The sequence below is a fragment of the Nocardia cyriacigeorgica genome (assembly GCF_005863245.1).
GTDB lineage: Bacteria > Actinomycetota > Actinomycetes > Mycobacteriales > Mycobacteriaceae > Nocardia > Nocardia cyriacigeorgica_C.
This window is the reverse complement of sequence record NZ_VBUT01000011.1, coordinates 115,343-173,013: the sequence shown is the minus strand read 5'-3', so window position 1 is coordinate 173,013 and position 57,671 is coordinate 115,343. Positions and strand designations below refer to the sequence as shown.

The 57,671-nt window shown below is 68.8% G+C and carries 48 protein-coding genes (2 of these 48 running past the window's edge); 35 read left to right on the top strand and 13 right to left on the bottom strand.

From position 1 onward, the window contains the following. From eccCa to FEK34_RS25055, 12 genes are all read left to right on the top strand, one after another. Window positions 1–1,548: the 3' end of a type VII secretion protein EccCa gene (gene eccCa / locus FEK34_RS25110; protein ID WP_249359592.1), read on the top strand. It extends 2,403 nt beyond the left edge of the window; the window shows 1,548 of its 3,951 coding nt (coding positions 2,404–3,951); the start codon falls outside the window, past its left edge; it ends in the stop codon at window positions 1,546–1,548. Window positions 1,549–1,640: 92 nt separating this feature from the next. Continuing rightward, on the top strand, window positions 1,641–1,967 hold the full coding sequence (locus FEK34_RS25105) for a PE domain-containing protein (protein ID WP_138451638.1): 327 nt from the start codon (window positions 1,641–1,643) through the stop codon (window positions 1,965–1,967). A 33-nt stretch (window positions 1,968–2,000) separates the two neighbouring features. Beyond that, window positions 2,001–3,368 carry a PPE domain-containing protein gene (locus tag FEK34_RS25100; protein WP_138451636.1) on the top strand — a complete coding sequence of 456 codons (1,368 nt, stop codon included), beginning with the start codon at window positions 2,001–2,003 and terminating at the stop codon, window positions 3,366–3,368. Between the two features lie 28 nt (window positions 3,369–3,396). After that, window positions 3,397–3,708, top strand: coding sequence for a hypothetical protein (locus tag FEK34_RS25095; protein ID WP_138451633.1), 312 nt, complete (start codon window positions 3,397–3,399; stop codon window positions 3,706–3,708). A 47-nt stretch (window positions 3,709–3,755) separates the two neighbouring features. Beyond that, window positions 3,756–4,070, top strand: a complete 315-nt coding sequence (locus FEK34_RS25090; RefSeq protein WP_014349634.1) for a hypothetical protein — start codon at window positions 3,756–3,758, stop codon at window positions 4,068–4,070. 20 nt (window positions 4,071–4,090) lie between these two features. Continuing rightward, entirely contained in the window at window positions 4,091–4,963 is an 873-nt protein-coding gene (locus FEK34_RS25085) for an ESX secretion-associated protein EspG (protein WP_249359590.1), read from the top strand. Window positions 4,964–4,997: 34 nt separating this feature from the next. Continuing rightward, a complete protein-coding gene (locus tag FEK34_RS25080) occupies window positions 4,998–6,515 on the top strand; it encodes a MinD/ParA family ATP-binding protein (protein ID WP_249359588.1) in 1,518 nt (505 codons plus the stop codon). Beyond that, window positions 6,512–8,047, top strand: coding sequence for a type VII secretion integral membrane protein EccD (eccD, locus tag FEK34_RS25075; RefSeq protein WP_138451629.1), 1,536 nt, complete (start codon window positions 6,512–6,514; stop codon window positions 8,045–8,047). The genes FEK34_RS25080 and eccD overlap by 4 nt, the downstream gene beginning before the upstream one ends. Continuing rightward, on the top strand, window positions 8,047–9,402 hold the full coding sequence (mycP, locus tag FEK34_RS25070) for a type VII secretion-associated serine protease mycosin (RefSeq protein ID WP_138451627.1): 1,356 nt from the start codon (window positions 8,047–8,049) through the stop codon (window positions 9,400–9,402). The genes eccD and mycP overlap by 1 nt, the downstream gene beginning before the upstream one ends. Beyond that, complete coding sequence (gene eccE / locus FEK34_RS25065) at window positions 9,399–11,108, top strand: type VII secretion protein EccE (protein WP_249359586.1); 1,710 nt, start codon at window positions 9,399–9,401, stop codon at window positions 11,106–11,108. Before mycP ends, eccE begins: the two co-directional genes overlap by 4 nt. 27 nt (window positions 11,109–11,135) lie before the next feature. Then, window positions 11,136–11,471, top strand: a complete 336-nt coding sequence (locus FEK34_RS25060; RefSeq protein ID WP_232052348.1) for a helix-turn-helix domain-containing protein — start codon at window positions 11,136–11,138, stop codon at window positions 11,469–11,471. A gap of 78 nt (window positions 11,472–11,549) precedes the next feature. After that, window positions 11,550–12,611 (top strand): discoidin domain-containing protein, encoded by a 1,062-nt coding sequence (locus FEK34_RS25055; protein WP_138451625.1) that lies wholly within the window; start codon window positions 11,550–11,552, stop codon window positions 12,609–12,611. Window positions 12,612–12,638: 27 nt separating this feature from the next. Here FEK34_RS25055 and FEK34_RS30175 read toward each other — a convergent pair whose 3' ends face one another. Then, complete coding sequence (locus tag FEK34_RS30175; protein WP_171048380.1) at window positions 12,639–12,788, bottom strand: hypothetical protein; 150 nt, start codon at window positions 12,786–12,788, stop codon at window positions 12,639–12,641. On the opposite strand from FEK34_RS30175, the gene FEK34_RS25050 reads away from it, so the two are divergent. Beyond that, a complete protein-coding gene (locus tag FEK34_RS25050) occupies window positions 12,775–13,371 on the top strand; it encodes a hypothetical protein (protein WP_138451623.1) in 597 nt (198 codons plus the stop codon). The two genes, FEK34_RS30175 and FEK34_RS25050, sit on opposite strands and share 14 nt — an antisense overlap. 148 nt (window positions 13,372–13,519) lie before the next feature. Beyond that, window positions 13,520–18,430: an NAD-glutamate dehydrogenase gene (locus FEK34_RS25045; RefSeq protein WP_138451621.1), complete on the top strand. Its 4,911-nt coding sequence runs from the start codon at window positions 13,520–13,522 to the stop codon at window positions 18,428–18,430. Between the two features lie 176 nt (window positions 18,431–18,606). On the opposite strand, the gene FEK34_RS25040 is transcribed toward FEK34_RS25045, so the two are convergent. After that, entirely contained in the window at window positions 18,607–19,707 is a 1,101-nt protein-coding gene (locus FEK34_RS25040; RefSeq protein WP_138451619.1) for an SPFH domain-containing protein, read from the bottom strand. A 214-nt stretch (window positions 19,708–19,921) separates the two neighbouring features. On the opposite strand from FEK34_RS25040, the gene FEK34_RS25035 reads away from it, so the two are divergent. Together FEK34_RS25035 and FEK34_RS25030 are read left to right on the top strand one after the other, a co-directional pair. Next, window positions 19,922–21,490, top strand: a complete 1,569-nt coding sequence (locus FEK34_RS25035) for an amino acid permease (RefSeq protein WP_171048379.1) — start codon at window positions 19,922–19,924, stop codon at window positions 21,488–21,490. Between the two features lie 128 nt (window positions 21,491–21,618). Continuing rightward, window positions 21,619–24,000: a serine/threonine-protein kinase gene (locus FEK34_RS25030; protein WP_138451616.1), complete on the top strand. Its 2,382-nt coding sequence runs from the start codon at window positions 21,619–21,621 to the stop codon at window positions 23,998–24,000. Window positions 24,001–24,009: 9 nt separating this feature from the next. Here FEK34_RS25030 and FEK34_RS25025 read toward each other — a convergent pair whose 3' ends face one another. Continuing rightward, a complete protein-coding gene (locus tag FEK34_RS25025) occupies window positions 24,010–24,384 on the bottom strand; it encodes a DUF1707 SHOCT-like domain-containing protein (RefSeq protein ID WP_171048378.1) in 375 nt (124 codons plus the stop codon). A gap of 151 nt (window positions 24,385–24,535) precedes the next feature. On the opposite strand from FEK34_RS25025, the gene FEK34_RS25020 reads away from it, so the two are divergent. From FEK34_RS25020 to FEK34_RS25000, 5 genes are all read left to right on the top strand, one after another. Next, a complete protein-coding gene (locus FEK34_RS25020) occupies window positions 24,536–24,832 on the top strand; it encodes a WhiB family transcriptional regulator (protein ID WP_138451612.1) in 297 nt (98 codons plus the stop codon). 61 nt (window positions 24,833–24,893) lie between these two features. After that, window positions 24,894–25,616 (top strand): MerR family transcriptional regulator, encoded by a 723-nt coding sequence (locus FEK34_RS25015; RefSeq protein ID WP_171048377.1) that lies wholly within the window; start codon window positions 24,894–24,896, stop codon window positions 25,614–25,616. 185 nt (window positions 25,617–25,801) lie between these two features. Beyond that, window positions 25,802–26,644, top strand: a complete 843-nt coding sequence (locus FEK34_RS25010; protein ID WP_138451610.1) for a hypothetical protein — start codon at window positions 25,802–25,804, stop codon at window positions 26,642–26,644. Window positions 26,645–26,793: 149 nt separating this feature from the next. Then, a complete protein-coding gene (locus FEK34_RS25005) occupies window positions 26,794–27,363 on the top strand; it encodes a dihydrofolate reductase family protein (RefSeq protein ID WP_249359584.1) in 570 nt (189 codons plus the stop codon). Between the two features lie 95 nt (window positions 27,364–27,458). Beyond that, the gene (locus FEK34_RS25000) at window positions 27,459–29,957 is read left to right on the top strand and encodes an ATP-binding protein (protein WP_138451608.1); all 2,499 of its coding nucleotides are present in this window, start codon (window positions 27,459–27,461) and stop codon (window positions 29,955–29,957) included. On the opposite strand, the gene FEK34_RS24995 is transcribed toward FEK34_RS25000, so the two are convergent. Beyond that, complete coding sequence (locus tag FEK34_RS24995; protein ID WP_138451606.1) at window positions 29,954–30,304, bottom strand: hypothetical protein; 351 nt, start codon at window positions 30,302–30,304, stop codon at window positions 29,954–29,956. The genes FEK34_RS25000 and FEK34_RS24995 overlap by 4 nt on opposite strands. Before the next feature lie 185 nt (window positions 30,305–30,489). Here FEK34_RS24995 and FEK34_RS24990 point away from each other — a divergent pair, with 185 nt between their 5' ends. Continuing rightward, complete coding sequence (locus FEK34_RS24990; protein ID WP_138451604.1) at window positions 30,490–30,885, top strand: DUF1801 domain-containing protein; 396 nt, start codon at window positions 30,490–30,492, stop codon at window positions 30,883–30,885. 72 nt (window positions 30,886–30,957) lie between these two features. Here FEK34_RS24990 and FEK34_RS24985 read toward each other — a convergent pair whose 3' ends face one another. Then, on the bottom strand, window positions 30,958–32,205 hold the full coding sequence (locus FEK34_RS24985) for a serine hydrolase domain-containing protein (protein WP_138451602.1): 1,248 nt from the start codon (window positions 32,203–32,205) through the stop codon (window positions 30,958–30,960). Between the two features lie 69 nt (window positions 32,206–32,274). Next, window positions 32,275–34,785 carry a phosphoketolase family protein gene (locus tag FEK34_RS24980; protein ID WP_138451600.1) on the bottom strand — a complete coding sequence of 837 codons (2,511 nt, stop codon included), beginning with the start codon at window positions 34,783–34,785 and terminating at the stop codon, window positions 32,275–32,277. Between the two features lie 157 nt (window positions 34,786–34,942). On the opposite strand from FEK34_RS24980, the gene FEK34_RS24975 reads away from it, so the two are divergent. The 6 genes from FEK34_RS24975 (at window position 34,943) to FEK34_RS24950 (ending at window position 40,812) form a co-directional block, all read left to right on the top strand. After that, entirely contained in the window at window positions 34,943–35,536 is a 594-nt protein-coding gene (locus FEK34_RS24975) for an FKBP-type peptidyl-prolyl cis-trans isomerase (protein ID WP_138451598.1), read from the top strand. Window positions 35,537–35,700: 164 nt separating this feature from the next. After that, window positions 35,701–37,092 (top strand): trigger factor, encoded by a 1,392-nt coding sequence (gene tig / locus FEK34_RS24970; protein ID WP_138451596.1) that lies wholly within the window; start codon window positions 35,701–35,703, stop codon window positions 37,090–37,092. Between the two features lie 262 nt (window positions 37,093–37,354). Then, a complete protein-coding gene (locus FEK34_RS24965; RefSeq protein ID WP_036534548.1) occupies window positions 37,355–37,942 on the top strand; it encodes an ATP-dependent Clp protease proteolytic subunit in 588 nt (195 codons plus the stop codon). Between the two features lie 41 nt (window positions 37,943–37,983). Then, on the top strand, window positions 37,984–38,652 hold the full coding sequence (locus FEK34_RS24960; protein WP_138451594.1) for an ATP-dependent Clp protease proteolytic subunit: 669 nt from the start codon (window positions 37,984–37,986) through the stop codon (window positions 38,650–38,652). Between the two features lie 327 nt (window positions 38,653–38,979). Beyond that, window positions 38,980–40,260 carry an ATP-dependent Clp protease ATP-binding subunit ClpX gene (gene clpX, locus FEK34_RS24955; protein ID WP_014349660.1) on the top strand — a complete coding sequence of 427 codons (1,281 nt, stop codon included), beginning with the start codon at window positions 38,980–38,982 and terminating at the stop codon, window positions 40,258–40,260. Between the two features lie 141 nt (window positions 40,261–40,401). Next, window positions 40,402–40,812: an Ig-like domain repeat protein gene (locus FEK34_RS24950; RefSeq protein ID WP_138451592.1), complete on the top strand. Its 411-nt coding sequence runs from the start codon at window positions 40,402–40,404 to the stop codon at window positions 40,810–40,812. Between the two features lie 101 nt (window positions 40,813–40,913). Here the strand turns inward: FEK34_RS24950 and FEK34_RS24945 are convergent, their stop codons facing one another. Further along, complete coding sequence (locus FEK34_RS24945) at window positions 40,914–41,291, bottom strand: nuclear transport factor 2 family protein (protein ID WP_138451590.1); 378 nt, start codon at window positions 41,289–41,291, stop codon at window positions 40,914–40,916. A gap of 384 nt (window positions 41,292–41,675) precedes the next feature. On the opposite strand from FEK34_RS24945, the gene mihF reads away from it, so the two are divergent. Next, entirely contained in the window at window positions 41,676–41,990 is a 315-nt protein-coding gene (mihF, locus tag FEK34_RS24940; protein WP_014349663.1) for an integration host factor, actinobacterial type, read from the top strand. Between the two features lie 110 nt (window positions 41,991–42,100). Here mihF and fdhD read toward each other — a convergent pair whose 3' ends face one another. From fdhD to FEK34_RS24925, 3 genes are read right to left on the bottom strand one after another with little or no spacing between them, the layout of a single operon-like run. Continuing rightward, window positions 42,101–42,937 carry a formate dehydrogenase accessory sulfurtransferase FdhD gene (fdhD, locus tag FEK34_RS24935; protein ID WP_138451588.1) on the bottom strand — a complete coding sequence of 279 codons (837 nt, stop codon included), beginning with the start codon at window positions 42,935–42,937 and terminating at the stop codon, window positions 42,101–42,103. Further along, window positions 42,934–45,228 (bottom strand): FdhF/YdeP family oxidoreductase, encoded by a 2,295-nt coding sequence (locus FEK34_RS24930; protein ID WP_138451586.1) that lies wholly within the window; start codon window positions 45,226–45,228, stop codon window positions 42,934–42,936. Before FEK34_RS24930 ends, fdhD begins: the two co-directional genes overlap by 4 nt. Window positions 45,229–45,251: 23 nt before the next feature. Further along, window positions 45,252–46,442, bottom strand: coding sequence for an FHA domain-containing protein (locus FEK34_RS24925; protein WP_138451584.1), 1,191 nt, complete (start codon window positions 46,440–46,442; stop codon window positions 45,252–45,254). A 272-nt stretch (window positions 46,443–46,714) separates the two neighbouring features. Here FEK34_RS24925 and FEK34_RS24920 point away from each other — a divergent pair, with 272 nt between their 5' ends. Then, entirely contained in the window at window positions 46,715–47,254 is a 540-nt protein-coding gene (locus FEK34_RS24920; RefSeq protein WP_171048375.1) for a GNAT family N-acetyltransferase, read from the top strand. Here the strand turns inward: FEK34_RS24920 and FEK34_RS24915 are convergent. Next, entirely contained in the window at window positions 47,251–48,804 is a 1,554-nt protein-coding gene (locus FEK34_RS24915; RefSeq protein ID WP_138451582.1) for a glycerol-3-phosphate dehydrogenase/oxidase, read from the bottom strand. The two genes, FEK34_RS24920 and FEK34_RS24915, sit on opposite strands and share 4 nt — an antisense overlap. A gap of 160 nt (window positions 48,805–48,964) precedes the next feature. Then, window positions 48,965–49,594, bottom strand: a complete 630-nt coding sequence (locus tag FEK34_RS24910) for a TetR/AcrR family transcriptional regulator (protein ID WP_138451580.1) — start codon at window positions 49,592–49,594, stop codon at window positions 48,965–48,967. A gap of 179 nt (window positions 49,595–49,773) precedes the next feature. On the opposite strand from FEK34_RS24910, the gene FEK34_RS24905 reads away from it, so the two are divergent. Next, window positions 49,774–51,351, top strand: a complete 1,578-nt coding sequence (locus FEK34_RS24905; RefSeq protein ID WP_138451841.1) for an FAD-binding oxidoreductase — start codon at window positions 49,774–49,776, stop codon at window positions 51,349–51,351. Further along, window positions 51,348–52,286: a diacylglycerol kinase gene (locus FEK34_RS24900; protein ID WP_138451578.1), complete on the top strand. Its 939-nt coding sequence runs from the start codon at window positions 51,348–51,350 to the stop codon at window positions 52,284–52,286. Before FEK34_RS24905 ends, FEK34_RS24900 begins: the two co-directional genes overlap by 4 nt. 101 nt (window positions 52,287–52,387) lie before the next feature. On the opposite strand, the gene FEK34_RS24895 is transcribed toward FEK34_RS24900, so the two are convergent. After that, window positions 52,388–53,026 (bottom strand): zeta toxin family protein, encoded by a 639-nt coding sequence (locus tag FEK34_RS24895; RefSeq protein WP_249359582.1) that lies wholly within the window; start codon window positions 53,024–53,026, stop codon window positions 52,388–52,390. A gap of 335 nt (window positions 53,027–53,361) precedes the next feature. On the opposite strand from FEK34_RS24895, the gene FEK34_RS24890 reads away from it, so the two are divergent. The 3 genes from FEK34_RS24890 to FEK34_RS24880 all read left to right on the top strand — a co-directional run. Continuing rightward, window positions 53,362–56,040: a valine--tRNA ligase gene (locus FEK34_RS24890; protein WP_138451576.1), complete on the top strand. Its 2,679-nt coding sequence runs from the start codon at window positions 53,362–53,364 to the stop codon at window positions 56,038–56,040. A gap of 86 nt (window positions 56,041–56,126) precedes the next feature. Then, the gene (gene folC / locus FEK34_RS24885) at window positions 56,127–57,533 is read left to right on the top strand and encodes a bifunctional tetrahydrofolate synthase/dihydrofolate synthase (RefSeq protein WP_171048399.1); all 1,407 of its coding nucleotides are present in this window, start codon (window positions 56,127–56,129) and stop codon (window positions 57,531–57,533) included. Between the two features lie 73 nt (window positions 57,534–57,606). After that, window positions 57,607–57,671 carry the 5' end (the start) of a DUF4233 domain-containing protein gene (locus FEK34_RS24880; RefSeq protein ID WP_138451574.1) on the top strand. 382 nt of this gene lie beyond the right edge of the window, so the window shows 65 of its 447 coding nt (coding positions 1–65); the start codon lies at window positions 57,607–57,609; its stop codon lies off the right edge, out of view.

Sequence of the window (57,671 nt, the reverse complement as noted above, 5' to 3'; positions counted from 1 at the left end):
GCGGCCGGCGGGCATATGGCGATCGTCGGCGGGCCGCAGTCCGGCAAGTCGACGGCGCTGCAGACCTTCATGCTGGCGGCGGCGCTGACCCACACTCCGGAACAGGTGCAGTTCTACTGTGTGGACTTCTCCGGCGGTTCGCTGTCGGCCATGCGCACGTTGCCGCACGTCGGTTCGGTGGCGGGCCCGCGCGACCAGGACCGCATCAGGCGCACCATCGCCCTGATCACCAACCTGCTCGAGACGCGGCAGAACCTGTTCGCCGAGTACGGGATCGACACCATCCGGAAGTTCCGAACGATGCGCAACGAGTCCGGTGGCCGTCCGCCGTGGGCCGATCGCGATCCCTACGGCGATGTCTTCCTGGTCGTGGACGGCTGGGATATCGGCCTGTCCAACAACGGCCCGTACTTCGATGAGTACTCCGCGACCATGGAGCAGATCGCGCTCCAGGGCCTGAACTTCGGCATCCACCTGGTGCTGACCAGCTCGCGCTGGATGGCGGTGCGGCCCGCGGTCAAGGACATGATCCAGACCCGGGTCGAGATGCGCCTGGGCGATCTCACCGACACGACGTTCAACACCCACCGCAACGTGGTCTCCGCGATCCCCACCGACCGCCCCGGCCGCTGTGTGTCGGCCGAGGCGCTGCACATGTTCGTCGCGCTGCCCCGGATCGACGGGGTAGCCGAGGCCGAATCGGTCGCCACTGGTCTGGAAGCGGCGATCGGCGAGGTGCAGCGACGGTTCCCCGGTCGTGCGGCGCCGCAGGTGCGGCTGTTGCCCGCGCTCGTGGAATTCGACGAGATCCCGGCCACCCCCGCGCCGACGACGCTGGCGCAGCGGCTGGTGGTGCCCTTCGGCGTGCGCGAATCCGATCTGGGTCCCGCGACGATCGACTTCGGCATCTCGACGCACTTCATGGTGCTGGGTTCATCGGGATCCGGTAAGTCTTCGGTCATCGCGTCGATGCTGGAGTCGATCACCCGCCGGTTCACCGAGGACCAGGCGCGGATCCTGCTGATCGACTACCGGCGCCGCCATCTCGGCGCCGTGCCGGACAACATGCTGATCGCGCACGTCACCAACGAGCGCGACGTCATCGGCATCATGCCGGATCTGCTGGCGAAGATGGACAGTCGCAGGCCGCCCGACACGGTGACCACCCGCCAGCTCGCCGAGCGCTCCTGGTGGACCGGGCCGGAGGTCTTCGTCTTCATCGACGACTACCACATGGTGGTGCAGCGGGGTGCGTCCAATCCGCTCGATCCGCTCAAGCAGATCCTGGTCGACGGCCGCGATACCGGGTTGCACGCCATCGTCGCCCGCAATATCGCCGGTGCCGATACGGCGATGTACGACAACGTGATGGGTGGTATCCGCAACCTCAATTCGTCGGGCCTGCTCATGGATGGCACCCGGCAGGACGGCGCCCTCATCGGTGACGTGCGCGCGACCAAGCAGCCGCCGGGACGAGGAATCCTGGTGGAGCCCATGCTGACTCGGCGCGAGCTCGTGCAGTCGGCGTGGATACCTCCCCGGCTCTGAAACTGTGAGCCTTCCCACTGTTGGACATAACTTACCGTTCTACTCACGACCGCTCGATCGAGTCCGGTCACGGTGTTGATTGGAGTATTGCAATGACACTCCCTCTTCAAGTTTCGTCGTCCGCGGTGCGGTCGACCGGCGCCTCCTACGCAGTGGACCAGGCGGCGTTCGAGGCTGCGCTCTCGACCGCCGCACCTGGGACCATCTCGATGCCCGCCGCCCTCGACCCCGTCAGCAAAATGGCTGCGGCACGGTTCAATACCTACGCGGGTGACTTGCTGAAGGAAGTCGGCGATGGGTGCCTGAAGAGGCGGGACGGCGGCGAAGTGCTGGCCCCGGTCGCCACGGCGTACACCGATTCCGATATCGCCGGCGGTGGAACGCTGTCGGCGTATGGGTCCGTGGCCGGACTGCGCTGAGAGCGCTTCTCGGCGGAGAGTGGAGGGCCGACAGTGCCGATTTTCGCTGCGTTGTCGCCGCTGGCGATGTCCATCGCGCTGAATACCGGGCCCGGTCCGTGGGCAATGGAGCAGACGGCGACGGCCTACCGCGCCATCGCTCAAACCATGACCGTCGCGGTCGGCTGTTCGGAAGCGCATACCGCCGCGCTGGCCGCGAATTGGAAGGGCGATACCTCCAACGGCGCGCTTTCGGCCTATCGCAGGCACACCGCGTGGCTGCAACAGCAGGCCGACATCGCGAATCAAGTGGCTGTTCGCTGCGACGCCCAAGCGGCGGCATACATGCAGGCTCGGGCCATCATGCCGCGCCCCGAGGCGATCATCGCCAACCGGGCCCGAGCCGCGAGCTTGGCCGTCGGCTCGACGATGGCGGGGGCGAGCGCGGCGGCATTCGCGATCAATGAAGCCGAATACATGGTGATGCGGGCGCTGGCAGCTGCCGCCATGGCAGGTTATGAAGCCGAATCGCAGGCCAACGCCGCATCGCTGCCGCCGCCGATCCCGCCGCCGGCGATTACTTCGGCATCAGGTGGTGGCATGGTGCCACCCCTGACGAGCCTGTTGCCAGGATCGGGTGCGAACTCGTCGAACTGGGCCCCGGGGGGCCAGACCGGCGAGTTCGGTGGTGGTGGCTCGCAGTTCGATTCCTCCGGCGGTCAGGACGGTCGCCCGTCGTCATCGGGCGGGGGCAGCGGCGGTGGTGACGGTGGCGGAGGCGGATCGTCCGATGGCGGCGGTGGTGGCTCGGCCGATTCCGGTGGCGGCGGATCGAGCGGTGGCGACACCCTGCCTGCCGATGGCGGCGGCACCGGGCCGAGTGACGCGGTGCCGGGTGACCCCGGCCTGAGCGACCCGGTCGGCGCACCGGAAACGCTGTCGGACATGGGCGGAGTCAACGGGCCGGACGGATTCGGTCAGGGTGCGATGGAGGGCGATCCGGGCTTCCTCGGAACCTCGCCAGGGTCGACTACCTTGGCGGGCCTGCAAGGCGGGGTCGGCTCCGCCGTCGCCCTCAGCATGGTCCGCGGCGGCATCGGCGCGATGTCCGGAGCCGCAACCGGATTCAGGATGCCGGCGAACTGGTCTTTGCGCGCACCGGGCGCCACCTTCGGGGCGCCGGTGACCCCCGCCTCGGCGCCTCCGCCGAGGAATGCACCGCCGCGCGGGGCGATCGCGCCCAATACCCGTCGCCGCAGGCGCGACCGTGAGGAACTTCGGAAAACGGCCGCGGTGTACACCCCCGGCGAACCCCAGGAGGTGCCAGTACTGGAGAAACCCCCGGCCATCGGCGTCATCGAATATTCGGATGAGGTCGAGACACGAGACCAAGAAGTACTCGGCGAATCCGCCCGAGTGTGAAACAAGCACTGTCTGAAAGGATTTCATTATGGCGATGGGATACAACGGCTCACAGGGGGAGCTGCAAGGGTTCGCCGACAAGTTCTTCACCCACGTGGAAACCATGGGTGCGCACATGACGGTCCTGCGCGACTTGCAGGTGCAGTTCCAGGCGCCGCTGACCGGTGCCACCGGTAAGGCCACGCAGGACGAGTTCACCCGTGCGATCGAGAAGGGCACGCGGCTGCAGAACTTCCTGAACGAAGCGGTCGACGCCCTGAAGACCTCCGGCGCGCGCGTCGGCAACCAGGACATCGATGGCTCCGTCGCCGTCGGCAAGAGCACGAACTTCAACTTCTGAGAATTCGACTCGAACACCACTATTCGTTATAGAAGGGATGGAAGATCATGGCTGCTGGTGAATTGACCGATGACTATTACCGGGTAGACGAGCTCGTCACCGCCACCACCAATCTGCTCTCGCAGATGGAGCTGAACGACACCGAGAAGCGCACCTTGAGCAACATGGTTGCCGAGCACTTCCGCGGTGAGGGTGGTGAATCCCAGGCCCAGTTCCAGGCCCGGTTCGACAATCTCGTCAACGAGTACAACGGCGCGCTGAAGGGCCTCAAGGGCGCAGTCGGACAGGTCGGCGGCAGCGGCGGTGAAATGCACATCACCGACAAGGGCCTGCGCGGGTTGTTCGACGGGATCCTCGGATAAGGAGTGGTAGTCCACCAGTGGTGATTTCTTCGTCAGGATCGTATGTCGCCGGATCGGATGACACCGATCACGACCCGACCGTCGTCGACCTCAACGTCGACGCGGCGCTGGTATTGCAGGATCTCGCCGGGATCGACGACTATCCGCTGGTTCTGGCCCTGCTGCCGAACATCTATGACGAAGACGACCACGCACGGGTATACGCGGTCGTCCTCGACGAGCTCGAAGCCGCGGGCATCGTCGAGGACGGTCGCGTGCATCCGGTTGTCCAGCAGTGGTTGCACTGCTTGGACCGGCCCGATACCGAACTCGTCGTCCGCGTCATCGACAACGGTCGCGGCGGCGATGATCCGGCGATGCTGCGCATGTCGCTGGTGCGTCAGGGTGAGCAGCATGTGATGGCGGTGCGTTGTGATGACCATGTCATCATCCAGCCGGTTTTCTACGAAGGCCGGAGCCTGGACACGCTGGCCGCGGCCGTGGTGGCAGCGGTGGGACCTTGTCCGCCACTGGAATTCGAGCCACTGACCGCCACCGAGGAACAGTTCGGTGAGGTACCGTCCGAACAGACCGAGCGACGGCAGGCGCTGCTGGAGCTCGGTGCGCACCGGCACACCGCCGGTGTGCTCAGCAGGGTGATGGACGAGGTGGTCCGCCGCGCGGAGATCGTGATGTTCGAACATCACGACGGCGTCCAGGCGGTACCGAAGGTGAGCGCGGCAGTGCTCGACACCATGTCGGGCCGGATCGTTGTGACGCCGAGCGTCGCGATGGATGGGCAGCTGTGGACCACGTATCTGCCGGGTGACGATGCCGCGATCGGGACCGCTGTGGCGGCGCTGGTCGACTTGTTGCCCGGCCGGAGCTGGTTCGACACCACCCGCATCAGTTGACCGTCCCCAGAGCGGTTTCGGAGAGGACGAACAGATGAATCGCGCACCGACCACGAACGGTCATTCCGCGGAGCCCGTGCGGGCCCGCGGTGGTTATGACGCCTATTTCGCCCAGCAGGTGGATCTGCCGCCGGGGTCGGTCACCGGGGTGGGCGGGGCCGGTGTGAATCAGTCCTCCGACACCGCGGACGCGCCGAGAACCGGGGGCGACCAGCGCGCAGCGGCGCCGCAGCCGGGAAATACCGCGACGCCGCAGCCGGGAAATGCCGCTGCGCCCCAGCAGGTCTCGGTTCCTGGTGCGCCCAGCTCGTTGTCGCTGCCCACCAGCGACGTGCCGCCGGCCGCGGCCAACCCGGTGGCGGCCACCGAGCAGACCGCGGCCGGCCAGACGCGACCGGCGCAAGAACAGCAACCGCAACCGCAACAGCAGCAGCAACAGCAGCAACAGATGGGTTCGCAGCCCGGGTATCAGCCCGCGCAGCCCGGTCAGTTGCCACATCCGGCGACCGGTTCTGCCGCGCCACCACCCAACAACTGGGTGCCCGACCGCGTCGAAGTCACGAATGTGGATCAGTCGCGGGTCGAGGTGCTTCCGGTCGCGCTCACCTCGATCGAGTTGCTGGCCAACATCTCCGCGGCGAATCAGGCCCAGCTGCGGTCCAACAGCGGTGTGCGCGGCGCGCTGAACAAGGTGGGTTTCCGGCTCGGGCTCTCGCCGGCCGAGCAGCGCACCGAAGATCGCCGCAGCCGAATCCGGCGTCAGCTCAACAACACCTATCAGATCGCGATGATCAGCGTGAAGGGCGGCGTCGGCCGGACCACCACCACCGCGACCCTCGGCTCCACCTTCGCTTCGTTGCGTCCCGATCGCGTCGTCGCCATCGACGCCAACCCGGACTTCGGCGATCTGTCCACCCGGACGGTGCGCCACCCCTATGGGCTCACGCTGCGCGAACTGGCGCGCGATCCCAACCTCGGCGCCTTCTCCGCGGTGCAGTCCTACACCTCGGTCAATGCGTCGAATCTCGCGGTTCTCGCCTCGCCGTGGACCACCGAGGCCAATGAGGCGCTCTCGGGTCAGGAGTACGGCACCGGTGTGGAGATCCTGCGCCGCCACTACAACCTGCTGCTGGTCGATTGCGGTACCGGCGTGCTGGATTCGGCCACCCGGACGGTGTTGCAGACCAGCGATGCGGTCGTGGTCGTGACCCCGGCGACTGTCGGCGGCGTGACCGGTGCGGTGGCGACGCTGAACTGGCTGAGCACGCACGGGCTGGACCGGTTGATCGCGAAATCGATGGTGGCCATCGTGCACCACCAGCCGCTCAAGCCGACCGTGGACGTGGAAGCGATCGAGAATCTGTTCGCCACCGCCCAGCGGCCCACGTTCACCCTCCCGTACGACGCGCATCTGGCCGAGGGCGGCGAGATCGATCTGCGGCTGGTCACCAAGGAGACCAAGCTGGCGTTCGAAGAACTCGCGGCCGCGCTCGCCGACGACTTCCCGACTCATCTCGCCGGTGATCCCGGCCATCACGGAGGGTGGCGATGACCACTGTTGTTGCGCCGCCGTCGAGTTCGGCTCAGCCCACGGCGGCGCAGCCGCCCGCCGAGGTCGCGCGGGCCAGGATCGCGGTGCTCGTCGGCACCTATCAGGTCGACGTCGTGGTCCCGACGAAGTTCAGCATCGAGACCTTCATCGACGACCTGCTCGTCGTGCTCGCCGATGCGATAGACAACGAGAGCGTCGACTTCACCCCGGCGACCGGGCAGTGGAGTCTCGGCAGGCCGGGGGAGCCGCCGATGCCGCGCTGGCGCACGCTGGCCGATCACGACGTGGTCGACGGCACGGTGCTCATGCTGTCGGTGGTGGAATCGGCGGAGGTGTTCACCCCGGTCGTCGAGGACATCACCGATGCGCTGGCGATGATCAACGAGCGCGAGTTCGCCGAGTTCGACCCTCGTGCGTCGAGCATCGTCGGACTGGCGGCGCTGGGTGCCGGGGCGGCCGTGGTCGCCGGGCTGCTGTCCTGGTCGTGGACCGAGACCGGCTCATTGTGGTGGTGTGCGCTGCCGGCGCTGCTGCTCGGCCTGATCTGCTGGGGCGCGGCCGTGCGTTCACGCGCGCGCGAATCCGCGCCGCACATCTGCCTCGGACTGTCGCTGGCCGCGCTGCCGCTGTTGTTCGCGGGCGCGGCCATGCTGGTGCCGCCCGAGTACGGCGAGCCGGGGCCGTTCGCCGCCGCCAACCTCGCGGCCGGCGCGGTGGTCGTCGCGGTGGCCGCGGCGACCATGATCCGGTTGACGGGACTCGGGATCGCCACCCTGATGGCGGTGACGGTGACCGGCCTGACGCTCACCGCCGCCGCACTGCCGCTGACCTACTCGGATCTGGCGGTGCGCCAGGTATCCAGTGGCGCAGTGTTTGTCGGCCTGATCCTGTTGACGCTGGCACCCCGCATCGCCGTGGTGATCGCGCGCATCCGTCCACCGGATCTGCCGGACCCGGGCAACGAGGTGGCGCCCTCGACGTTGACCGGGATCTTCGACGCCGAATCCGGCGGTGACGGTGAACAGGACCGCGCGGAGGAGTCCGACCGGCGTGATGCGTCGACCGGCATCGAGAGCCGGGCCCGGCTGGCGGTGACGAGCCTGCGCGGACTGATCGTCGCGATCTCCAGCCTGCTGGCCGTCTCCTCGGTGATCACCTCGGCGGTGAGCCCCGGCGGAATTCGCGAGATCGTGCTCGCCGGCGCGGTGGCCGTGGTGCTGGTGCTGCGCTCACGCTGGTATCCGGATCTGGTGCAGGCGATCGCGCTGGTCTGCGCGGCCGCGGTGACCGTGGCCGGTGTCGGCTGGGTGCTGGTCGGCGCGTACGAGACGGCGCCTGCGCGACTGGTCGTCGTCACGGTCGTCGCGGCGCTCGCCATCGCCGCCTGCGTCGCGGCGGTGCGGATGCCGGGCAAGCGGCTGTCCCCGCCGACTCGTCGGGTCATCGACCTCATCGAATACGCCCACATCCTGGTCGTGCCGGTCATCGCCTTCTGGATCATGGGCATCTACACCGCCATGCGGGGGCTGTGATGCGCGCTGGACGCGTCGCCGTGGCGGCGCTGGCCGGGATCGTGCTGGCCATCGGCAGCGGGCCCGCCGCGGCGGTGGCGCCGCCGCAGGTGATCGTCGGTCCGCCGCCGCCCGATGATCCGCCCGGCCCGGAGTTCCCGACCAAGCAGGACAATGCGTGCCTGGCCACCGGTGTCCTGCCCGACAGCGATCTGTCGCAGGTGCCGCCGCCGGACCTGGCGCTGGACCTCGAGCGTGCGCGCTCGTTGAGCCGGGGCTCCGGGGTGACCGTCGCCGTCATCGACACCGGGGTGCAACCGAATCCACGGCTGCCCAACCTGGTCGGTGGCGGAGACTATGTCACCGCGGGCGGTGACGGCCTGTCCGACTGCGATGCCCACGGCACCCTGGTCGCCGGAATCATCGGCGCCACAGCCGATCCGGCGGACGCCTTCGCCGGGGTGGCGCCGGATGCGCGGATCATCTCGATTCGCTACCGGTCCGGGGCGTTCCGCGCCGAACGACCGGCAGGCGATCGGACCGCTCAGAAAACCACGGATATGCGCGCCCTGGCCCGGGCCATCACCAGGGCGGCCAACCTCGGCGCCGGTGTGATCACGGTGTCGCTGCCGGTCTGCGTGCCCGTCGACGAGCCCGCCGACCACGACATGATGGCCGCGGCCGTCGGCTACGCGACCCATGTGAAGGGGTCGCTCATCGTGGCCGGTGCCGGGAACACCGGCGCCGACGGTTGCCAGCAGAATCCGGAGATCGATCCCGGACGGCCCACCGACGAACGGAACTGGCGCGACGTCGAAACCATCTCGACGCCCGGCTGGTATGCGCCCACGGTCCTGACGGTCGGCTTCACCACCGCCAACGGCACGCCGATGCCGGACTCGCTGAACGGTCCGTGGGTGTCGGTGGCGGCGCCCGGCACCGGCATCGAATCGCTCGGGCCGGGTGGCACCGGGCTCATCAACGGCGTGGGCGCTCCCGGCAAACTGGTGCCGGTGGCGGGCGCGTCGTTCGCCGCCGCCTACGTCAGCGGGGTCGCGGCATTGCTGCGCTCGCGTTTTCCCAATGAGACCCCGGCCGAAATCGCGGCTCGTTTGCAGGCCAGCGCCCACAAGCCGGCCCGCGGGATCGACAACGTGGTCGGTGCGGGCGTGATCGACCCGGCCGCCGCCCTCGCCTACCGCACGCCGCCGGAGCCACCGCAGGGGCTGTTCGCTTCGGGGGCGCTGGAGATTCCGCCGCCACCGCGGGCCGAGGACGCGCGCCCGGCGGTGACCGCGACGGCCGTCATCGTCGCCGCGGCGATCCTCGGCGCGGGCGCGACATACGCCGGCAATGCCATCCGGAGGCGGCGGTGAGGTTTCCGAGTGTGCGCGTCGGCGGGGCCGAACGCGTCCCGTTCGCCGTGCTGGCGGTCGGCGGTAGCCCCTTCCTGGTGACGCTGTCGGTGCACACCCCGTGGTGGGCCGGTGCGGCCGTGGTCACGGTGCTGCTGGTGACGGTCACCGTCCGGGTCAACGGCCGGACCACCGTGCGCTGGTTGCTCGACTGGGTGGAGTTCCGGTCCGGGCGGGCGGCGCGAGCGCGCCTGCTGGCCGAGCCGCCGGACATCGAGGACGTGACGACCAAGACCGGGGCCTGCGGGGTGCGGCGGTCGGGCAACACGCTGGTCGCGATGATCCAGCTGGCCCCCGATCTGGACCTGCCCACCGTCATCGCCGATACCTCGATCTACACCGAGGACACGGTGCCGATCGATGCTCTGGTGCCGCTGCTGGATCAGTACGGCATCCAGGTCGATATCGACATCGTCACCACCGGGCAGCGGGTGCGCCCGACCGGCAGCTACAGCATGCTCTACGACCAGCTGATCGGCTCACATCCGGTGGTCGGCGACCGGCTGACCTGGCTGGTGGTGCGGCTGGATCAGGAACGGAACCTGCGGGTGCTCAACCGGCGTGGGCCGTGCGAGGTCGTGGCGCCCAAGGCGCTGGCCGCCGCGGCGCACCGCATCGCGGGCCGCTTGCGTGAACGCGGCATCCAAGCCCACGCCTTGCCCGACGCCGCCCTGCGTGAGGCCACGAGGCTGTTGCACGCGGGCGTGGAACTGCCGGATCTGCGGGAGACGTGGACACGGCTGGAGTCCTCCGCGCCGGGCCGCTGTGTCACCAGCTTCGTCATCGACTGGGATCGGCTCGACGGCGCCGGGCTCGACGACTGCTGGTCGTGGAACAGCGGGCGCACCACGCTGGTGGTGAGCCTGACCGCCGAGCGCGGTCCCCGCGCGCTGGTGCGCTTCATCGGGCCCGCGGTAGAGGCCAAGGACCTGCCCGACTACCTCAAGCTGATCTCCGGCCGCCAGGCGAGTGCGCTGCTGGCCACGCTGCCCGGCGAGCTGTCGGTGGACGCACTGCCCGCCGACGAAACCGGCAGCGATACCGCGACCCTGGAACAGCTGTGGGAGCTGCCGATCGCCATCGGCCCCAATGGCCAGATCCTCGGTGCGGTCAGCGGCCAGCCGCGGCATACGCTGGCGCTGCCGTTGTTCGACCCGGCGCGCTACAACCCGCGCCGGCGCTCGATCGACGTGCGGGCACAACTGTCGGTGGCCCAGCAGATCCTGTTGCGCGCGACGGTGGTCGGGGCCGAGGTCGAGATCCACACCAGCAGGCCGCAGCGGTGGCGTCAGCTGGTGTCGGCGGTCGGCGACCCGTCGACGCTGCGGTTGGCGGGCAACGGTGCGGGCCACGACAACGGCTCCACCTCTTCGGCGACGATCGCGGTCTTCGACCAGGTACCCGCGCACGCATCCGCTGCGCAGACCACCGTGACGATCTCCGAGCCGGGGACGCCGCGCAGGCGGGCCGCCGATCTGGCCATCGATCAGGTCAGTGCGACGGCGGTGGATGTCAGCATTCCGATGCGCCGGGTGCGGGTGGATCTGATCGAGCCGCGCGGCGAAACCCGCTACCTGGATGCCGCCGACCGGCCTGCCCCGCCCAGTGCTCCGGCGGGCTCCGAGGTGGCGTTGCTCGCACAGCCAGGTGGTCGTCGTGTCAGTTGAGTCATGGAGACGGTAGGGTCGCAGATCGTGGCAGCGGACTCCCGGTCGGATGTCGAATCCTCCCCTCAACCCGACGACGCGGACGAACTCACTCCGAGACAGTCCGCGGCGGCGATATTCTCCAGCAAACTCTCGGAGCTGATCGCGGAGTCGGTGGTTTCCACCGACGACGGATCCACGCGATCGCTGACGTTGTACTCGCTCGCGCAGCACCTCGAACTCGCCTACCCGGATGTGCCGGTGTCCCAGTCGGGGCTGTACCGGCTCATCCACGGGCAGGCGATCCCGCGGTTGGATCTGATCATCGCGCTGGCCCGGGTATTCGACGTTCCGCCGGAATATTTCGTCACGGCCGACAAGTAGGCGAGCCCGCCCCGCTGTTCTCGGTGCCGGGAATAGCGCGGGCTCGGCCGGAGCGTGGACCCGGATACCATCCGGAGCATGCCCGCCGAGGACCCGGGAGATGTCTTCCTTCGTCACCGCGGCGCGGTGCTGGATGCCCTGCTGTCCGATCCCGCGCTCGGTTCATCCGGCGGCGGTGCGGTCACCGACCGTCCGGCATCGGCCGCGGCACCCACCAGCAACACCCCCGACCCCGAACTCATGGCCTCGATCGCCGCGTCCGCGGCGGCGGCCGGCCAGACTTCAGCCGCACCGCGCCGGCGCGAGAGCAGCGCGAGTGAGCGCATCAACGCGCTGCTGAGCGGTCAGTCGCCGGATTCCGGGTCGCATTCGTCGCTGGGGTCGGAGTTTTCGGGCGTGCCCGCCTCCCGGCTGCGCGAAGCGGCGGCCGACGAGCCGTCGCGTACCGAGGCTCCCGCTCCCGCGCAGCGACTGCCCGATTCGGCGGGCCGTCGCGGTGGCCCCGAGCAGATGGCCCGTGACCTGGCCACGCAGCTGCGGAAACCGAAGGTGGCGCTCGGGGTGGCCGCTGCCCTCGCGGTGCTGCTGGTTTTCATCCTTGTGGTCACCGGTGGTGAGGACAAGCAGCCCGATCAGTTGCAGGTGCTCACCCAGGCGCCGACCAGCGCGGCGGAGGCGCCGCCGCCCGGCCCGGCGCCGGGCAGCGTCATCGTGCCGGAATCTGCGAAGTCGCAGTGCCCGCCGGGTGGCACCGATGCCATGGACGCCTTCTCCGGCGAGCCGGGCAAAGCGTGGTCCTGTGCGCGGGCCTATCAGGTCGATGGCCAGATCATCCGCATCGACCTCGGCAAGACCTATGAGATCGAATCGATCGCGATCGTGCCCGGCTGGGACCACGTGGGCACCGACGGTGTCGACCAGTGGGCGAAATTCCGTACCGTGAGCCGCGTTTCGTATCAGTTCGACGACAAGGACGACACCGTCTACACCCAGGAAACCCTCGATCAGCGCACGCTGGTGGAGACCAGGATCGAACCTCCGGTGCAGGCCTCGGAGATCGTGCTGACCGTCCTCGAATCCAGTGGTGCGTCTTCGGTGAACACCACCGCGATCTCCTCCATCGTCATCACCGGGCGGTGAGAGTGTCACCGTGTCCGCACTGATCTGTCAGTACTGCTCGCACCGCGACAGCGGCGGCAACGCCACCTGCACCAATTGCGGTGCTCCCTTGACCTCGCCCGCCGCACCTGCCGCGCCCGCGCGGCCGCAGCCGTCGACAGCGCCGGAGTCGAGCACGCGGGCGATGATCGGTACCACGCTGCGCAAGGTCGGCGAGATCGTCCGCGACGACGCGGCAGCGGTGCGCAAGGATGCCGAAGCGGTGGAACACGCGGTGGCACACGCACCCCATCCACGCTGGCAGTGGCAGGCGGTCGGCGGCGCGATCGTCGTGCTGCTCGTCCTCGGGTTCCTGCTCGCCCGATCGTGTTCGGTGTCGATCCCGCCGCCCGAGGGCACGGCGATGGGGTCGGCGGTCCTGGTGCTGCCCGCGCCGTTGCGCGCGGCGGCATCGTGTCAGCCGATGGCGGAGTCGGGTGTGCCGGTGCAGCGGTGTGTGGTCGCGGCACGGCATCCGATGCTGTCCGGGTCGATCACCTCGGGGCGGGACCTGATCTTTCACGCTCGGCTGGTGCCACGGACGCGGTTGAACGAGACTGTCGGCCAATGGCGTTCGGCCGGATCGACGGTGCTCGCCGACGGTGCGGTGTTCGCGGCGCTGAGCGCTTCGGCCGCCGTACAGTACGCGAACCCGAGCACCGGATTGCTGCTCGACACCGGCACGTTCGCCGGTTCGGCGGGTGCGCGGGAGTTCTTGTCGCGCGCGGGTCTGCTGCAGTGACGGCGATTCGCGCAAACCACGAGCTATAAACCTTCAGCTAATGTACCGTTAGATAGCGGTACGTTGAACAACGTATTATCCTTACTCGGTAACCCCACCCGACGATGGCGGAAGGCGCAGGTCAACGGTGACAACCACACAGAACGCGATGGATGCGACACAGTTCAGGGGTGATCCGACCGAGCTGGAACCGGCCTACTTCCGCTGGATCCGCCCGGATTCGACCGCCCTGACCATCACCGACCGCGCCGGGCACATCCTGCGCCATCACCTCGAGCTCGCCGCGCGACGCGCGCCGGGAACCGTCTCCACCCGGGTCTACCGCGCCGACGACGAATGCGGGCTCGGCCTGGCCATCCAGATCGTCAACGACGATATGCCGCTGCTGGTCGAATCGGTCACCTCGGCGCTGCACCGGCTCGGCGCCACCGTCGCCGAGGTCGTGCACCCGGTCTTCGACGTCACCCGCGACGAAGCCGGCGAACTGCGCGCGATCGCCCCGCGCGACGGCGACGGCGTGCGCCGCGACTACACCGACGCCCACAGCTATCCCGAGTCCTGGATCCACGTCCAGCTCGACCCGACGGTGAGCGCGGAAACCCTCGATCGCATCGAACAGGCGCTGCCGCAGGTACTCAGCGATCTGCGCTCGGTCACCGACGACACCCCGGCCATGGTCGCGTCGATGACGACGCTGGCCGACCGCCTCGATCGCACCGCCGAATGGTCCGACGACGCCGAGATCGCCGAATGCGCGCGCCTGCTGCGCTGGCTGGCCGACGGTCATTTCACCGTCCTCGGTTACAGCGACTACCGGATGCGCCGCACCAGCCCGACCCCGGACGCCGAATTCGGCATGTGGCCGGTGCCCGGCACCGGGCTCGGTGTGCTGCGTGACGGTTCCGGCGCCGAGATCCCGGTGCCGGTGCTCGGCGCGAAGCGACCGGTGCTGCGGCTGACCAACGGTACCGTCGACTCGTTGATTCCCGGTTCGCCGGATCTGTACTTCATCAGCGTCGCCGAATACGCCACCACCGATCCGGGCGGGGCGGGGGCCTCCGGCGACACGGTCGCGGCGGTCAAGGGCGAGCACGTCTTCGTCGGCACCTTCACCGTGACCGGGCTGCACGAGAACATCCTCGATATCCCGGTGATCTCGCGCCGAGTGCATCAGGTCATCGAATGGGCCGGGTTCGAACTGAATTCGTTCTCCGGTCAGGCCATGCTCGAGGTGATGCAGACCTTCCCGCGGGTCGAGCTGTTCTCCACCGACGCGCGCAGGCTCTTCGACACCGTCTCGGCGGTGATGAATCTGGGGCTGCGCCGTCAGATCCGGCTGTTCCTGCGCCAGGACGGGCGCAGCGGCGCGATCTACTGCCTGGTCTACATGCCGCGCGACCGATATTCCACCGAGGTCCGGCTGCGGATGCAGGACATTCTGCTGGCGGAGTTCGCCGGCGACCAGATCAGTTACTCGGCGCGCGTCACCGAGTCCGAACTGGCGGTCGTCTACTTCACGGTGCATCGCGCGCCCGGTGCGACGGCCGATCTGTCCGAGGCCAATCGCGAACGTGTACAGGACATCCTGTTCGCCACCACGCGCACCTGGTCGGACCGTGTGGTGGCGGCCGCCGCGGGAGTCACGGGCATTTCCCATGCGGTCGCGACCGATTACGCCAACGCCTTCCCGGCGAGCTATCAGCAGGAGTTCGGCGCCGATCGTGCGCTGACGGATCTGCGCAGGCTGGAGCGCCTCGGCGAGGGCGAGATCGATACGGTGCTCTACCGGCTCGCCGACGCGCCCGCGGGGGAGTGGCGGTTCACTCTCTATGTCGCGGGTGCGGGTGTGTCGTTGAGCCGGGTCCTGCCGGTGCTGCACAGCCTCGGCGTCGAGGTCGTCGACGAGCGGCCCTACCGGATCGCGCGGCAGGACGGCCCACTGCGCTGGATCTACGATTTCGCGCTGCGGGTGCCCGCAGCGCTGTTGCGCGATTCGCTCGACCCCGATATGGAAGCCGATCTGCTCGATCCCGCCGCGGAGCAGGCCACGGGTATCCGGCAGCGGTTCCCGGGCGCCTTCGCCGCGATGTGGTTCGGCGACGCCGAGGTCGACGGCCTCAACGAGCTGGTGCTGCGCGCCGGGGTGCACTGGCGCCAGATCGCGGTACTGCGCGCCTACGCGAAGTACTTGCAGCAGGCCGGGTTCGCCTACACCTTCGGCAATATCACCAGGGTGCTGCTGGCCCATCCGGCCTTGGCGGCGGCGTTCATCGAATTGTTCGACGCCTATTTCGATCCCGAGGCGGCGGGCGAGGAGTCCGCGAGCCGGATCGAGGAAATTTCCCAGCGGCTGCGCGCGGAGATCGACGCGGTGGTGAGTCTGGATACCGACCGCATTCTGCGTGCGGTGCTCGAGTTGATCACGGCGACATTGCGCACCAACTACTTCCGGCGCGATGACCATGGCGAGCCGGCCGGCTATCTGTCGTTCAAGTTCGATCCGCAGGCCATCGCCGAACTGCCGCAGCCGCGTCCGCGCTTCGAGATTTTCGTGTATTCGCCGCGGGTGGAGGGTGTGCATCTGCGGTTCGGTGCGGTGGCGCGTGGTGGTTTGCGGTGGTCGGATCGGTTGGAGGATTTCCGGACCGAGATCCTGGGTTTGGTGAAGGCGCAGGCGGTGAAGAATGCGGTGATCGTGCCGGTGGGTGCCAAGGGTGGTTTCGTGGTGAAGCAGCCGCCTGCCGCCACGGGCGACGCCGGTGCCGATCGGCAGGCCATGATGGCCGAGGGTGTGCGCTGCTACCGCACCTTCATCTCCGGTCTGCTCGATCTCACCGACAATGTCGATCACAGCAGCGGCGCCGTGCTGCCGCCCGCGCGGGTGGTCCGCCGCGACGGTGACGACACCTACCTGGTGGTGGCCGCCGACAAGGGCACCGCGACCTTCTCCGATATCGCCAATGACGTCGCCAAGAGCTACGGCTTCTGGTTGGGCGACGCATTCGCTTCCGGCGGGTCTGTCGGCTATGACCACAAGGCGATGGGCATTACCGCCAAGGGTGCCTGGGAGAGCGTCAAGCGGCACTTCCAGGAGATGGGGATCGATACTCAGGCCGAGGATTTCACGGTGGTGGGTATCGGTGATATGTCCGGTGATGTGTTCGGTAATGGGATGTTGTTGTCGGAGCACATTCGGTTGGTGGCGGCGTTCGACCACCGGCATATTTTCTTGGATCCGACTCCGGATGCGGCGTCGTCGTTCGCGGAGCGGCGGCGGATGTTCGAGTTGCCGCGGTCGTCGTGGGCCGATTACGACAAGACGCTGATCAGCGACGGCGGCGGAGTGTACGACCGCTCCGCCAAGGCCGTCCCGGTCTCGGCGCAGGTGCGTGAGGCTCTCGGCCTGCCCGCGGGAGTGACCACGATGTCACCACCGGAGATGATTCGCGCCATCCTGCAAGCGCCGGTGGATCTGCTGTGGAACGGCGGCATCGGCACCTACATCAAGGCGAGCACCGAATCCCACGCCGACGCCGGCGACAAATCCAATGACGTCGTCCGGGTGGACGCCAACCAGCTGCGCACCAAGGTGATCGGCGAGGGCGGAAACCTCGGTGCGACCGCGCTCGGGCGCATCGAGTTCTGCCGCAACGGCGGCCGGATGAACACCGACGCTCTCGACAATTCCGCGGGCGTGGACTGCTCCGACCACGAGGTCAATATCAAGGTCCTGCTCGACGCGGTGGTGTCCGGCGGCGACCTCGAGGCGAGCGAGCGCAACGAACTGCTGGCCTCGATGACCGACGAAGTCGCCGAACTGGTGTTGCGCGACAATATCTCGCAGAACTTCCGGATGGGCCTGTGCCGCGCCGAGGCGGCCGCCCGCAATGCGGTGCACCGCCGGTTGCTCACCGAACTCGAGACCCGCCGCGGCGTGGACCGCAGGCTCGAAGCGCTGCCCAGCGACGCCGAACTGGCCCGCCGGGCCGACGAAGGCGCCGGACTCACCTCGCCGGAGCTGGCGAATGTGGTGGCGCATGTGAAGCTGTCGCTGAAGGCGGATGTGCTGGCAGGCGACCTGCCCGACAGCGCCGCGTTCGCCGCGATGCTGCCCGGCTACTTCCCGACCCCGCTGCGGACCCGCTTCGACGCGGCCATTCGCAAGCATCCGCTGCGCCGGGAGATCGTGGCCACCATGGTCGTCAACGACCTGGTCGACTACGGCGGCATCACCTACGCGTTCCGGCTGGCCGAGGAGGTGGGCGCCACCACCGACGACGCGGTGCGCGCCTTCACCGCCGCCGTCGAGATCTTCGGCCTGCGGGAGGTGTGGCAGCGCATCCGCACCGCGCCCATTCCGTCCGCCGCGCGTGATGCGTTGGAACTGGAAACCGGCCGCACCCTGGAACGGGCCTCGCGGTGGCTGCTGCTGAACCGGCCGCAACCCATCGCCATCGGCGCCGATATCGCCCGCTACCGCGACGGCGTGACGGCGCTGGCCGGCCGGGTCTCGGATTGGCTGCCCGGCTACCTCGCCGAGGACCTGACCGCTCGCTCGCAGCGCGCGGTCGCCCTGGGTGCCCCGGCGGAGCTGGCCACCGAGGTGTTCCGGCTGATCCACCTGTTCCCGCTGCTGGACGTGCTCGATATCGCCGACATCGCCGAACGCGACGCCGATGAGGTCGCGGTGCTCTACTTCGCGCTCAACGAGCACCTCGATATCGAGCGGCTGCTCACCGCGGTCGGCAACCTCGAACACGGCGACCGCTGGCCCACCCTCGCCCGGCTGGCCGTGCGCGACGACCTGTACGAATCGCTGCGGCTGCTCACCCTCGACGTGTCCACCGCGACCGAACCCGACGACACCGTCGCCGAGAAGATCGAATACTGGGAGTCAACCAACCGGCCCCGGCTGGCCAGGGCCGCGGCGGCGCTCGGCGAGATCTTCGACTCCGGCACCTACGATCTGGCGACCCTGTCGGTCGCGGCGCGGCAGGTGCGCGGAATGGTCAGCGCCGGTGGGGAGTCGAGTGTGGTGACGGCGGGCGCTGCGAGCTGAGCGCAGCACCCGATAAGGGGCCGGTGGTCGTCAGGCCACCGGCCCCTCGCCGTTTCCGGAGACTGCCGAGGCACGGGATTTGCGCCGTCGACGGACTCTGCCGTGCATCGCCGCGGTCGAACCGGCCAGGGCCGCACCCAACTCGCGATCGTCCGGACGCGATAGACCTGTGTTGGTCAGGGCCGGGCCGGCGACCCGCAGTCGCCACAGAATTTCGCCGCGGCGACCAGTTCGGCGCCGCAGTTCCCGCAGTGGCGCGGTGCGGTCGTCAGCCGGTGACCGCAGTGCATACAGAATCGGGCGGCCGCCGGATTGTCCGACGCACAGTCCGGGCAGGTCTGATGGGCGGCCGCGGCCGGTGCGGGCAACGCGGCGGGTTCGGCCGGCGGGGGAGCGGGTGGCATCGGCTGGGAAACCGGCGCGGGCGGCGGCGCGCTCGTGTGCTGGGTGATCGCGTTCAGGCCGAGGGCCGCGCCGAGAAAGCCCGAGTCCGGGCCGGTGCCGCCGTGGGCGAACCCCTGACTCGCACCCAATGCCAGCTCACCGGCCGCGTACTGGCGGAAGTCGCCGGCCAGTTTGATGTAGGTGACGTCCTTGGCCAGCCGCTTGAGCCGGTCGGCGTCCTCCGGTGCGAGGGTGATGTCGAAGTTGCCCATCCGCACGATGCGCAGGCCGTATTCGTAGAGGGTGATGTTGGTCTGCCGCAACACCGCTGTCTCGATCGACGGCAGGTGCGCGGACAACCCGAGCACCGGCCATTCGCCGCGCGAAACTCCCTGGGTCACCGCGATCTTCATCGATTTCAGCAGCAGATCGGCACACCAGGAGTTCAGCGCGCCCGGATCGGCGAGATCGGCGGTGCCCGCGAGATCGGTGATCAACTGCCCCGGATCGCGGACCGCCAGCGCGAATTCACCGAAGACCCGCAGCGTCACCACCTGCTCGCTGACCGGGTCGACGATATCGGCGAGCCGACCGCCGAACTTGAGGCCGGGGAATTCGCGGGTGGAGACGAAATACAGTTCCGCCCGATAGAAGTTCCCGCCGGACAAGGTGTCGACCAGCGCGCCGAGCACGGGCAGTTCATCGGCGTCGATGCGATGGCGGCCCGGCCCCATGGTGGCGACCACCTGACCGGACTTGACGAACAGCGCGGTCTGATCGGCGTTGACGATGGCGCGGCTGTAGCGGCGGATATTGACATCGGGCCACTTGTAGACGAGTTGACCCGCCGCGGTGTCCGGCACCGCGATGAATTCCCGATCGAACCACGCCATGAACGCTCCATCCGCGAGTGACATCACATAACGTACCGCTTGGTATCGGCACGATCATTCGGCTGTGACCAGTGCGTTTAGCGGTCCGGCGCGAGGATCTTTGAAAGTTCTTGGTTTCCAGCGTGTTACGTCGGGTAGATACCTATTGAACGTGCCGCTGTCTGACGGTACATTACCCATAGATATGATCGCCGCCACAGGAAAGGCCATCACCATGACCACTGTTCGACCTACCTCGGCGCCGGCTGCGGCCGCACTGCCCGAGCCGGGCGCGCCGGCGACGTCGGTCGACGCGCTGCACGCCGAGGACGCCGGCTACCACAAGTCGTTGCGCCCGCGTCAGCTGCAAATGATCGCCATCGGTGGCGCCATCGGCACCGGACTGTTCCTCGGTGCGGGCAGCCGGTTGGCCAGCGCCGGACCCGGCCTGTTCATCGTCTACGCCATCTGTGGCGTGTTCGTGTTCTTCATCCTGCGGGCCCTGGGTGAACTGGTCCTGCATCGCCCGTCCTCCGGGTCGTTCGTCTCGTATGCCCGCGAGTTCTACGGCGAGAAGCTCGCCTTCGCGGTCGGGTGGATGTACTTCTTCCACTGGTGCATGACCGGGATCGTAGACATCACCGCCATCGCCACGTATGTCCATTACTGGGGAGCGTTCGAAGCGATACCACAGTGGACGATCGCGCTGATCGCGCTGGTCCTGGTGGTCGCCATCAACATGGTGTCGGTCAAGTGGTTCGGCGAACTGGAGTTCTGGGCCGCGCTGATCAAGGTGGTCGCGCTGGTCACCTTCCTGATCGTCGGCACGGTGTTCCTCGCGGGCCGGTTCGACATCAAGGGCCAGACCACGGGACCGAGCCTGATCACCGACAACGGTGGTCTGTTCCCCACCGGTGTGCTGTCGCTGGTGCTGGTCACCACGGGTGTCGTCTTCGCCTACGCCGCGGTGGAACTGGTCGGCACGGCCGCCGGTGAGACGGAGAACCCGGAGAAGGTGATGCCGCGTGCCATCAACTCCGTCATCGCCCGGATCGCGCTGTTCTACGTCGGTTCGCTGGTGCTGCTCGCGCTGCTGCTGCCCTACACCGCCTACAAGTCCGGCGAGAGCCCGTTCGTCACCTTCTTCGCCAAGCTCGGCATCGACGGCGCCGGTTCGGTGATGAACCTGGTCGTGCTCACCGCGGCCTTCTCCAGCCTCAACGCCGGGCTGTACTCCACCGGCCGCATCCTGCGCTCGATGTCGATGAACGGCAGCGCGCCCACCATCGCCGCCCGGATGTCGAAGTCCGGTGTGCCCTATGTCGGCATCCTGGCCACCGGTGCGATCGCGCTGTTCGGCGTCGGCCTGAACGCGATGGTGCCGGAGAAGGCCTTCGAGATCGTGATCAACGTGTCGGCGCTCGGCACCATCTTCGCGTGGGCCGCGATCGTGCTGTGCCAGTTGCAGCTGTGGCGCTGGTCGAAGCAGGGCAAGGTGGAGCGTCCGTCCTTCCGCCTCATCGGTGCGCCGTATACCAGCATCGCGACGCTGCTGTTCCTGGTCGGCGTGGTCGCGCTGATGGCCTTCAGCGACGACGAGGTCCAGCGCGGCGCGGTGATCGCGATGGGCGCCATCATGATTCCGGCCCTGGTCGGCGGGTGGTTCCTGGCGCGCGGCAAAGTGCTGCAGCTCGCCCAGATCCGCGGCGGGCACACCGGCCAGTTCCCGGTGCTGGCCGAGCGTCCGCCGCGCAAGGATGCTCGCGAAGCGGTGGTCATCCTGGAAAAGCCCGACGAACACTGAGTATCGCCGCTGCCCCGGACGCATAATCCGGGGCAGCGGTGTTCCCAGATCCGGGAACAGCGCAGGCGCGCGATGGTCGTGCGGCGCACCAGAATAAGGCCTCGGTTCAACGGGTTCGAGGGGTTCATATGCCGGAACAGCCCAGCACATCCGACCAGCAACGCCTGCCCGCCTGGGCCGATCGGCGCATGCGCGGGATGGAGGTGCCGCACCGCCTCGCCCCGCACTGGTCCACCCGGCGAATGAGTAAAGCCGAACTATCCCAGCGGGTTTCGCCGCCGCTGGCGCCCACCGAGATCTCGCCCGGCGACAGCACCGAGCCGGCCGGACTCGACGATTTCGATCTGGCCGAACTCGACGAGCTGGAGACCGGGTCGGGCCGCAATACCCCGTCACGGCCCAGCGTGCGCCGACTCGGCGCCGGACTCGTCGTGGTGCCACGGGTCACCGAAACCGACCCGCTCTCCGCGGTGCTGGAGAACCCGGAAGTTCCCGAGCACAAACGCTTTTGCTGGAACTGTCAGGACCCGGTCGGACGCGCCACCGCCGACGGTCCCGGCCCGGTCTCGGGGGAGTGCCGCCGATGTAAATCCCCGTTCAATTTCCGGCCCGCGCTCAGGCCCGGTGAACTCGTCGCCGACCAGTACGAGGTGCAGGGCTGTCTGGCGCACGGCGGACTCGGCTGGATCTATCTGGCCATCGACCGCAATGTCAGCGATCGCTGGGTGGTGCTCAAGGGGCTGCAGAATCCGCTCGATTTCGAAGCGCATGTCGTCGCGCTGGCCGAACGACAGTTCCTGTCCGAGGTGGCGTACCCGGGCGTGGTGAAGATCTTCAACTTCGTCAAGCACAAGTCCGCGCGTGAGGTGGCCGACGGCTACATCGTGATGGAGTACGTGGGCGGGCAATCGCTGAAGTCGATGCTGGATCGGGGCGCGCCCGACCGCATCCCGGTCGCCGAGGCCATCGCCTACCTGATGGAAGTACTGCCCGCGCTGGACTACCTGCATTCCATCGGCCTGGCCTACAACGATCTCAAGCCCGACAACATCATGGTCGGCGACGACGAGGTCAAACTCATCGACCTCGGCGCGGTGGCCGCCATGGAGTCCTACGGAAGCATCTACGGCACCCCCGGCTATCAGGCACCCGAGATCTTGCAGACCGGGCCGACCGTGGAATCCGACATCTACGCGGTGGGCCGGACGCTGGCGGCGTTGCTTTTCGATCTGCCCACCGATTCCGAAGGCCACTATCTGCCCGGCATGCCCGCACCCGAGCAGCAACCGATCCTGCGCCGCTACCCCTTCCTGCACCGGCTGCTGCTGCGCGCGACCGACCCGGACCCACTGCGCCGGTTCCCGTCTGCCTACACCATGTACTGCCAGCTCGCGGGCGTGCTGCGGATGGTGCTGGCCGCCGACACCGGCCTCGAACATCCGCAGGCCTCCACCGAATTCGGTTCGATGCGCGGCGATTTCGGTATCGACACACTCATCGGCCAGACCGACGGCATGGTCGACGGCATGCACCGGATGCCCGCGGTGGACGCGGCGAGCGTCGTCGCGGCCCTGCCGATCCCGCTCATCGACAGCGAGGATCCCAGCGCTGAACTGCTGGCCACGCTGCTGCACGGCGACCCACGGCACATCCTCGACGTACTCGAACGCACCACCGAACGGATCAGCGCCGGAACCATCGAAGCGCCCGAATCCTTCGACCTGGAGGGCCCGCTGACGGCGGTGCGCGCCCACCTGGATCTGGGCGAGGTGGGTCCCGCTCGCGCCCGGCTCGCCGACCTGCGCCCGCGTTTCGGCAGGGATTGGCGGATCCAGTGGTATTCCGGCATCGCCGACCTGCTCGACGGCCATTACGAACGGGCCTACGCCTGCTTCGACGAGGTGCACACGGTATTGCCGGGGGAGATCGCGCCCGCGCTGGCGCTGGGCGCCGCCGCCGAACTGGCCTTGCAGCATCTCGAGCAGCCCGAGCACACCGATCGCTGGCACAGCGCCGCCATGGAGTACTACCGGATGGTGTGGCGCACCAACCACGGTGTGGTGAGCGCGGCGTTCGGGTTGGCGCGCCGGCTGGCCGCCGATGGGGAACTGCTCGAAGCCGTCGGCGTCCTGGATCAGGTGCCCGTCGCATCACGCCATCACGCCGTCGCGCGAATGACCGGATGTCTGCTGCTGGTGTCGCGGCCGGTGGGCGAGATCATCGCCGAGGATCTGCGTGAGGCCGCCGAGCGGCTCGAGGCCCTGCCCGAAGAGCCGCGGACGCTGCAACTGCAGGTCATCGTGGTCGGCGCGGCGCTGGAATGGTTGCGGGCGGGCCATGCGGCGGCGGATAGGGGAGCGGCACTGCTGGGATTCCCGTTCACCGAACCGGGATTGGCGCGTGGACTGGAAACCTGCCTGCGCGCCCTGGCCCGCACCGCGCCCGATCGGCTGCACCGATACCGGCTGGTCGACCTCGCCAATCACGTGCGGCCGCACAGCCGGTGGTGAACCGCGGTCTCAGCTCGTCGCGCGCTTAGACGGTAGGCGTCGCAGGATCACCCCGGCCGCGATACCCGCCGCGATCGGCAGCAGCAACAACCACCAGCTGCCGAAGACCAGCGCGGCCAGCACACCGAGCACGACGACCGTGCCCGCGCCGACCGCCGGCAACGGACTCGGCGGCGGGCCGAGTGGAACGGAATCCGGCACGGCACCGGGCAGATCGGTGAACAGCTCGGCCAAGTGCTCGGGCCGGTCGGCCGCCGCCACCGCGGCGCTGCGGATCTCGAACTCGTCCAGGCTCAGCCTGCCGGTTCCCAGATGATGGGTGAGCTCCCGCAGGGCGCGTTCGCGCTCGGCGACACTGATCCGAAGCCCCGGCGAATCGGTCATACCCGAAGAATAGGCGCGCGATACCGCACGTCGGCCCGCTCGAATTGCCATGGGCGGGAAGGACGCCGGGCCCCGATCGAGTGACGGTTCCCACATCTGGGGAGAATTTAGGCTGACTCCGGCACGAACTCGCACCATGAGGAGTCCAGGTATGTCCACCGTGATCGAGCGCACCATCCCGGCCGCATACGCCTGGGATTGGCAACTGCGCGGATCCTGCCGCGGGGTGGAATCGGCGGTGTTCTTCCACCCGGACGGCGAACGCGGCCGGGCCCGCGCCGCACGGGTACGACGGGCCAAGCAGATCTGCGACAGCTGCCCCGTCCTGGCCCAGTGCCGCAACTACGCGCTGGCCGTCAGCGAGCCGTACGGCATCTGGGGCGGCATGTCCGAAGACGAGCGCAGGGCCGCGGCCCGCCGCAGGTCCTGGGGTCATCAGGGCGCCTGAGCGGACGCGCCGCGCCCATCCGCGCCCGCTCCGACACGCCCGGATGTGGTTTCCTTGATGTATGGCTGGGCGTGTGGAGTACACGATCGACGAGCTTGCTCGCGAGGCCGGCACCACGGTGCGCAGCCTGCGGGTCTACCACGAGCGCGGGGTGCTGCCACCGCCTCGGGTCAAGGGCCGCACCGGGTTCTACGGCGCCGAGCACCTGAACCGGGTCCGCACCATCAGCCGGCTGCTCGATCGTGGCATCAAACTCAACGGCATCAAGGAGTTGCTCGCGGCTTGGGACCGCGGTGACGATCTCGGTGACGTCCTCGGGGTGAGCGAGGACGCGACCGAGTCCGCGGCGAGCGCGGCGACCGAGGAAACCATCCCGGCGACCGAGCTGGCCCAGCGCTACAGCACCGTTCCCAACGGCCTGGCCCGCGTCGTCGCGGCCGGGCTGTACGAACCCGTCGACGCCAGCACCTATCGCCCGGCCGACCGCAAGCTCATCGGTGTTCTCGAACAGATGGAGGCGGCCGGGATTCCGGTCGACGACATGCTGGCCGAGCTGGAGAAACTGCGCACCGACGCCGACCGCATCGCCCGCCGCTTCGTCGGACTGTTCCACCGCACGGCCTGGCAGGCGTATCAGCAGTCCGAGCGGTCGGGCGCCGATCGCGCGGAGCTCACCGAGAGCCTCGATATCGCCAAGGTGGTGCCGGGGCAGGTCGCGGGTGAGCTGGTGAACCGGTTCGTCGCGCGGTATTTCGACGAGGACACCGAACTCGCCGAGCTCTGAGCCGCCCGGTGACCTGAGGTCCCGCACGCTACGAACACTCGAACTCCCGCTTTCACCTGCTGATTTCCCACCCATGGTAGTTCTTCGCGAACTAATGTGCCGCTAACTAACGGTACATTGAATGGCGACAACGATGGGCTGTCGGTCAGGCAAGATCCCGATCAGCGAGGAACGGAGTGATGGCGATGCGAGCGTTCACAGGAACCCGCCGGACGCCGGCATGGCTGGCAGGCGCCGCGATCGCGGCGGCGCTCGCGCTCGGCCCGGCGGCCGTCGCGAGCCTGGCCGCCGCACCCGCCTCCGCGGTGGTGCTCGAGTCCGTCGACGGCTCCGGTACGGGAGTCGAATTCGTCAGTGACACCGGTGGCGCGACCACCGACGGCGGCACCAGCGGCGGAGTAAGCGATGGGGGCACGAGCGGCGGAGTCAGCGACGGAGGCTCCAGCGGCGGAGTCGGTGCCGACTCGGGAATCGGTGGTGGCTTCGGTGACGGCGGCATCGGCGGTGACGGTGGCTTCGGCGGTGACAGTGGCATCGGCGGTGACAGTGGCTTCGGCGGCGGCCTCGGTGACGGCGGTTTCGGCGGTGGCCTCAATGACGGCGGTTTCGGCGGCAGTACACCGGATCCGGGCCTTCCGAGCCTTCCTGATCTGGGCGGGGATTCCGGTATCGGCACACTCCCCGGAGCGGGTGAGACGCCACAGTTGCCCTCGCCACCTGATACTCCCGACGCTCCCGGCACCGGTCAGCCCGCGCCCGCCGATCCCATTCACCCGCACGACCCGAACGACGGCTGGCACAACGACCGCTGGCCCTTCCCCGACCCTGGCTACCCGTTCAGCCCGTTCTTCCCGAACACGCCCGCACCGGAGCCGCACGACGACGCCGATCCGCCCTGTGCACCGTGGCAGCAAGGCGCGCACTGCGATACCGACCTGTTCGACGGCGGACCCGCGCAGCCGGGACCGCACATTCCCGGCCTGCCGTTCGGGCTGTCGCTGCCCAGCGGCAGTGCCGGCCTGCTGTAGTCCGCGTAAGCAGCGGGCGGGCAACGACCGAGGCCGCTTCTACCTAGGTAGATAGTCGCGCTCCTACCGATGCGCGCCGCCGAGGCCCGGCGCAACAATGCACACTGTCGCACAGCTAGGGACAGTGAGGGTTGCCTGGAATGGGAAGCGTGACGTTATGGATGCAGATTTCGCTCGACGGCTTCGCCGAAGGGCCGGATGACGAGGTCCACTGGCCGGTCGTGGACGAGGAGCTATGCGAATCGTCTCTCGACCAGTTGCGCCGCGCCGACCTGTTTCTCTACGGCCGCAAAACCTACGAGATTATGGCCTCGTTCTGGCCGACCGCCGATGCCGCGCCGGGGATCTCGCCGTTCTACCTGGACTTCGCCCGTTGCTGGAAGGAGAAGCCGAAGATCGTCTTCTCCCGCACCCTGCGCACCGCGCCGTGGAACACCAGTGTGATCGGTGCGGACATGGTCGAGCGGGTCGCGGCGCTGCGTGATCGTCCGGGCTGCGACATGGTGCTGTTCGGCGGCGCGGAGACCGCGTCCACGTTCATCAAGCACGACCTCGTCGACGAGTATCGATTGTTCGTCCACCCGATGCTGCTCGGCGACGGGGTGCGGTTGTTCCACACCGGGCCCGAAGCCGCGGGGCTGCAACTGGTCGACGTGATGACCTTCGACAGCGCCGTGGTCGGCATGCACTATCAGCATGCGAGCCGCGCGACGAGCTGAGCACGGTCGACGGGCACCGTGGCGTGGGCCCGGTGGCGGCGTACTCCGGCGAAATTTTCTTCCGCCCCGGGGTTCATCGGCTAATTTACGTCCATATGGTCGTGTTACCGGTATCCGACGGAGTGCTCTCCGAATCCGCTCATGAGTTCCTCGGAGTGAGCGAATTCGTCGGGCGTACGGCCGAATTGGCCCGGCTGGAGGACCTGCTGGCCGGTGACGCGCGGTTGATCACGCTGGTGGGACCCGGCGGAATCGGCAAGACCCGGCTGGCGGCCGAAGCCCTGCGGCGCATGCCGCACGATCAGCGTCAACCGGTGTATTGGGCCCGGCTGGCCGAGGTCGAACGCGACGACCACCTCGCCGACGAGGACGTGGTGCGCTCGGTGATGCGCACCGACGGCACCGATCCCTCGGAGTGGGATCTGCTGATGAGCACCTTCTCCGATGCCACGGCCTCCGACGAGCGGCGAATCCTGGTGCTGGACAACTGCGAGCACGTGCTGCGCAGCGTCGGCCGGGTGATCACGAAACTGCTGGCCACCGCGCCCGCACTGACCATTCTCGCGACCAGCCGCGAACCGATCGGCTGGATCGACGAATACATCCTCACCGTGCCGCCGCTGGCCCCCGGCCAGTCGCTGGCGCTGTTGCGGCAGCGCGCCGAACGCACCGGGCGACCGATCCCCGACGATCCGGAGCAGCTCGAGATCGCCGGACAGATCTGCCGTCACGTCGATCACAGCCCGCTGTTCGTCCGGCTGGCCGCGGCCCGGCTACGTCATCAGCCGCCGGCCATGGTGCTGGCCGAACTCACCGGCGATGTCGACGACAAACGCATGCGCTGGTCACACGGTGTGCGGGTGGGCAACGAGCACCGCCATCGCGGGGTGTACGACGTCATCGCGTGGTCCTACGACCTGTGCGGGCCCGAGGAAAAGCTGCTGCTGGAACGACTGTCGGTGTTCGCGGCCGGATACGAGACCGACGGCGCTGACTCGGTGCGCAACGGGATCGAGCTCGCCGACGCCGTCGCGGTGTGCGCCGATGAGACGCTTGCGCCAGGCACCGTCGAGTATCTGCTGGAACGGCTCGCGGAACGCTCGCTGCTGTCGACCCATCAGACCGCCGAATCGGTGCGCTGGTATCTGGTGGAGAGCGTGCGGGTGTTCGCCCGGGATCGCTTGCAGCGCCGGGATCCGGCCGAGGCGACCCGGATGGCGGATCGGCACCGCTGCTACTACCGCGACCGGGTGGTGGTCGGGGCCGACGACTGGTTCGGTCCGCGCGAGCGGGCCTGGGTGCACTGGGTGCGCACGGCCTGGGACAACATCCTGCTCGCCATCGACACCGGACTCGATGATCCGGAGACCGCCGTCGTCGCCCTGGAAACGGCCGCGGTCCTGCTCGCCACCTGGATTCCGTCGATCCGATGCGGCGGATGGGCGGTCACCCGGCTGACCGAGCGGGCGCTCGAGGCCGCCCGGACCTCGTCGCCCGAGGGCATCAGGCATCGCGTGCGCGCCTCGGCGATGCTGGCGTGGAATGCCATCTGGCAGGGCCGCAACGAATACGCGGCGCGGCTGCTCGACGAATGCGTGACGTTGTGCCGGACCGGTTCGGACTCGCAGGTGCCGTGGCGCGACACCATCGACACCGATACCGGACTGCCCGCTCCCGTCGAATGGACGTGGGGGCTGGAGCTGATGCTCGTGCGCCGGGACCCGCGGGCCATCGGCGTGCTGGACCGGGCCCGCCGCAAATACGCCGACGCCGGCGATCACGCGGGCGAGGAGGGCAGCGATATGTTCCTCGCCCTGTGCCGCGCCGCGCTCGGTTCCCGGTCCGCCGCCCTGGACAGTTCCGCGCGGTACCTGGAACGTTCGATGAGCTCCGGATCTGATCTGGCCAAGGCCTGGGCGCAGATCACGCGTTCGGTCGCGCTGGCGAAACACGGCTCTGCCCGCGAAGCGCTGGAACTGATCGACGCACTGCCGGCCGATCAGCGGCGCACCAGCGACAGCTGGACCGCGATCTGGGCGGTCGCCGCGCGCATCATCGCCAAGACCCAGCTGCTGCGCGCCGAGCGCGAGCGGCGTGCCGCGGTCGCGATGGCCACCGAGATCGCCCGCATGGTGGGAAGTTTCGAGGAGTTCGACCGAACGATGGGCGTCGCGGTCGCCGCGTTGCCGCTGGTCGCCGCCGAATTGCGGGTGGCCATGGAGGTGGCGTCGGCGGCCTTCGGCGAGGGGCCGTCGGGTGCGGACGGGCCGGGGGAGCAGCTGGCCCCGCCGCGGTCGCGGCTGTGGGACACCTTGTCGCGGGCTGAGCGCGATGTCGCCATCCTCGCCGCAGCCGGCTGGCCCAACAGCGCCATCGCGAGCCGGCGGCACAGTTCGGTCCGCACGGTCGACGCGCAGGTGGCAGGGATCCGGCAGAAGCTGATGATCTCCTCCCGCAACGGGATTGCCGCCCATATCCCCGCCGAACTGGCCGAACGGGTGCGCGAGGAGGCCGGACAACGACCGCAGCGCCCGCGGCGGACGCGCGGGGGCGCTGACTCGATCGACGTGATCGGCGGTGCTGCCAGGTTTTAGTCCGGGCCGCACTCGCCGTGGCAACGGCTGCTGTAGCCGGGCTTGTTGTCGGACTCGGTGGTGCTAGAGGAGTTGCGCAGCCCGCCATGGTTGTGCGAGCCGTAACCGCGCCCCTGCCCATATCCGCGGCTCTGACCGTAACCACGCCCGTGGCCGTGCCCGTGGCTGTCGCTGCCTCGGCTGCTGTGGCTGTCGCCGCGCTGGCTGGAGGCCTTGGCGTCCGCGCCAGCGGGCATCGCGGCCGCGATCTGCGGCGCCACCGCGGCGGGTACGAGGGCCAGCGCGCCGGCGAGGGCGGTGGTGGCCAGGATCTTGCGGACCGTTCCCCGCTGGAAAGTGCTGCTCATGGTCTGCTCCGTTCGTTGTGCCAGTGCCCCGCATCGGGTCGGCAGTTGGGCCTCGGCTCTGCCTGACCCAATCAATGTGTCGTTATGTAACGGTACGATAGTCGATGTGACGCTGATTGCAGTACCGATATTCCCGGAGCTGGGAAGTGCTGACCGGACTGTGCTGTGCGTGGTGTGATCGAGGGGTGACCTACCGAGTCGATCCGCGCGTGGATGACTACATCGACGCGCTGCCCGCCTGGCAGCAGCAGATCTGCCGGGAGGTGCGCGATCTCGTGCACGCGGCCGACCCGGAGGTGCAGGAGACGATCAAGCGGACCGTGCAGCCGTACTTCGTGCTCGACGGCAATATCTGCGCGCTACAGGCGGCGCGGACGCATGTGAACGTGTTTCTCTACGACGGCGCGATCGTCCCCGACCCCGAGGGCATCATCACCGGCGGACACGACAACAAGACCGCCCGCACCGTCGCGATTCACGAGGGCGAAACGCTGAACGCGCCCGCGTTGCTGGCCATGTTCCGGCAGATCATCGCCAACAACCGTGCCGGAGGCTGGCGCAAGCTCAAAGGCGCGCAGTGAGGCTGTCGCTCGAGGGCGCGCGCCGAGGCTTTAGCTCCTGAGCGCGCGCTGACGCGCCGGCAGCTGAGCGGTTCAGCTCGCGGCGGCGGTCAGTTCGGCCGGACCGGCACCGCGAGCCGAGCGCGCGGATCGAACCGCCGCGGCAGCGAGCATCGGCAGCCGCCCATCACCCAGCGACATGGCGTGATTGCCGAGCTGGTTGGTGACGAAGGCGATCGACAGACCCAGGCCGGGCATCGCCATGGCGCCGGAGCCGCCGATGCCGTAGTGGCCGAGGGCGTGGCGAGTCAACGTGGCGCCGACGATGCCGCGGTGATAGCCGAGCGCATGGTGCGGCGGGGCGCCGAGCACATAGTCGAAGCGACTGTTGGCCGGCATCCTGGCGATCATCCTGGTCGTTTCCGGCTTCAACAGCCGTCGACGGCCGATGCGTCCGTCGTTGGCGATCGCGCCGTACATCGCGGCCAGCGCGCGAGCGGTGAACACGCCGTTCCAGCCCGGCATCATCGCGGTGTAGGGGCGCTCGGTCTGGCTCATCTCGGCCCAGCCGTCGTAGATCACTTCGCGCAGCGAGGTCAGCGGCCGCAGCGATCCGGTCAGCCCGGTCAACCGATCGAGCGGCACGCGGGCGATATGCAGGCGCGGCGACAGCGGTGCGATGCGCGGCCGATGGTGTTCGGGGACGCCGAACCAGAGATCGTCATGACCGAGCGGTTCGGCGAGTTCGGTGCGCACCAGCTCGGGGAACGGCTTGCCTGTCGCGCGCTGGGCGATCTCGGCCACCAGCGTGCCGAAGGTCAGTCCGTGATAGCCGGAGGCGCGCATCCGCAGCGGATCGGGCGCGGCGGCGGCGAGTGCGGCGGCCAGGGCGTCGTGGTCGAGCATGCGCTCGGGATCGTCGAGCAGTCCGCGGGTGCGTTGCAGGCCCGCGCGATGGTTGAGCACCTCGCGGACGGTGATGGTGTCCTTGCCGTTGGCGGCGAACTCGGGCCAGTAGGTGGCGACCGGTTCGTCCAGCGCGAGCAGGCCGCGTTCGATCAGCCGATGTGCCACCGTCGCGGCCACGCCCTTACCGGTGGAGTAGGCCAGTGCCATGGTGTCGCCACGCCAGCGCCGGCCGGGTGCGGCCCAGCCGCTCCAGATGTCGAGCACGGGCGCGCCGTCCAGATAGACCGCGAGCGCCGCGCCACCGTGGCGGCGACGCCGCACCATCGCGAAGAACTTCGTGGCCACCGGCACGAAGCGGTCGTCGATGAGCATGTGCGATACGGGCGGGGCGGTGTCCTCGGCCCACGCGTCATCGGTCCCGGTAGCCGGCATGATTCAGACTCCTTTGTCTGCGAAAACGCCCGGCCGCTTGCTGCCTGCTAGCAGTTGCAAGCGACCCTGCTACCGAATGTAACTCGTTTCATTACGTCGGGCAATGATCTCAGCCGGCCAGCGCCAATTCGCCACTTCGGGAATGTCCTCGCCGTGTTCTCGGGTCCAGGTCCGGGCACGCAGCCGTGCGTCCTGCATCTGCTGGCGCAGCCCGCCGGCCTTCTCGCGCAGTCCAGCCACGCGGTCGATCACATCGGTGACCAGGTGATAGCGGTCCATATCGTTGAGCATCACCATGTCGAACGGTGTGGTGGTGGTTCCGCGCTCCTTGTATCCGCGCACGTGCAGACCCGAGTGGTTGGTGCGACGGTAGGTGAGCCGGTGGATCAGCCACGGGTAGCCGTGGAAGGCGAAGATCACCGGGCGATCGTGGGTGAACAGGGTGTCGAATTCGGAATCGGGGAGTCCGTGCGGATGGTCGGTGCCCGGCAGCAGCCGCATCAGGTCCACCACATTGATCACCCGCACCCGCAGTTGTGGTAGATGCTCTCGCAGGATGGCGGCGGCGGCAAGTGTTTCCAGGGTCGGCACATCACCCGCACAGGCCAGCACCACATCGGGGGCGGTGCCGAGTTCGTCGTTGTTACCCGCCCACTCCCAGATGCCGATCCCGCGCGCGCAGTGCAGCGCCGCCGCCTCGACCGAAAGCCAGTCGGGCTGCGGCTGTTTGCCCGCGACCACCACGTTGACGTAGTGGCGTGAACGCAGGCAGTGATCGAACGTGGACAGCAGGGTATTGGCGTCCGGTGGCAGGTACACCCGCACGATCTCGGGCTTCTTGTTCAACACCACATCGAGGAAACCCGGGTCCTGATGGGTGAAACCATTGTGATCCTGCCGCCAGACATGCGACGACAACAGATAATTCAGGCTCGGGATCGGCCGCCGCCACGGCACCGCCGCACTCGCGTCGAGCCATTTGGCGTGCTGATTGAACATGGCGTCGACGATGTGCACGAAGGCCTCGTAACAGGTGAACACGCCGTGCCTGCCGGTGAGCAGATAGCCCTCGAGCAGGCCCTGGCACATGTGCTCCGACAGCACCTCGATCACCCGGCCCTGCCGGTCGAGGCCGACGTCGAACTCATCGATCTCGGCCTGCCAGTTGCGTCCGGTGACCTCGAGGATGTCCTGTAAACGATTGCTGGCCAGCTCATCCGGCGCGAAGGTCAGGAAGTTGTCCGGGTTACGCGCGGTCACCTCGCGCAGCCAGCCGCCGAGTACCCGGGTGGCCTCGTGGTGGGTCGCGCCGGGTGCGGGCACCTCGACGCCGAAATCGCGCCAATCCGGCAACCGCAGATCGCGCACCTGCGCGCCGCCGTTGCTCACCGGGTTCGCGCTCATCCGCCGATCACCGGCAGGCACGAGGTCCATCAACTCCGAGACGGGGGCGCCGGACTCGTCGAACAGCTCCGCGGGCCGATACGAGCGCAACCACTGTTCGAGCACCGCCCGGTGGTCGTCGTCGGTGCGGGCGGCGGGCAGCGGCACCTGATGGGCCCGGAACGTGCCCTCCACCGGTTCGCCGTCCACCAGCGGGGGACAGGTCCAGCCCTTCGGGGTGCGCAGCACGATCATCGGCCAATGCGGGCGGGAACCGTCACCGTCGCCGCGGGCGGCCCGCTGGATCTGCGCGATCCGCTCCAGCGCGGTGTCCATCGCCTCGGCCATCGCCTGGTGCACCCGCGCCGGATCGCGGCCGGACACCACCAGCGGCTCATACCCGTAGCCCCGCATCAGTGAGATCAGCTCGGATTCGGGGATCCGGGCCAGGATCGTCGGATTGGCGATCTTGTATTCGTTGAGCGCCAGAATCGGCAGCACCGCGCCGTCGCGGGCGGGATTGAGGAACTTGTCGGCATGCCAGCTGCCCGCGAGCGGGCCGGTCTCGGCCTCACCGTCGCCGACCACGCAGAACACCGTGAGATTCGGGTGATCCAGCGCGGCGCCGAACGCGTGTAGCAGCGAATAGCCGAGCTCACCGCCCTCGTGGAAGGAACCGGGCGTCTCCGGCGCGCAGTGACTCGGCACCCCGCCGGGGAAGGAGAACTGCGCGAACAGCGCGCGCATGCCGTCGATATCGCGCGGGACGTGGCTGTACAGCTCGGAATAGGTGCCCTCGAGCCAGGCGCACGCGTTCGGCCCCGGGCCGCCGTGGCCGGGACCGGCGACGAACACCGCGTCCAGATCGCGGGCCAGAATCGCCCGATTGGCATGCACCCACACCAGATTCAGCCCGGGCACGGTGCCGAAATGGCCGAGTAGCCGCGGTTTGATGTGCTCGGGGCGCAACGGTTCGCGCAGCAGCGGATTGGCCATCAGATAGATCTGGCCCACCGACAGATAGTTCGCCGCGCGCCACCAGGCGTCGATCGCCGCGAGCTCGTCGGTGTCGAGCGGGCCGGGGGCTTCGGCGAGTCGATACGGACTCGGCGGTGTTGATCGGCCGCCGCCACCACCGACATTGTCGGCCGAGGTTTCCTCGGCGGTGGGATCGCCGTGCGAACCAGGCTGTGCCATGGGCGACTCTCCTCACGCTCGTGCCACGCACCGGATGGAGATTCCCCGTCAGGCTACCGGCCGGATCCGCGGTAGGCCCAGGAGTTCGGCCCACCGGTTGCCGCTGCCCGCGGCCTCGATCCGCGACCGCGCGGCCGCGTCGATTAGGGTGCGCGACATGCCTACCTCCGCCAGGACCATCGGTATCGCCACCCTCGCCGCGGCCGCCTTCGCGCTGTCGGCCTGCGGTTCCGACGACAGCTCCGGCACCGACGCCGCGGCCACCACCACCACCACCGCCGCCGCGACGAGCGCGTTCGCCGCCACCGGTGCACCGAGCCCGAAGCCGTCCACCGGCCGGGAATGCACCGCCGACGACATCGGCGTCACCGGCGGCTTCGGTGAGGCCCCCACCATCACCATCCCCGACGACTGCGATCCGCCGAAGCAGCTGATCGTCAAAGACCTGGTCACCGGCTCCGGCGCGGGCGCGCAGCCCGGCCAGGAACTGAAGATGAACTACACGCTGGTCACCTGGTCGGACAAGAAGAAACTCGACAGCTCCTTCGACCGCGGCGAGCCCTTCGAACTGACGCTGGGCGCCGGCATGGTCATCCCCGGCTGGGACCAGGGCCTCGAGGGCGTCCAGGAGGGCACCCGCAGGCTGCTGATCATCCCGCCCGACCTCGGCTACGGCCCCGGCGGCAACGGCATCAAGCCGAACGAAACCCTCGTCTTCGTCACCGACGCGGTCGACGTCCCGGACAACTGACCCTGGAGGTCCTCGCCCTGCCCGCGCCGCCGCTGCGGTAGTGACGGGGGCGTTCGCCTGCCCGGATTGCAGGGCGTGCGCACCGGTCGACTAACCTTGCCTGGATGCGATCGGGGGGACCACCGACGTCAACGACCGATGAACTACGAACAAGGAGCATGTCCGTGAAGAGCACCGTCGAGCAGCTGAGCCCGACACGGGTCCGGATCAATGTCGAGGTGCCCTTCGAGGAGCTGAAGCCGGACTTCGACAAGGCCTACAAGGCGCTGGCCAAGCAGGTCCGTATCCCCGGCTTCCGCCCGGGCAAGGCGCCGGCCAAGCTGCTCGAGGCGCGCCTCGGCCGCGGCGCGATCCTGGAGCAGGTCGTCAACGACGTGCTTCCGGCCCGCTACAGCGAGGCCGTGACCACCTCCGAGGTGAAGGTCATCGGCCAGCCGGAGATCGAGATCACCAAGATCGAAGACGGCCAGGAGCTGGCGTTCACCGCCGAGGTCGACGTCCGCCCGGAGATCACCCTGCCCGACTACAGCACCATCGAGGTCACCGTCGACGCCATCACCGTCGACGACTCCGACATCGACGAGCAGCTGCAGTCGCTGCGTCAGCGCTTCGGCACCCTCACCGGCGTCGACCGCCCGGTGCAGGAAGGCGACTTCATCTCCATCGATCTGTCGGCCACCGTCGACGGTGAGGACGTGCCGGAGGCCTCGACCACCGGCCTGTCCCACGAGGTCGGCTCCGGTCAGCTCATCGAGGGCCTGGACGAGGCCGTCATCGGGCTGTCGGCCGGTGAGTCCAAGGAGTTCACCTCCACCCTGGTGGCGGGCGAGCACGCGGGCAAGGAAGCCGTCATCACCGTCACCGTCGGTTCGGTCAAGGAGCGCGAGCTGCCCGAGGCCGACGACGAGTTCGCCCAGCTGGCCAGCGAATTCGACACTCTCGACGAACTGAAGGCCGATCTGCGCGGCCGCGTGGAGCGGGTCAAGAAGGTCCAGCAGGCCGGCGACATCCGCGACAAGGTGCTCGAGCAGCTGCTCGACAAGGTCGAGGTGCCGCTGCCCGAGGCCGTGGTCAAGGCCGAGATCGACGCCGTCGAGCACGACGCCGTGCACGGCTTCGACCACGACGAGGCCAAGTTCGCCGAGGCGCTCGAGGCGCAGGGTTCCAGCCGCGAGGAGTTCGACAAGGACACCAAGGAGGCCGCCGAGAAGTCGGTGAAGACCCAGCTGCTGCTGGACGCCATCGCCGAGGCCGAGGGCACCCAGGTCGGCCAGGAGGAGCTCACCGAGCGCATCCTGTTCCAGGCCCAGCGCTACGGCATGTCGCCCGAGCAGTTCATCCAGCAGGTGCAGCAGGCCGGTCAGCTCGGCGCGGTGTTCGCCGACGTGCGCCGCGGCAAGGCGCTGGCCGGTGTGGTCGGCAAGGCCACCGTCACCGATTCCGAGGGCAACACCGTGGACACCACCGAAATGTTCGGTGCTCCGGAGGATTCGGCCGCCGAGAACACCGAGGCGGCCGCCGAGCCCGCCGAGGCTTCGGCCGACGCCGAGAAGTAAGCCGAGCGGCGAAGAACCATTGAGAGACCAGCGTGATGGGTGCCTTTCGGGGCTTGTGATTGCGCTGTGAGCGAGCGAAGCGAGTGAACCAGAAGTACAGCGCGCGGTCGCGCACAGCGCAATCGAGCGCCAGCGAGATTGCGCTGTGAGCGAAGAAGGGCGGTACCGGGAGTTCGGTGCCGCCCTGCTTCGTTAATGTTTGTGTCAGCAACGAGCCGGCGAGAGAAGGCAGGTATCCGTGACAATCAACCAGGCAGGGGTCATGACATCCGCGACTGCTGGTCTCAACCTCAGTGATTCGGTGTACGAGCGCTTGCTCCGCGACCGCATCATCTTCCTGGGTACCCAGGTCGACGACGACATCGCCAACAAGCTGTGCGCGCAGATCCTGCTGCTGGCTGCCGAGGACCCGACCCGCGACATCTCGCTCTACATCAACTCGCCCGGTGGCTCGGTCAGCGCCGGTATGGCCATCTACGACACGATGCAGTACGCCGAGTGCGATATCGCGACCATCGCCTTCGGCCTGGCCGCATCGATGGGGCAGTTCCTGCTCACCGCGGGCACCAAGGGCAAGCGCTACGCGCTGCCGCATACCCGGATCATGATGCACCAGCCGTCGGCGGGCATCGGCGGTAGCGCGGCCGACATCTCGATCTACGCCGAGCAGCTCGCGCACACCAAGCGCGAACTCAACGAACTGCAGGCGCTGCACACCGGTCAGACGGTGGAGCAGGTTACCGCCGACGCCGACCGCGACCGCTGGTTCACCGCGAACCAGGCCCTCGAGTACGGCTTCATCGATCGCGTGATCAACAGCGCTCGCCAGGCGAACGGCGCCGGTAACTGAGCCGCGAATCAGCTCACCTCCCACCGACTTTGGAGACGAAGATGGCCAACCTGATCGACCCCCGCGCAGGCATGTCCGGTATCGCGCCGGCCGGCCCGCAGGCCCGCTACATCCTGCCGTCGTTCATCGAACACTCGAGCTTCGGCGTCAAGGAGTCCAACCCGTACAACAAGCTGTTCGAGGAGCGCATCATCTTCCTCGGCGTGCAGGTCGACGACGCCTCGGCGAACGACATCATGGCCCAGCTGCTGGTGCTCGAGTCGCTCGATCCCGACCGCGACATCACCATGTACATCAACTCGCCGGGTGGCTCGTTCACCTCGCTGATGGCCATCTACGACACCATGCAGTACGTGCGTGCCGATGTGGCCACCGTCTGCCTCGGCCAGGCCGCCTCCGCGGCCGCCGTGCTGCTGGCCGCCGGTACCCCCGGTAAGCGGGCCTGCCTGCCCAACGCCCGCGTGCTCATCCACCAGCCGTCGCTGGAGGGTGGCATCCAGGGCCAGGTCTCCGACCTGGAGATCCAGGCCGCCGAGATCGAGCGCATGCGTCGTCTGATGGAGACCACGCTGGCCCGCCACACCGGCAAGGATCCCGACACCATCCGCAAGGACACCGACCGGGACAAGATCCTGACCGCCGAGGACGCCAAGGAGTACGGCATCATCGACACGGTCTTCGATTACCGCAAGCTGAGCGCGCAGAAGTAATTCGGCGACCCGCGGCGCCTGTGCGCCGCGGGTTTCCGGCGACACGCGGTTGCTGAATTGTTGCGCGTGCCGTGGACGGCTCGGCGACCGGGCGAATCGGGTGAATCATGGTGAGAACCCGCACAACCCCGGCGAGAAACATGCGCGAGTTGTCGACCAGTTTCGCGCACACCGGGTACGGTCGACCTAGGGACCTTTGCTCCCGGTTGACAGCAGTGCACCACCACCCGGATACGGTCGACGGATTCAACGACACCTTCCACAGGTGGCGGAAAGCTGGCAACTGGATGGACGGTTGCACGCGAACAAGGAAGTAGGACCCACGAGATGGCGCGCATCGGTGATGGCGGCGATCTGCTGAAGTGCTCGTTCTGCGGAAAGAGTCAAAAGCAGGTCAAGAAGCTCATTGCGGGACCCGGGGTGTACATCTGCGACGAGTGCATCGACCTGTGCAACGAGATCATCGAAGAGGAGCTGGCCGAGTCCAGCGAGGTCAAACTCGATGAGTTGCCCAAACCCGCCGAGATCCGGGATTTCCTGGAGAACTACGTGATCGGGCAGGACACCGCCAAGCGCACGCTCGCCGTGGCGGTCTACAACCACTACAAGCGGATCCAGGCCGGCGACAAGGGCCGCGACAGCCGCGGCGAGAGCGTCGAGCTGGCCAAGTCGAACATCCTGATGCTCGGCCCCACCGGCTGCGGTAAGACCTATCTGGCACAGACGCTGGCCAAGATGCTCAACGTCCCGTTCGCCATCGCCGACGCCACCGCGCTCACCGAGGCGGGCTACGTCGGTGAGGACGTCGAGAACATCCTGCTCAAGCTGATCCAGGCCGCCGACTACGACGTCAAGCGCGCCGAGACGGGCATCATCTACATCGACGAGGTCGACAAGATCGCCCGCAAGAGCGAGAACCCCTCGATCACCCGTGACGTCTCCGGCGAGGGTGTGCAGCAGGCGCTGCTGAAGATCCTGGAAGGCACCCAGGCCAGCGTGCCGCCGCAGGGCGGGCGCAAGCATCCGCACCAGGAATTCATCCAGATCGACACCACCAACGTGCTGTTCATCGTCGCGGGTGCGTTCGCCGGGCTGGAGAAGATCATCTCCGACCGCACCGGCCACCGCGGTATCGGCTTCGGCGCCGAGGTGCGCTCCAAGGCCGAGGTCGACACCATCGACCACTTCGCCGACGTGATGCCGGAGGACCTGATCAAGTTCGGTCTGATCCCCGAGTTCATCGGCCGCCTGCCGGTGGTCGCCTCGGTGACCAACCTGGACAAGGATTCGCTGGTCAAGATCCTCTCCGAGCCGAAGAACGCGCTGGTCAAGCAGTACATCCGGCTGTTCGAGATGGACGGGGTGGATCTCGAGTTCACCCGCGACGCGCTCGAAGCGGTGGCCGATCAGGCCATCCTGCGCGGCACCGGTGCCCGTGGCCTGCGCGCCATCATGGAGGAAGTGCTGCAGCAGGTGATGTTCGACATCCCCAGCCGCGACGACGTCGCCAAGGTGGTCGTGGACGCCGACACCGTCAACGACAACGTGCTGCCCACCATCGTGCCGCGCAAGCGCGAGCGCGCCGAGCGTCGCGAGAAGTCGGCCTGAGTTCGTTCCGGAAACGGCCCGCCCACACTGTGGGCGGGCCGTTCATCGTTTCGGCGCCGAGTTGGCGATGACGGCCTCTCGGCCGGTGTGATCGTTGTAGGGTCGGTGCACCTGCAGGCGTCGCACAACGAGGAGCGGCCGATGTCGAAGCGTTTCCGAGCCCGCACCCTGGCCACCGCGGCCGTCTTCGCCGCGGCGGCGGCCTCCGGTCTTGTGGTCACCGCGCCCGCCGCGCCGGCCACCGTCACGCAGGTGAGCGTGATGCCGGACTTCTCGTTCGGGCCGATCACCAACTACGGCACCACCTGCCAGTACACCGTGCGGGCCCGGCTCACCGAGGGGTTGACGCCGGTGACCTTCTACGACAACGGGGTGCCGTTCGCCACCGTGGCGCCCACCGACGGGGTCGCGCTGGTCACCTGGACGCCGGCGACCCGCGGCCACCACACGCTCCAAGCGGTGCAGCCGACCACGGCGCAGGAGATCGCGCCGTGGGTGCAGGTGGAGGTCGGCGTCGGCATGCACATCGGGTACGCCTGCCTCGTCGTGTGAGGCGCCGGCGGGTGATCACCTGCCGTGGGGGCACCCGCTGCGCGATCGGGCCGCGCCGGGCGTCGCTCAGGACGCTGTCGGGGCCGCGATGCGGCCTGTGATCAGACGGGCTCCATGCTCAGGTCGTCCTGCCCCCAGTAGGCGCGCATGTGGGTGATCCGGCCTTCGTCGTCGAACTCCATCACATCGATCGGGTGCAGCGTCATGCGCTGCCCGCCGGCGATGGTGACCAGGGTGAACATGAAGGCGGCGTGATTGCCGACGATGCGGACCGTATCGGGATGGATCGAGGTCTCGCGCTCGAGGTTTGCCAGGATGTTGTAGAACTCGCGGATCGCGTCGTGGCCCTGCTTCGGCGGGGTGCCGATCGGGTCTTCGACGATCGCGTCCGGCGCATAGAGCGCGACGATGTCCTCTGTGGGGCCGCTGCCGACCAGCTTGACGTACTGCTCGACCACATCGCGGATCTGCCGTGCCATGGGAACTCCTGCCGAAATGAAACGTGTTCTAGTTCGGCACGATATCAGTCCGATGGTCCCGCCGCGGCGAGAACGGGCCGACCCCCAGTCCGCAACCTGCTCGGACACGGTGACAGACGGTGCTTTCCGTCCGCGCCCGGTGCTGGAGAGCGTCTTTGATCTCCCTGGTTCGCCGTTGAACCTTGATCCGTGCAGGTGCCTCTGCTGATGTGTCGGTGCGCGCGGCCCCGCCGTTACGCGGCCTCACTCGGTACAACCAGCGTTATCCACCGGGTTCTTCCCCGGTGTGTCGGGCGTACCTGGGCGGTACGGTGATGTTGAATCGGTCCGGTCAACCAGATGTTCGAGTCAGATGTTCGAGTGACGAGTGAAAGCGGAGGAGACATGGCACTGCCTACCATGACCGCGGAACAGCGCTCTGAAGCGTTGGCCAAAGCGGCGGCGGTCCGCAAGGCGCGCTCCGAACTGATCGGCAAGGTGAAGTCGGGCAAGGTCTCAGTGGCTGATCTGCTGAAAAAGGCCGACTCCGACGACCTGGTCAAGAAGACGAAGGTCGCGGCCGTTATCAAGGCCCTTCCCGGTGTCGGCCCGGTCAAGGCGGCGAAGCTGCTCGACCAGGCCGAGATCCCCGAGGACCGCCGCATCGGCGGCCTGGGCGCACGCCAGCGCGCCGCCCTGCTCGAGGCCCTCGCCGACTGAGAAACCCGGCGCTGAGCGTCCGTGCGATGAGCTCTCCGCGACGGACGCTCAGGTCGGCGCGAGCCTTGAGCGGCTCGCGCGCTGAGAAACCCCGTGAAATCCCGCGCAGATCAGGCGGGGCGGGAGCTCGCCGACCCGGTGATGATCCGATCCGGGTGGGTATAGATGTTCATGGTCTCGCCACGGACGAAGCCGGCCAGGGTGAGACCGGATTCGGCGGCCAGATCGACCGCCAGTGAGCTGGGCGCCGACACGGCCGCCAGCAGCGGAATCCCGGCCATCACGGCCTTCTGCACCAACTCGAAGGACGCGCGGCCACTCACGATCAACACCAGCTCGGTGGCCGGAATCCGGTTCTCGCGCACCGCCCAGCCGACCACCTTGTCCACGGCGTTGTGGCGGCCGATGTCCTCGCGGACCGCAAGCACCGCGCCGTCCGCGGTGAACAGCCCGGCCGCGTGCAGGCCGCCGGTGGCATCGAAGACCGACTGCTCGGCGCGCAGCGTGTCCGGCAGGGCGGCCAGCGCCTCGACTCCGATCATCGCCGCCGCAGCGGGCAGCGGAAAGCGGGTCCGGGTGCGGACCTCGTCGAGCGCGGACTTGCCGCACAACCCGCAGGCGCTGGTGGTCAGGAAGTTCCTGGCCTTCACCGGGGCGGGTGTGCGCAGGGTGACGTCGAGGACGTTATAGGTGTTGCGGCCCTCGTCATCGGTGCCCGCGCAGTAGCGAGCGGCGAGGATGTCCTCGGCCGAGTCGATCACGCCCTCGGCGAACAGGAACCCGTGCACCAGATCGATATCGCTGCCCGGGGTGCGCATGGTGACCGTCAGCGACGTCCCGTTCACCCGGATCTCCAGCGGCTCCTCCACCGCCAAGGTGTCGGGCCGCTGCACCAGGCCGGCGGGGGAGACGCGCTGCATCCGGCGGCGGGCGGTGACCCGGCTCATGAGCGGGCACGCTCCAGCCGGATGGTGACCGCCTTGGCCACCGGCGTATTCGATCTCGCGGCCACATGATCGAGCGGGATCAGCGGATTGGTCTCCGGGTAGTAGGCGGCGGCATTGCCGCGCGGGGTCGAATAGGCGACGATGCGGAAACCCTCGACTCTGCGCTCCACGCCGTCGCTCCACTCCGAGACCAGATCGACCAGCTCGCCATCGGCGAAGCCGAGTTCGGCGATGTCATCGGCGTTGACGAGCACGACTTTGCGGCCGCCGTGGATACCGCGATAGCGGTCCTCCAGCCCGTAGATGGTGGTGTTGTACTGGTCGTGGCTGCGCAAGGTCTGCAGGATCAGCCGGCCCGGCGGCACCGGCAGCCAGGTGAGCGCGTTGACCGCGAAGTTGGCGCGTCCGGTGGCGGTGCGGAATTCGCGGGCATCGCGCGGCGGATGTGGCAGCACGAAACCGTTGCGCTGCCGGACCTTCCGGTTGTAGTCGGCGCAGCCGGGCACCACGCGGGCGATGGCGTCGCGGATGCGGTCGTAGTCGCGGCGGAACTCGGCCCACGGCACCGGATGGTCCGGGCCGAACAGCTGCTGGGCGAGTTCGCAGACGATGGCGACCTCGCTGCGCAGGTGTTCGCTCACCGGGTGCAGCCGGCCGGTGGACAGGTGCACCATCGACATCGAATCCTCCACCGACACCTGCTGTTTCACACCGTCCTGGACGTCGAGGTCGGTGCGGCCGAGGGTGGGCAGGATCAGCGCGGTGGCGCCGTGCACGACGTGGCTGCGGTTGAGTTTGGTCGAGACCTGCACGGTGAGATCGCAGGCCCGCAACGCCGCCTCGGTGACCTCCGTATCGGGGGTCGCGGCCACGAAATTGCCGCCCATGCCGAAGAACACCCGCGCCTTGCCGTCGCGCATGGCGCGGATGGCGTTCACCGTGTCGAACCCGTGCGCGCGCGGAGCGGTGATGCCGAATTCGCGGTCGAGGGCGGCCAGGAACGACTCGGGCATCTTCTCCCAGATGCCCATGGTGCGATCGCCCTGCACATTCGAATGCCCGCGCACCGGGCACACACCGGCGCCCGGTTTGCCGATCATGCCGCGCATCAGCAGCAGATTGGTGGCTTCCTCGATGGTGGCGACGCCGTGCGACTGCTGGGTGAGGCCCATGGCCCAGCAGACGATGACGCGGTCGGCGGCGGCGAACAGGCGCGCGGTGTGCTCGAGTTGTTCGCGGCCGAGGCCGGTCGCCTGCTCGACCACGTCGAGATCGACGGCGCGGACCTGCTTTTCGTACTCGGCGAACCCGGCGGTGTGCGCGTCGACGAAGGCCCGGTCGACGACGGTGCCCGGCGCGCGGTCCTCGGCCTCGAACAGCAGCTTGCCCAGACCCTGGAACAGGGCCATATCGCCGCCGAGCCGGATCTGCAGGAAATCGTCGGCAATCGGGACGCCGGTGGTGAGCCCGCGGACGGTCTGCGGATCGCGGAACCCGATCAGCCCCGTCTCGGGCAGCGGATTGACCGCGATAATGCGCGCACCGGCGGCCTTGGCGTCGGCGAGGGCGCTGAGCATCCGGGGATGGTTGGTGCCCGGGTTCTGGCCCGCGACGATGATCAGGTCGGCGGCGGCGAAATCATCGATGGTCACCGAGCCCTTGCCGATGCCGATCGAGCCGGTCAGCGCGGTGCCCGAGGATTCGTGGCACATATTCGAGCAGTCGGGCAGGTTGTTGGTGCCGAAGCTGCGCACCAGCAGCTGATACAGGAACGCGGTCTCGTTGGCGGTGCGGCCGGAGGTGTAGAAGACCGCCTCGTCGGGGCTGTCGAGGGCGCGCAGGTGGTCGGCGATCAGCCGATAAGCCTCATCCCAGTCGATGGGGGTGTAGTGGTCCTGGCCGGGACGCAGCACCATCGGGTGGGTCAGCCTGCCCTGCCTGCCCAGCCAGTACCCGGATTTGTCCGCCAGCTCGGCGATCGAATGCCTGGCGAAGAACTCCGGGGTGACGGTGCGCAGCGTGGCTTCCTCGCCGACCGCTTTGGCGCCGTTCTCGCAGAATTCGGCGGGCCTGCGATGGCCGGTGGGTTCGGGCCAGGCGCAGCCGGGACAGTCGAATCCGTCGACCTGATTGAGTCGCACCAGGGTGCGGGCCGTGCGCACCACACCCATGTCCTCGACGGCCCGCTTCAACGCGACGGCCACCGCGGTGACGCCTGCGGCCTGCTGTTTCGGCGGGGTCACCGACAGTGCGGACTCGTCGATATCCTCGGTCGGCCCTTTGCGGTGCATGGGGCCATTGTGCCCCCACGCGGCTACTTGCCGGTGTCGACGCCCTCGGTTCGCGGCGGGACGGTGCTCGCCTGGTAGGTCAGCACTCGTTCGCTGATCCGGATCCGCCCGCCGGGTGGGAGTTCGGTGGGGGACTGGCCGACGCGTGCCCACTTCGGGGAGTCGGGGGTCGCGACGAAGGTGCCGGAGGCGGTGCCCGCGTCGCGGACGAAGACCTTGCCGTCCTCCAGCGAGACGAAGGCGTGCACCCGGGAGATGTGACGGTCGCGCTGCAACACGATCGGGGCCGCGGTGGCGCGGCGGACCGATTCGTCGGCGGAGGGGCCACGGCCGATGACGTAGGGGCGGTCCAGCGGGTAGGTGGCGCCGTCCTCGGCGACCAGGACCCCGGGGACCTGCGTGTTCGGTGGTGCGCCGACGGCGAGGCGTGGCCGCCGGCGGACCGTGTCCTGCGGGCCCGGTTTGTGCAGGGCGACCGGTTCCGGCGGATCGGAGCGCAGCGTCGCCGGGGCCTGTGACCAGGCCAGCGACATGGCCTGGGTGCCGTCGGGTTTCGGGTTGGCGCGATGCCGGGGCGGCACCGGCGGAGTGCTCGGTGCGGGTGGCGCGGCGCTGGTCACGGGGTGCTGATCGGAGTCGGCGTCGGCCTCGGCGGCGGCGAAACCGGCGGGCGCGGTGGCCGGCGGCTCGCTCGGTGCCGCGGCGGTCGAGGTGGCGCGTGCGGCGGGCTTGCGTCCGCTGCGACGGACACCGGCCCGCAACACGAATCCGCCACCGGGCACGACGCCCGAACGCAGATTGCTGCGCGGGTGTTCGGTGATCTGGGATGTCGTGTCCGGGCCGATGGTGATCGAGCGGATCGGCACCCGCACGATCTCGTCGACCCAGGTGAACGCGCGTGAACCGGTCAGCCGTCGAGCTCCTTCGGCGCCGTCGATCAGCGCGGCCACGGGTCCGCGCAACAGCACCAGCGTGCCGTCGTCGGTCGGGGCGAGCACGCCGAACGGTGGTGGCGCGGAATTGACGCCGAACACCACCGGGGCCAATCGCTGGGCCAGCGCGGCGCCGGGCGATTCGACCTCCGACGCGGCCTCGACGGCGCCGAGAATGCGGTCGATGGAAGCGCTCTCGCCGCCGATATACACGAGGACTTCGCCGAACCTCGCCACAAGGCCGTCGCCTGGCGCGACTGCGACTGTGGATCTGCCGAGCATTCACGCCTCCTTCCTTGCAGCCTCACCGTAGGCCACCTGGCAACCCGGCGGGTCGAGCATGCCGGGCTCGGTGCGAGTCCGATCCATCCCCGCGCGCGGGGAACACGTGGTGATCGGTGCGGGTTCCGAGCCGCCCCCTGGATCATCCCCGCCTGCGCGGGGAGCACGAGTTCGAAGTTACCGGGTAGCCGACGCTCCGGCACGTGATCCGGAGCGGGAAGTGACGAATAACAGGTCGAGAACCCGAGCCGGCCACGACTACCGTTGGCCCGGTGATCCGCGCCGCCGTGCTGTCCGACCTGTCACTGCTCCATGAGATCGAACGTGCGGCGGGTGCCCCGTTCGCCACGATCGGGATGACGGCGGTCGCCGAGGACGATCCACCGGCCATCGAGACATTGCGCGAGTTCGTCGACGCCGGTCGGGCCTGGGTGTGGACCGATGGCGGCGCGCCTGTCGCGTACCTGGTCGTCGCCGTCGTGGATGGCAATGCCCACATCGAGCAGGTCTCGGTGCATCCCGCCTCTGCCGGGCGGCGGATCGGCCGTCACCTGATCGACCACGCGGCCCGCTGGGCCGCCGACCACGGCTTACCGGCGCTCACCTTGACCACGTTCACCGACGTCGAATGGAATGGCCCGTACTACCGCAGTATGGGCTTCCGCTACCTGTCCGCCGACGAGGAAACCCCGGGCCTGCGCGCCATCCGCGCCGCCGAAGCCGCCCACGGGCTGGACCGATGGCCTCGCGCGTGCATGCGCGCGGAGGTCGCCGGCTGGATCGCGCACGACTCGATCGACAGCGTTCGCTAGTCGGTCAGTGCCGCGAGCGCCTCTTCCGCCGCCGGCAATGCGGCCTCCCGGTCCTCGGCGACCAGTCCGATGCGGGTGCGGCGGTCGAGGAGGTCGGCGGCGTCGAGGGCGCCTTCGTGCGAGATCGCCCACGCGAATTCGGCTCGGGTGACGTCGATTCCGGGGGCTACGGGTTCGAGCAGGCCCGGGTCGGCTTCGGCCCGGGCGAGTACGGCGCTCGCTTCGGAGCCGTAGCGGTCGACCAGGACCGGTGGTGCGGCGATCTTGTCGCGGGCGGCGCCGGAGACCGCGCCGACCAGCGGCAGCTGCCTGGTGCGGCAGGGGCCCGCGGTGAGGCCCGCGTGGGTGACGGCGGCGTCGACGGTGTCCTCGGCCATCTTGCGGTAGGTGGTGAGTTTGCCGCCGACGATGGTGATCAGGCCGTCGGGGGAGTGCAGCACGGCGTGTTCGCGGGAGATGTCGGCGGTGCTGTCGGTGCCGGTTTTCAGCAGCGGACGCAGACCGGCGTAGCTGCCGCGGATATCGGCGCGGGTCAGCGGTTCGCGCAGGGCGGCGTTGATGGTGTCGAGCAGGAAATCTATTTCGGCGTCGGTGGGGCGGGGCTCGTCGGGCACGGGCCCGGGGGCGTCCTCGTCGGTGAGGCCCAGGTAGACCCGGCCGTGCGCGGCGGGGAAGGCGAAGACGAAACGGCTGGTGCTACCGGGCACCGGCACCGTCAGCGAGGCGCTCAACCCGCCGAAGGCGGCGGCGTCGAAGACCAGGTGGGTGCCGCGGCTGGGCCGCAGCTCGATGCTGGGGTCGACCTGATCGGCCCACACGCCGGTCGCGTTGACGACGGCGCGGGCACGCACGGTCAGCGTCTCGCCGGTGCGGGTATCGCGCAGCGTCGCGGAGTCGCCGGTGGCGGCGGTGACCTCGACCCGCGTCAGCACCGACGCACCGGCCGCGGAGGCGGTACGCGCCAGCGCGACCACCAGCCGGGCATCGTCCACCAATTGTCCGTCCCAGGCCGTCAGGCCACCGCGCAACCCGTCCCGGCGCACGGTGGGTGCCAGCCGCAGGGCTTCGGCCGCCGCCACCCGCCGCGATCGCGGCAGCAGACTCGCCGGGGTGCCCGCGCCGCGGCGCAGCAGATCACCGGCCAGGAATCCGGCGCGCACCAGCGAGCTCTGAGCCACCCCCAACGTGGGCAGCAGCGGCACCAGCTGCGGGATCGGGCGCACCAGATGCGGTGCGGTGGTGCGGATCAGGATGCCGCGCTCCACCGCGCTCTCGTGCGCGATGCCGATATGCCCGCCCGCCAGATACCGCAGCCCGCCGTGCACGAGTTTGGAACTCCACCGGCTGGTGCCGAAGGCCAGGTCGTGCCGTTCCACCAGCACCGTGCGCAGCCCACGGGAGGCGGCGTCGAGCGCGACACCGGTTCCGGTGACGCCGCCGCCGATCACCAGGACGTCGATCTCGGTGCCGTCGCCGAGTGCGCCGAGTTCGCGCTCGCGACGCGCGGCGTTGAGGGTGGAGTCGCCGGTGGGTACCGAATTCTTGGTCATATCGGTCCTTGTCCTCGGGTGGTGGGTGGTGCGGTGGTGGGCCGAGGCGAGCACCCGGAGAGGAGAACGTCGTTGTCGGTGGGTCGTGTCTCACGGGTGAGTACCTCGTCCGGGAGCGCTGTGCCGTCGCATCCGGGCAGTAGACGCCACGCGTCGCCGGTCAGGTCGTCTCGCCGGCCGACGCGGTCGCAGCTCGCGCGGACGGCGTCAGATAGCCGTCGATGGCGCGGGCCAGCTCGGCGTCGAGGTCGCCGCCGGCGAGCAGGCCGGAGACCGTCTCCGCCGACTGCACCACCGATTGCGCGATGAGCAGCAGCATCGTCGCCATCTGCGCGGGATCGCCGTCGCGGACGGATCCGTCCGCGTGGCCTTCCCGGATCGCTGCGGCGAACAGCTCGATCAGGTGGCGCTGGTTACGGCCGAGCCGTCCGAACACGTAGGTGAGCATCAGGTCGGTGTCGGCGCGGAAGATCTTGCGGAACAACGGGTTCGCGCGCACCGCCGCCGCACCGGCGACGATGCCGTCGACCAGTCGCTGTCGCACCACGCCGTCGGTGGGCATCGCGGTGGTGAGGATGTCGCCCAGTTCGCGCACCAGCAGTTCGGCCACCAGCGAGCCGGTGTCGGGCCAGCGCCGGTAGACGGTCGGCCTGCTCACTCCGGCGCGGCGTGCCACCTCGGTGAGCGTGGTGCGCCGGACCCCGAACTCCGCGACGCAGGCGCGTGCGGCATCCAGGATCGCGAGGTCGATGGCCGAGGGCTCGGCGTCGGGCTCGTCGGAGACGGTCATGGGCTCACCACCGGGGTCGGGCGTGGCGATCGAGTGCGGGTCGCCGCGCAGTACTGCATTTGCTCGGTTACTGCTTGACAGTCTATGTCAAACTGTAACGCATGGTCGATACGCAGCAGCCCGCCGGCGCCGATCCGGATCCCTTCGCGAACCCGGACGACGCAGCGCTCCCGACGAGTATGGTGTGGGACGCCTGGGGCGCTCCCGCTGGACACAAACCGCTCTCGCCCCAGATCCGGGGCCTGCTGAAGCAGGTGTTCGGGGTGTCCGGCGAGACCGTGACACGCCGCGATGAGGGCGACGTGCCGCTGCGTGATTCGGCGTTGACGCCGACCGCGCGCGCCGGGCTGGCCGCGGTGGTCGGTGCCGAGCACGTCAGTACCGACCACCACGACCGGCTGCTGCACGCCGGCGGCAAGAGCACTCCCGACCTGCTACGCCGCCGCGCAGAGGGCCCGCAGGACGCGCCGGACGCGGTGGTGTTCCCCGCCGATCACGATCAGGTGGTCGCCGTGCTCGGCTATTGCGCCGAGGCCGGGATCGCGGTGGTCCCGTTCGGCGGCGGCACCAGCGTCGTCGGCGGGCTCGACCCGATCCGCGGTGATTTCGCCGCGGTGATCTCCCTGGATCTGCGCAGGCTGAACGCGCTGCACGCGGTCGACCCGGTGAGTGCCACCGCGACGTTCGGCGCGGGCGTCACCGGTCCGCGCGCCGAGGAACTGCTGGGCGCGCACGGCCTGTCGCTCGGCCACTTCCCGCAGAGTTTCGAATTCGCCAGCATCGGCGGGTTCGCGGCCACCCGCTCGTCCGGGCAGGCGTCGGCGGGCTACGGCCGCTTCGACGACATGGTGCAGGCGCTCCGGATCGCCACGCCGACCGGCACGCTCGAGCTCGGTCGCGCGCCCGCCTCGGCCGCGGGCCCTGATCTGCGTGAGCTGTTCGTCGGCTCGGAGGGTGCGCTCGGCATCATCACCGAGGTCACCGTGCGCGTGCATCCGGTGCCGGAAACCATTGCCTACCAGGCCTGGTCGTTCCCGGACTTCGAGACCGGGGCCGCCGCGTTGCGTGCGGTCGTGCAGGCCGGTGCGGCGCCGACGGTGCTGCGTCTGTCCGATGAGGTGGAGACCGGCGTCAACCTCGCCCGCACCGCCGATATCGGCGGTGAGCCGGTGAGCGGCTGCCTGGCCATCACCACCTTCGAGGGCACCGAAATGCATGTCGCCGCGCGCGGGCTCGAGGCGGGCGCATTGCTGTCGGCCGCCGGTGGCACGGTGCTCGGCGAGACGCCGGCCCGCGAGTGGGAGAGCGGGCGCTTCTCGGCGCCGTACCTGCGCGACTCGCTGCTGGACGCCGGTGTGCTCTGCGAGACCCTGGAAACGGCGACCACCTGGTCGAACCTGTCGAACCTCAAGGCGAAGGTCACCGCGGCGCTCACCGAATCGCTCACTGGTCAGGGCACTCCCGCGCTGGTGATGTGCCATATCTCGCACACCTACCCGACCGGTGCCTCGCTCTACTTCACCGTCATCGCCAAGCTGCTCGACGATCCGCTGGCCCAGTGGCAGACCGCCAAACGAGCGGCGGGCGATGCCATCATCGCGGCCGGCGGCACCATCACCCACCATCACGCCGTCGGCGCCGACCACCGCGCGTGGATCCCAGACGAGATCGGCGACCTCGGGGTGCGGGTGCTGCGCGCGGTGAAACAGGAAATCGACCCCGCGGGCATCCTCAACCCGGGCAAGCTGGTCCCATGACGACGCAGTCGCGGCGCGAGATCCGCAAGGTCACGGTGGTGACCAACGCGCTGTCGGGGATGGGCAAGGGCCATGACGTCGCCGCTGCCGCCATCGCCCGGCTCGCCGAATGCGGCGTGCAGGTCACCGAGATCCGCGCGCCCTCGGCCGCCGAATCGGTGCGTCTGGTGCGTGCCGAAGTGACCGGGCCGCAGCGTCCGGACGCGGTGGTCTGCGCGGGTGGCGACGGCTTGGTGTCGGTGATGCTCGAGGCGCTGGCGGAAACCGGTACCCCGATCGGACTGATCCCCGGCGGCACCGGCAACGATCTCGCCCGTGAGTTCGGCATCCCGAACGACGACCCGGTGGCCGCGGCCGACGTGGTGCTCGGTGGGATGACCCGCAGGATCGACCTCGGCCTGATCGAGCGCACCGATGCCGCGCCCATGTGGTTCGCCACCATCACCGGCACCGGTTTCGACGCGCGAGTCACCCTGCGCGCCAACAGATTGCGGTGGCCCAAGGGTCCGCTGCGCTACACCGTGGCCGCGCTGGCCGAGCTCGCGAGCCGTGCCGCCACCCCATATCGCATCGAACTGTCCGATGGGACAGCGCAGCCGGACACCGTGGTCGAGACCGACGCCATGCTGGTCGCGGTCGGCAACACCCGCACCTACGGCGGCGGCATGCTGGTCTGCCCGGACGCCGTCGTCGACGACGGACTGCTCGACGTCACCGTGGTGCGCGCGGTCTCCCGGCTGAACATGTTGCGGCTGCTGCCCGCCCTGGCCTCGGGTAAACGGATCGACCATCCGGCCGTGTCGCACTACCGCGCGCAGCGGATCTCGCTGAACGCGCCGGGTGCGCCGGCGACCGCGGACGGGGAGCCGGTGGGCGTACTTCCGATCACCCTGCGCGCGGTGCCCGGCGCTCTGTCGATCCTCGTGCCCGAGTAGACCCAGCCCAGTCGGGGGCGATGCGCTACGTCGAGCGTCGGCGGGTAACACCTGCCGTCCTTCGGCGGCGCACCCGGCTGCTGCCGGTGAGCGCCCGCCGCTCAGGCCGCGAAGCTCACCCGGCGCATCCCGCCGACGGTCTCCCGGTCGGCGATGACGATCGAGGCGGGCGCCGGATCGGTGATCGGCCCGGCGTCCACCGCGCGCAGCAGCTGCCGCCAGCGCACGCAGTGCAGCCGGAAGAAGAACCCGTTGACCCGGCGCCCGCGCGTGTACTGGCCCGCGCGGGCGATGGTCGCGGGGACGTCGATGAGGATCAGGTGCAGTTCCCGCCCCCGTGCCGCCGCCCAGCGGGCCAGCATTCGCCGGGCCCAGCCGAACGTGGCGCAATCGTGCACGACGACCGGTCCGGCGTTGTCGCGCAACGCGTTCCGTATCCGGGTGTAGTGCGCGATATGCACCACGGGTCGCCACAGCGGATAGGGCAGCCGGCCCAGCCGGTGCCGCCACGAGTTGCGCGAATGTTGCGAGTCCAGCACCACCGACCCGGCCGGACCGGCGGGCGGCTGCTCGGCCTCGGCCGTCGACCCGAACAAGGCCCGTAGCGCCGTGCTCTTACCAGCGCCGGGGACGCCGGCGAACACCAGCACCGCCGTCGGCGGATACCGCAACTCCTCGACCGCCCGGCCGCGTAGATCGTGCACCCGGTGCGGTAGCAGCACGGAATCCGCAGCGGGCACAGAAGATTCGTAGGGAAGAGCGACGGACGGTTCGAGCCGGGGTTTCACTCTTCCAGAGTTGTCAGTAATGTCCGATTCGGCAACTGGGTGTGACGAATCCGGGTGAAATCCGAAGCTGAGAATTGCCTATGGATCCGTGATCGCCCCGGTGATCGGCGGTAGTCTGTCAGGTGTAGGCGGAGTCTTCGGTGTCCCTCATCCACCGAAGACTCCGCCGCTGTTTTCCGGGCCCGAGTCGATGGGCCCGCGCTCCGGTCCGGCTCTGTGTTCGGGTCCGCGTCGCGGCGGCGTCGCCCCTGCGTCAGGTGGTCCGCGCCGACCACTAGAATCGCGGGGTGACCAGCGCAGCCCCAGACAACACACGTAATCGTGCCGATGCCCTCCCCAAGAGCTGGAACCCCGGCGAGGTGGAGGCCGAGATGTACGAGCGCTGGGTAGCGGCCGGTTACTTCACCGCCGACCCGGCCAGCGCCAAGCCCGGCTACTCGATCGTGCTGCCGCCGCCCAACGTCACCGGCAACCTGCACATGGGCCACGCCCTCGACCACACGCTGATGGACCTGCTGGCCCGCCGCAAGCGCATGCAGGGCTACGAGGTGCTGTGGCTGCCCGGCATGGACCATGCCGGTATCGCCACCCAGACCGTGGTGGAAAAGCAGCTCGCCGTCGACGGCAAGACCAAAGAGGACTTCGGCCGCGAGCTGTTCATCGAGAAGGTCTGGGACTGGAAGCGCGAATCCGGCGGCGCCATCCAATGGCAGATGCGCGCCCTCGGCGACAGCGTCGACTGGAGCCGCGACCGCTTCACCATGGACGAGGGCCTCTCGCGCGCCGTCCAGACCATGTTCAAGCGGCTGTTCGACGCCGGGCTCATCTACCGCGCCGAACGCCTGGTCAACTGGTCGCCGGAACTGCGCACCGCCATCTCCGATATCGAGGTCAAATACGAGGACGTCGACGGCGAGCTGGTGTCGCTGCGCTACGGCTCACTGCGCGACGACGAACCGCACGTGATCGTCGCCACCACCCGAGTGGAGACGATGCTCGGTGACACCGCCGTCGCGGTCCACCCCGACGACCCGCGCTACCAGGCGCTGATCGGCACCACCCTGGAGCACCCGATCACCGGCCGCCAGATCCCGGTGATCGCCGACGACTACGTCGACCCGGAGTTCGGCTCCGGCGCGGTGAAGATCACCCCCGCGCACGACCCCAACGACTTCGAGATGGGTCTGCGGCACAACCTGCCGATGCCGACCATCATGGACGAGCGCGGCCGAATCGCCGGTACCGGAACCGAATTCGACGGCATGGACCGCTTCGAGGCCAGGGTGAAGGTGCGTGAGCGCCTCGCCGCCGAGGGCCGCGTCGTCGCCGAGAAGCGCCCCTACCAGCACAGCGTCGGCCACTCCGAGCGCAGCGGCGAGCCGATCGAGCCGCGGCTGTCGATGCAGTGGTGGGTCAAGGTGGAATCGCTGGCCAAGGCCGCCGGTGACGCGGTGCGCAGCGGCGACACCGTCATCCACCCGGCCAGCCAGGAACCGCGCTGGTTCGACTGGGTCGACGACATGCACGACTGGTGCATCTCGCGCCAGCTGTGGTGGGGCCACCGCATCCCCATCTGGTACGGCCCCGAAGGTGAGATCGCCTGCGTCGGACCGGACGAGACCCCGCCCGAGGGCTGGGTGCAGGACCCCGACGTGCTCGACACCTGGTTCTCCTCCGGGCTGTGGCCGTTCTCCACCATGGGGTGGCCGGACACCAGTCCCGAGCTGGAAAAGTTCTATCCCACAAGCGTTCTGGTCACCGGCTACGACATCCTGTTCTTCTGGGTGGCCCGGATGATGATGTTCGGCACCTACGTGGCCGAGGACCACGTCATCACCGCGGGCAAGGGCGGCGCCAAGCAGGTGCCGTTCAAGGACGTCTTCCTGCATGGGCTCATCCGCGACCAGCACGGCAAGAAGATGTCGAAGTCGCGCGGCAACGGCATCGACCCGCTGGAGTGGATCACCGCCTACGGCGCCGACGCGTTGCGCTTCACCCTGGCCCGCGGCGCCCAGCCCGGCGGCGACCTGTCGGTCGGCGAACCGCACGCGCTGGCCTCGCGCAGCTTCGTGACCAAGCTGTTCAACGCCACCAAGTTCGCCCTGATGAACGGCGCGCGCCCCGGCGAGCTGCCCGACCGCGCCACCCTCACCGACGCCGACCTCTGGATCATCGACCGGCTCGACGCCGTGCGCGCCGAGGTCGACGCGGCCTTCGACGCCTACGAATTCGGCAAGGCCTGTGAGGCGCTCTACCACTTCGCCTGGGACGAGCTGTGCGACTGGTACCTGGAACTGACCAAGGTGCAGTTCGCCGCCGACGACGCGCGCGCCGAATCCACCCGCACCGTCCTCGGTTCGGTGCTCGACTCGGTGCTGCGGCTGCTGCATCCGGTGATCCCGTTCGTCACCGAATCGCTGTGGCTCGCGCTCACCGGCGGTGAGTCGATCGTGATCGCCGACTGGCCGCAGCCCACCGGGCAGGCCGCCGATCAGGGTGCGGCGCAGCGCATCGCCGACACCCAGCGGCTGATCACCGAGATCCGGCGCTTTCGCAGCGATCAGGGCCTGGCCGATAAGCAGAAGGTCGCGGCCAAGCTGATCGGGGTGGACGCCGCCGGGCTCGCCGCGCTCGAACGCTCCATTACCGATCTGGCCCGGCTCACCGCGCCCGGCGACGATTTCGCCGCCACCGCCTCGGTGGAGGTCCGGCTCAGCGGCGCCACCGTCACCGTCGAACTCGACACCTCCGGTGCGGTCGACCTCGACGCCGAACGCCGCCGACTGGAGAAGGACCTGGCCGCCGCGCAGAAGGAATTGGCCGGTACCACCGCCAAACTCGGCAACGAGGCCTTCCTGGCCAAGGCGCCCGAGCAGGTGGTCGACAAGATCCGCACCCGCCGCGATGTGGCCGCCGCCGAGGTGGAGCGCATCGGCGCCCGGCTCGCCGAACTGAGCGGCAAGTGACCGGCCCCGACGAGACCGACGGCCCCGATTTCGCCCACGAGGCCGGCAACGCCGAACCGGAGCCTCAGCACGGCACCGGGGCGCCGCTGGGGTCCGGGCCGTCGCCGGTGGAGCTGGCGGAGATGGCGCTGGTCGAGGCCGAACTCGACCGGCGCTGGCCGGAAACCAAGATCGAGCCGTCGCTGACCCGTATCTCGACCCTGATGGACCTGCTCGGCTCGCCGCAGCAGAGCTATCCGGCGATCCACATCGCGGGCACCAACGGCAAGACCTCAGTGACCCGGATGATCGACGCGCTGCTCACCGCACTGCACCGGCGCACCGGGCGTATCACCAGCCCGCACCTGCAGCTGGCGACCGAGCGGATCAGCATCGACAATGCGCCCATCACGCCTGCGCGCTACGTGGAGGTGTATCGCGAGCTGGCGCCCTACATCGAGATGATCGACAAGCAGTCCGCAGCCGCGGGCGGGCCCGCCATGAGCAAGTTCGAGGTGCTCACCGGCATGGCCTACGCGGCCTTCGCGGAGGCACCGGTCGACGTCGCGGTGGTGGAAACCGGCATGGGCGGCACGTGGGATGCGACCAACGTCATCGACGGGCAGGTCGCGGTGATCACCCCGATCGGGCTCGACCACACCGAATACCTCGGCCCCGACCTCGCCGCCATCGCGGGGGAGAAGGCCGGGATCATCAAGCGCGCGCCGGAAAGCCTGATCCCACGCGACAACGTGGCCGTCATCGCCGAACAGGACCCCGAGGCGATGGAGGTGCTGCTGCGCCGCGCCGTCGAGGTGGACGCGGCGGTGGCGCGTGAGGGTGCGGAGTTCCGGGTGCTGGCCCGCAAGATCGCCGTCGGCGGCCAGCAGTTGGAGTTGCAAGGCCTCGGCGGGGTGTACGACGAGATCTTCCTGCCGCTGCACGGCGAACACCAGGCGCGCAACGCGGTGCTGGCGCTGGCGGCGGTGGAGGCGTTCTTCGGCGCGGGTGCGCAACGTCAACTCGACGTCGACGCCGTGCGGGCCGGGTTCGCGAGCGTCACCAGCCCCGGCCGGCTGGAGCGGATGCGCAGCGCGCCGACCATCTTCATCGACGCCGCCCACAACCCGGCCGGCGCCAAGGCCCTGGCAGCGACCTTGACCAGCGAGTTCGACTTCCGCAAGCTCGTCGGCGTGGTCGCGGTGCTCGGCGACAAGGACGCCGCGGGCATCCTCGAGGCGCTGGAGCCGGTGTTCGACGAGATCGTCGTCACCACCAACGGTTCCCCGCGCGCCCTCGACGTCGACGCCCTCACCGATCTCGCGGTGCAGCGCTTCGGCGACGAACGCGTCGTCCCCGCGTACTCCCTGCCCGACGCCCTGGAGACCGCGATCGCGATCGCCGAGGACGTCGCCGACAGTGGGGAGATGGTCTCCGGCGCCGGGGTCGTCATCACCGGTTCGGTCGTCACCGCGGGTGCGGCGCGCGCGCTGTTCGGCAAGGACCCGGCGTGAATGGTCGTCGCCCGGAGGCGGCGGGACGCCCGGAAGCCCGCATGATCGGCAGATCGTGCCGAGGAGGCAGAGCATGAGCGAATCCGATCCACGCCCGAACGGTGACGAGGAGGCCGCGGCGCAGACTTCTCCCGCGAC

Bases quoted from the DNA above. Each gene is read 5' to 3' on its own strand.
- FEK34_RS25105 (WP_138451638.1), top strand. From the start codon at position 1,641: ATGACACTCCCTCTTCAAGTTTCGTCGTCCGCGGTGCGGTCGACCGGC.
- FEK34_RS25095 (WP_138451633.1), top strand. From the start codon at position 3,397: ATGGCGATGGGATACAACGGCTCACAGGGGGAGCTGCAAGGGTTCGCC.
- FEK34_RS25090 (WP_014349634.1), top strand. From the start codon at position 3,756: ATGGCTGCTGGTGAATTGACCGATGACTATTACCGGGTAGACGAGCTC.
- FEK34_RS25080 (WP_249359588.1), top strand. From the start codon at position 4,998: ATGAATCGCGCACCGACCACGAACGGTCATTCCGCGGAGCCCGTGCGG.
- eccD (WP_138451629.1), top strand. From the start codon at position 6,512: ATGACCACTGTTGTTGCGCCGCCGTCGAGTTCGGCTCAGCCCACGGCG.
- mycP (WP_138451627.1), top strand. From the start codon at position 8,047: ATGCGCGCTGGACGCGTCGCCGTGGCGGCGCTGGCCGGGATCGTGCTG.
- FEK34_RS25055 (WP_138451625.1), top strand. From the start codon at position 11,550: ATGCCCGCCGAGGACCCGGGAGATGTCTTCCTTCGTCACCGCGGCGCG.
- FEK34_RS25050 (WP_138451623.1), top strand. From the start codon at position 12,775: ATGATCGGTACCACGCTGCGCAAGGTCGGCGAGATCGTCCGCGACGAC.
- FEK34_RS25045 (WP_138451621.1), top strand. From the start codon at position 13,520: ATGGATGCGACACAGTTCAGGGGTGATCCGACCGAGCTGGAACCGGCC.
- FEK34_RS25040 (WP_138451619.1), bottom strand. From the start codon at position 19,707: ATGGCGTGGTTCGATCGGGAATTCATCGCGGTGCCGGACACCGCGGCG.
- FEK34_RS25035 (WP_171048379.1), top strand. From the start codon at position 19,922: ATGACCACTGTTCGACCTACCTCGGCGCCGGCTGCGGCCGCACTGCCC.
- FEK34_RS25030 (WP_138451616.1), top strand. From the start codon at position 21,619: ATGCCGGAACAGCCCAGCACATCCGACCAGCAACGCCTGCCCGCCTGG.
- FEK34_RS25025 (WP_171048378.1), bottom strand. From the start codon at position 24,384: ATGACCGATTCGCCGGGGCTTCGGATCAGTGTCGCCGAGCGCGAACGC.
- FEK34_RS25020 (WP_138451612.1), top strand. From the start codon at position 24,536: ATGTCCACCGTGATCGAGCGCACCATCCCGGCCGCATACGCCTGGGAT.
- FEK34_RS25015 (WP_171048377.1), top strand. From the start codon at position 24,894: ATGGCTGGGCGTGTGGAGTACACGATCGACGAGCTTGCTCGCGAGGCC.
- FEK34_RS25010 (WP_138451610.1), top strand. From the start codon at position 25,802: ATGCGAGCGTTCACAGGAACCCGCCGGACGCCGGCATGGCTGGCAGGC.
- FEK34_RS25000 (WP_138451608.1), top strand. From the start codon at position 27,459: ATGGTCGTGTTACCGGTATCCGACGGAGTGCTCTCCGAATCCGCTCAT.
- FEK34_RS24995 (WP_138451606.1), bottom strand. From the start codon at position 30,304: ATGAGCAGCACTTTCCAGCGGGGAACGGTCCGCAAGATCCTGGCCACC.
- FEK34_RS24985 (WP_138451602.1), bottom strand. From the start codon at position 32,205: ATGCCGGCTACCGGGACCGATGACGCGTGGGCCGAGGACACCGCCCCG.
- FEK34_RS24980 (WP_138451600.1), bottom strand. From the start codon at position 34,785: ATGGCACAGCCTGGTTCGCACGGCGATCCCACCGCCGAGGAAACCTCG.
- FEK34_RS24975 (WP_138451598.1), top strand. From the start codon at position 34,943: ATGCCTACCTCCGCCAGGACCATCGGTATCGCCACCCTCGCCGCGGCC.
- FEK34_RS24965 (WP_036534548.1), top strand. From the start codon at position 37,355: ATGACATCCGCGACTGCTGGTCTCAACCTCAGTGATTCGGTGTACGAG.
- FEK34_RS24960 (WP_138451594.1), top strand. From the start codon at position 37,984: ATGGCCAACCTGATCGACCCCCGCGCAGGCATGTCCGGTATCGCGCCG.
- clpX (WP_014349660.1), top strand. From the start codon at position 38,980: ATGGCGCGCATCGGTGATGGCGGCGATCTGCTGAAGTGCTCGTTCTGC.
- FEK34_RS24950 (WP_138451592.1), top strand. From the start codon at position 40,402: ATGTCGAAGCGTTTCCGAGCCCGCACCCTGGCCACCGCGGCCGTCTTC.
- FEK34_RS24945 (WP_138451590.1), bottom strand. From the start codon at position 41,291: ATGGCACGGCAGATCCGCGATGTGGTCGAGCAGTACGTCAAGCTGGTC.
- mihF (WP_014349663.1), top strand. From the start codon at position 41,676: ATGGCACTGCCTACCATGACCGCGGAACAGCGCTCTGAAGCGTTGGCC.
- fdhD (WP_138451588.1), bottom strand. From the start codon at position 42,937: ATGAGCCGGGTCACCGCCCGCCGCCGGATGCAGCGCGTCTCCCCCGCC.
- FEK34_RS24930 (WP_138451586.1), bottom strand. From the start codon at position 45,228: ATGCACCGCAAAGGGCCGACCGAGGATATCGACGAGTCCGCACTGTCG.
- FEK34_RS24925 (WP_138451584.1), bottom strand. From the start codon at position 46,442: ATGCTCGGCAGATCCACAGTCGCAGTCGCGCCAGGCGACGGCCTTGTG.
- FEK34_RS24915 (WP_138451582.1), bottom strand. From the start codon at position 48,804: ATGACCAAGAATTCGGTACCCACCGGCGACTCCACCCTCAACGCCGCG.
- FEK34_RS24910 (WP_138451580.1), bottom strand. From the start codon at position 49,594: ATGACCGTCTCCGACGAGCCCGACGCCGAGCCCTCGGCCATCGACCTC.
- FEK34_RS24905 (WP_138451841.1), top strand. From the start codon at position 49,774: ATGGTGTGGGACGCCTGGGGCGCTCCCGCTGGACACAAACCGCTCTCG.
- FEK34_RS24900 (WP_138451578.1), top strand. From the start codon at position 51,348: ATGACGACGCAGTCGCGGCGCGAGATCCGCAAGGTCACGGTGGTGACC.